The 56,608-nt window shown below is 74.8% G+C and carries 46 protein-coding genes, 5 tRNA genes and 1 pseudogene (2 of these 52 cut by a window edge); 28 read left to right on the plus strand and 24 right to left on the minus strand.

The annotated features are described in order from the left end of the window. On the minus strand, window positions 1-17 hold the start of the coding sequence (locus AB0G08_RS08380; protein WP_358084956.1) for a pyrimidine reductase family protein. Its footprint begins 730 nt before the window's first position; only the first 17 of its 747 coding nucleotides appear in the window; it begins with the start codon at window positions 15-17; its stop codon lies off the left edge, out of view. Between the two features lie 150 nt (window positions 18-167). Here AB0G08_RS08380 and AB0G08_RS08385 point away from each other — a divergent pair. From AB0G08_RS08385 to AB0G08_RS08410, 6 genes and pseudogenes are all read left to right on the plus strand, one after another. Next, window positions 168-714, plus strand: a pseudogene (locus AB0G08_RS08385) (plasmid pRiA4b ORF-3 family protein). 376 nt (window positions 715-1,090) lie between these two features. Beyond that, the gene (locus tag AB0G08_RS08390) at window positions 1,091-2,383 is read left to right on the plus strand and encodes an extracellular solute-binding protein (protein ID WP_358084959.1); all 1,293 of its coding nucleotides are present in this window, start codon (window positions 1,091-1,093) and stop codon (window positions 2,381-2,383) included. A gap of 157 nt (window positions 2,384-2,540) precedes the next feature. Beyond that, the gene (locus tag AB0G08_RS08395; protein WP_358084962.1) at window positions 2,541-3,512 is read left to right on the plus strand and encodes a sugar ABC transporter permease; all 972 of its coding nucleotides are present in this window, start codon (window positions 2,541-2,543) and stop codon (window positions 3,510-3,512) included. Between the two features lie 11 nt (window positions 3,513-3,523). Further along, window positions 3,524-4,366: a carbohydrate ABC transporter permease gene (locus AB0G08_RS08400; RefSeq protein ID WP_357878996.1), complete on the plus strand. Its 843-nt coding sequence runs from the start codon at window positions 3,524-3,526 to the stop codon at window positions 4,364-4,366. Then, on the plus strand, window positions 4,363-5,796 hold the full coding sequence (locus AB0G08_RS08405) for a GH1 family beta-glucosidase (RefSeq protein ID WP_358084965.1): 1,434 nt from the start codon (window positions 4,363-4,365) through the stop codon (window positions 5,794-5,796). Before AB0G08_RS08400 ends, AB0G08_RS08405 begins: the two co-directional genes overlap by 4 nt. A gap of 85 nt (window positions 5,797-5,881) precedes the next feature. Beyond that, on the plus strand, window positions 5,882-6,928 hold the full coding sequence (locus tag AB0G08_RS08410) for a LacI family DNA-binding transcriptional regulator (RefSeq protein WP_358084967.1): 1,047 nt from the start codon (window positions 5,882-5,884) through the stop codon (window positions 6,926-6,928). Window positions 6,929-6,994: 66 nt separating this feature from the next. Here AB0G08_RS08410 and AB0G08_RS08415 read toward each other — a convergent pair whose 3' ends face one another. Together AB0G08_RS08415 and AB0G08_RS08420 are read right to left on the minus strand one after the other, a co-directional pair. Next, on the minus strand, window positions 6,995-8,209 hold the full coding sequence (locus AB0G08_RS08415) for an acyl-CoA dehydrogenase family protein (RefSeq protein WP_358084969.1): 1,215 nt from the start codon (window positions 8,207-8,209) through the stop codon (window positions 6,995-6,997). Next, complete coding sequence (locus AB0G08_RS08420; RefSeq protein WP_358085135.1) at window positions 8,209-9,297, minus strand: phosphotransferase family protein; 1,089 nt, start codon at window positions 9,295-9,297, stop codon at window positions 8,209-8,211. Before AB0G08_RS08420 ends, AB0G08_RS08415 begins: the two co-directional genes overlap by 1 nt. A 151-nt stretch (window positions 9,298-9,448) precedes the next feature. On the opposite strand from AB0G08_RS08420, the gene AB0G08_RS08425 reads away from it, so the two are divergent. After that, the gene (locus tag AB0G08_RS08425) at window positions 9,449-10,153 is read left to right on the plus strand and encodes an amino acid-binding protein (RefSeq protein ID WP_358084972.1); all 705 of its coding nucleotides are present in this window, start codon (window positions 9,449-9,451) and stop codon (window positions 10,151-10,153) included. Between the two features lie 123 nt (window positions 10,154-10,276). Beyond that, window positions 10,277-11,338 carry a GNAT family N-acetyltransferase gene (locus AB0G08_RS08430; protein ID WP_358084974.1) on the plus strand — a complete coding sequence of 354 codons (1,062 nt, stop codon included), beginning with the start codon at window positions 10,277-10,279 and terminating at the stop codon, window positions 11,336-11,338. Between the two features lie 21 nt (window positions 11,339-11,359). Here AB0G08_RS08430 and AB0G08_RS08435 read toward each other — a convergent pair whose 3' ends face one another. The 3 genes from AB0G08_RS08435 to AB0G08_RS08445 form a co-directional block, all read right to left on the minus strand. Continuing rightward, the gene (locus AB0G08_RS08435; RefSeq protein WP_358084976.1) at window positions 11,360-11,755 is read right to left on the minus strand and encodes a VOC family protein; all 396 of its coding nucleotides are present in this window, start codon (window positions 11,753-11,755) and stop codon (window positions 11,360-11,362) included. 70 nt (window positions 11,756-11,825) lie between these two features. Continuing rightward, window positions 11,826-13,391, minus strand: a complete 1,566-nt coding sequence (locus AB0G08_RS08440; RefSeq protein ID WP_358084979.1) for an aldehyde dehydrogenase family protein — start codon at window positions 13,389-13,391, stop codon at window positions 11,826-11,828. A 331-nt stretch (window positions 13,392-13,722) separates the two neighbouring features. Further along, on the minus strand, window positions 13,723-14,511 hold the full coding sequence (locus AB0G08_RS08445) for an LPXTG cell wall anchor domain-containing protein (protein ID WP_358084983.1): 789 nt from the start codon (window positions 14,509-14,511) through the stop codon (window positions 13,723-13,725). Window positions 14,512-14,885: 374 nt separating this feature from the next. Here AB0G08_RS08445 and AB0G08_RS08450 point away from each other — a divergent pair, with 374 nt between their 5' ends. Further along, window positions 14,886-17,810, plus strand: coding sequence for a glycoside hydrolase family 9 protein (locus tag AB0G08_RS08450; RefSeq protein WP_358084986.1), 2,925 nt, complete (start codon window positions 14,886-14,888; stop codon window positions 17,808-17,810). Window positions 17,811-17,868: 58 nt separating this feature from the next. Here the strand turns inward: AB0G08_RS08450 and AB0G08_RS08455 are convergent, their stop codons facing one another. After that, window positions 17,869-18,828, minus strand: a complete 960-nt coding sequence (locus tag AB0G08_RS08455; RefSeq protein WP_358084989.1) for a hypothetical protein — start codon at window positions 18,826-18,828, stop codon at window positions 17,869-17,871. Between the two features lie 111 nt (window positions 18,829-18,939). Between AB0G08_RS08455 and AB0G08_RS08460 the strand changes: the two genes are divergently transcribed. The 3 genes from AB0G08_RS08460 to AB0G08_RS08470 all read left to right on the plus strand — a co-directional run bounded on the left by AB0G08_RS08460 (window position 18,940) and on the right by AB0G08_RS08470 (window position 21,486). Next, complete coding sequence (locus AB0G08_RS08460; RefSeq protein ID WP_358084992.1) at window positions 18,940-19,464, plus strand: DUF488 domain-containing protein; 525 nt, start codon at window positions 18,940-18,942, stop codon at window positions 19,462-19,464. A gap of 64 nt (window positions 19,465-19,528) precedes the next feature. Further along, window positions 19,529-20,047, plus strand: a complete 519-nt coding sequence (locus tag AB0G08_RS08465; protein ID WP_358084995.1) for a SigE family RNA polymerase sigma factor — start codon at window positions 19,529-19,531, stop codon at window positions 20,045-20,047. After that, window positions 20,044-21,486, plus strand: a complete 1,443-nt coding sequence (locus AB0G08_RS08470) for a hypothetical protein (protein ID WP_358084997.1) — start codon at window positions 20,044-20,046, stop codon at window positions 21,484-21,486. Before AB0G08_RS08465 ends, AB0G08_RS08470 begins: the two co-directional genes overlap by 4 nt. Before the next feature lie 33 nt (window positions 21,487-21,519). On the opposite strand, the gene AB0G08_RS08475 is transcribed toward AB0G08_RS08470, so the two are convergent. Genes AB0G08_RS08475 through bioB form a run of 3 tightly spaced genes read right to left on the minus strand, consistent with a single transcriptional unit; the run spans window position 21,520 to window position 23,257 of the window. After that, window positions 21,520-22,026: a GNAT family protein gene (locus AB0G08_RS08475; RefSeq protein WP_358084999.1), complete on the minus strand. Its 507-nt coding sequence runs from the start codon at window positions 22,024-22,026 to the stop codon at window positions 21,520-21,522. Between the two features lie 5 nt (window positions 22,027-22,031). Further along, the gene (locus AB0G08_RS08480; RefSeq protein WP_358085002.1) at window positions 22,032-22,253 is read right to left on the minus strand and encodes a hypothetical protein; all 222 of its coding nucleotides are present in this window, start codon (window positions 22,251-22,253) and stop codon (window positions 22,032-22,034) included. Between the two features lie 8 nt (window positions 22,254-22,261). Then, window positions 22,262-23,257, minus strand: coding sequence for a biotin synthase BioB (gene bioB / locus AB0G08_RS08485; RefSeq protein ID WP_132233178.1), 996 nt, complete (start codon window positions 23,255-23,257; stop codon window positions 22,262-22,264). Window positions 23,258-23,413: 156 nt separating this feature from the next. On the opposite strand from bioB, the gene AB0G08_RS08490 reads away from it, so the two are divergent. The 4 genes from AB0G08_RS08490 (at window position 23,414) to AB0G08_RS08505 (ending at window position 27,766) form a co-directional block, all read left to right on the plus strand. Next, window positions 23,414-24,550 (plus strand): 8-amino-7-oxononanoate synthase, encoded by a 1,137-nt coding sequence (locus AB0G08_RS08490; protein ID WP_358085005.1) that lies wholly within the window; start codon window positions 23,414-23,416, stop codon window positions 24,548-24,550. A gap of 73 nt (window positions 24,551-24,623) precedes the next feature. Beyond that, window positions 24,624-25,352, plus strand: a complete 729-nt coding sequence (gene bioD, locus AB0G08_RS08495) for a dethiobiotin synthase (RefSeq protein ID WP_358085138.1) — start codon at window positions 24,624-24,626, stop codon at window positions 25,350-25,352. A 54-nt stretch (window positions 25,353-25,406) separates the two neighbouring features. Next, window positions 25,407-27,092, plus strand: a complete 1,686-nt coding sequence (locus AB0G08_RS08500) for a histidine kinase (protein ID WP_358085008.1) — start codon at window positions 25,407-25,409, stop codon at window positions 27,090-27,092. Continuing rightward, the gene (locus AB0G08_RS08505; RefSeq protein ID WP_358085011.1) at window positions 27,089-27,766 is read left to right on the plus strand and encodes a response regulator transcription factor; all 678 of its coding nucleotides are present in this window, start codon (window positions 27,089-27,091) and stop codon (window positions 27,764-27,766) included. Before AB0G08_RS08500 ends, AB0G08_RS08505 begins: the two co-directional genes overlap by 4 nt. Before the next feature lie 57 nt (window positions 27,767-27,823). On the opposite strand, the gene AB0G08_RS08510 is transcribed toward AB0G08_RS08505, so the two are convergent. The 4 genes from AB0G08_RS08510 to AB0G08_RS08525 all read right to left on the minus strand — a co-directional run bounded on the left by AB0G08_RS08510 (window position 27,824) and on the right by AB0G08_RS08525 (window position 31,448). Further along, on the minus strand, window positions 27,824-28,576 hold the full coding sequence (locus AB0G08_RS08510) for an ABC transporter permease subunit (protein ID WP_358085014.1): 753 nt from the start codon (window positions 28,574-28,576) through the stop codon (window positions 27,824-27,826). Further along, entirely contained in the window at window positions 28,573-29,505 is a 933-nt protein-coding gene (locus tag AB0G08_RS08515; RefSeq protein WP_358085017.1) for an ATP-binding cassette domain-containing protein, read from the minus strand. Before AB0G08_RS08515 ends, AB0G08_RS08510 begins: the two co-directional genes overlap by 4 nt. Before the next feature lie 101 nt (window positions 29,506-29,606). Continuing rightward, window positions 29,607-30,770, minus strand: coding sequence for a cytochrome P450 (locus tag AB0G08_RS08520; protein WP_358085019.1), 1,164 nt, complete (start codon window positions 30,768-30,770; stop codon window positions 29,607-29,609). Window positions 30,771-30,779: 9 nt separating this feature from the next. After that, complete coding sequence (locus AB0G08_RS08525) at window positions 30,780-31,448, minus strand: 50S ribosomal protein L11 methyltransferase (protein WP_358085022.1); 669 nt, start codon at window positions 31,446-31,448, stop codon at window positions 30,780-30,782. A gap of 233 nt (window positions 31,449-31,681) precedes the next feature. On the opposite strand from AB0G08_RS08525, the gene AB0G08_RS08530 reads away from it, so the two are divergent. Further along, a complete protein-coding gene (locus AB0G08_RS08530) occupies window positions 31,682-32,863 on the plus strand; it encodes an alkane 1-monooxygenase (protein WP_358085024.1) in 1,182 nt (393 codons plus the stop codon). A gap of 101 nt (window positions 32,864-32,964) precedes the next feature. On the opposite strand, the gene AB0G08_RS08535 is transcribed toward AB0G08_RS08530, so the two are convergent. Together AB0G08_RS08535 and AB0G08_RS08540 are read right to left on the minus strand one after the other, a co-directional pair. After that, window positions 32,965-33,540: a TIGR03086 family metal-binding protein gene (locus tag AB0G08_RS08535; RefSeq protein WP_358085027.1), complete on the minus strand. Its 576-nt coding sequence runs from the start codon at window positions 33,538-33,540 to the stop codon at window positions 32,965-32,967. Window positions 33,541-33,667: 127 nt separating this feature from the next. Beyond that, window positions 33,668-34,270: a TetR/AcrR family transcriptional regulator gene (locus AB0G08_RS08540; RefSeq protein WP_358085030.1), complete on the minus strand. Its 603-nt coding sequence runs from the start codon at window positions 34,268-34,270 to the stop codon at window positions 33,668-33,670. Between the two features lie 365 nt (window positions 34,271-34,635). On the opposite strand from AB0G08_RS08540, the gene AB0G08_RS08545 reads away from it, so the two are divergent. From AB0G08_RS08545 to AB0G08_RS08555, 3 genes are all read left to right on the plus strand, one after another. Then, a tRNA-Gly gene (locus AB0G08_RS08545) sits at window positions 34,636-34,708 on the plus strand. A 34-nt stretch (window positions 34,709-34,742) separates the two neighbouring features. Beyond that, window positions 34,743-34,813: transfer RNA gene (locus tag AB0G08_RS08550), tRNA-Cys, on the plus strand. Window positions 34,814-34,826: 13 nt separating this feature from the next. Next, window positions 34,827-34,901 (plus strand) — tRNA-Val (locus tag AB0G08_RS08555). Window positions 34,902-35,338: 437 nt separating this feature from the next. On the opposite strand, the gene AB0G08_RS08560 is transcribed toward AB0G08_RS08555, so the two are convergent. After that, window positions 35,339-36,949, minus strand: coding sequence for a helix-turn-helix domain-containing protein (locus AB0G08_RS08560; protein WP_358085141.1), 1,611 nt, complete (start codon window positions 36,947-36,949; stop codon window positions 35,339-35,341). Between the two features lie 274 nt (window positions 36,950-37,223). Continuing rightward, on the minus strand, window positions 37,224-37,463 hold the full coding sequence (locus tag AB0G08_RS08565) for a DUF6458 family protein (protein ID WP_358085033.1): 240 nt from the start codon (window positions 37,461-37,463) through the stop codon (window positions 37,224-37,226). Window positions 37,464-37,627: 164 nt separating this feature from the next. Between AB0G08_RS08565 and AB0G08_RS08570 the strand changes: the two genes are divergently transcribed. The 3 genes from AB0G08_RS08570 to AB0G08_RS08580 all read left to right on the plus strand — a co-directional run bounded on the left by AB0G08_RS08570 (window position 37,628) and on the right by AB0G08_RS08580 (window position 39,043). Then, a tRNA-Gly gene (locus AB0G08_RS08570) sits at window positions 37,628-37,700 on the plus strand. A 49-nt stretch (window positions 37,701-37,749) separates the two neighbouring features. Continuing rightward, window positions 37,750-37,824 (plus strand) — tRNA-Val (locus AB0G08_RS08575). A gap of 208 nt (window positions 37,825-38,032) precedes the next feature. Then, the gene (locus AB0G08_RS08580) at window positions 38,033-39,043 is read left to right on the plus strand and encodes an NAD-dependent epimerase/dehydratase family protein (protein ID WP_358085036.1); all 1,011 of its coding nucleotides are present in this window, start codon (window positions 38,033-38,035) and stop codon (window positions 39,041-39,043) included. A 35-nt stretch (window positions 39,044-39,078) separates the two neighbouring features. Here the strand turns inward: AB0G08_RS08580 and AB0G08_RS08585 are convergent, their stop codons facing one another. Continuing rightward, window positions 39,079-40,053 (minus strand): nitroreductase, encoded by a 975-nt coding sequence (locus AB0G08_RS08585; RefSeq protein ID WP_358085039.1) that lies wholly within the window; start codon window positions 40,051-40,053, stop codon window positions 39,079-39,081. 269 nt (window positions 40,054-40,322) lie between these two features. Here AB0G08_RS08585 and AB0G08_RS08590 point away from each other — a divergent pair, with 269 nt between their 5' ends. Beyond that, the gene (locus tag AB0G08_RS08590; RefSeq protein ID WP_357876132.1) at window positions 40,323-40,961 is read left to right on the plus strand and encodes a response regulator transcription factor; all 639 of its coding nucleotides are present in this window, start codon (window positions 40,323-40,325) and stop codon (window positions 40,959-40,961) included. A 10-nt stretch (window positions 40,962-40,971) separates the two neighbouring features. Here the strand turns inward: AB0G08_RS08590 and AB0G08_RS08595 are convergent, their stop codons facing one another. Together AB0G08_RS08595 and AB0G08_RS08600 are read right to left on the minus strand one after the other, a co-directional pair. Then, complete coding sequence (locus tag AB0G08_RS08595) at window positions 40,972-42,603, minus strand: GAF domain-containing protein (protein ID WP_358085144.1); 1,632 nt, start codon at window positions 42,601-42,603, stop codon at window positions 40,972-40,974. Between the two features lie 142 nt (window positions 42,604-42,745). Next, window positions 42,746-43,756: a nitroreductase gene (locus AB0G08_RS08600; RefSeq protein WP_358085042.1), complete on the minus strand. Its 1,011-nt coding sequence runs from the start codon at window positions 43,754-43,756 to the stop codon at window positions 42,746-42,748. Between the two features lie 189 nt (window positions 43,757-43,945). Between AB0G08_RS08600 and AB0G08_RS08605 the strand changes: the two genes are divergently transcribed. Next, window positions 43,946-46,288 (plus strand): heavy metal translocating P-type ATPase, encoded by a 2,343-nt coding sequence (locus tag AB0G08_RS08605; protein ID WP_358085045.1) that lies wholly within the window; start codon window positions 43,946-43,948, stop codon window positions 46,286-46,288. Window positions 46,289-46,511: 223 nt separating this feature from the next. Here AB0G08_RS08605 and AB0G08_RS08610 read toward each other — a convergent pair whose 3' ends face one another. The 3 genes from AB0G08_RS08610 to AB0G08_RS08620 form a co-directional block, all read right to left on the minus strand. Beyond that, the gene (locus tag AB0G08_RS08610; RefSeq protein ID WP_358085048.1) at window positions 46,512-47,384 is read right to left on the minus strand and encodes a universal stress protein; all 873 of its coding nucleotides are present in this window, start codon (window positions 47,382-47,384) and stop codon (window positions 46,512-46,514) included. Between the two features lie 164 nt (window positions 47,385-47,548). Continuing rightward, the gene (locus AB0G08_RS08615) at window positions 47,549-49,951 is read right to left on the minus strand and encodes a phosphoketolase family protein (protein ID WP_358085051.1); all 2,403 of its coding nucleotides are present in this window, start codon (window positions 49,949-49,951) and stop codon (window positions 47,549-47,551) included. Window positions 49,952-50,047: 96 nt separating this feature from the next. Then, on the minus strand, window positions 50,048-50,905 hold the full coding sequence (locus AB0G08_RS08620) for a universal stress protein (protein ID WP_358085054.1): 858 nt from the start codon (window positions 50,903-50,905) through the stop codon (window positions 50,048-50,050). A 1,069-nt stretch (window positions 50,906-51,974) separates the two neighbouring features. Between AB0G08_RS08620 and AB0G08_RS08625 the strand changes: the two genes are divergently transcribed. The 3 genes from AB0G08_RS08625 to AB0G08_RS08635 all read left to right on the plus strand — a co-directional run. Further along, window positions 51,975-52,562, plus strand: a complete 588-nt coding sequence (locus AB0G08_RS08625; RefSeq protein WP_358085058.1) for a hypothetical protein — start codon at window positions 51,975-51,977, stop codon at window positions 52,560-52,562. Window positions 52,563-53,048: 486 nt separating this feature from the next. Continuing rightward, window positions 53,049-56,348 (plus strand): formate dehydrogenase, encoded by a 3,300-nt coding sequence (gene fdh / locus AB0G08_RS08630; protein WP_358085060.1) that lies wholly within the window; start codon window positions 53,049-53,051, stop codon window positions 56,346-56,348. After that, window positions 56,338-56,608 carry the 5' end (the start) of a 4Fe-4S dicluster domain-containing protein gene (locus AB0G08_RS08635; RefSeq protein WP_358085062.1) on the plus strand. The gene runs 842 nt beyond the window's last position, so the window shows 271 of its 1,113 coding nt (coding positions 1-271); its start codon is at window positions 56,338-56,340; its stop codon lies beyond the right edge, outside the window. The genes fdh and AB0G08_RS08635 overlap by 11 nt, the downstream gene beginning before the upstream one ends.

Below are 56,608 nucleotides of genomic sequence, written 5' to 3' on the forward strand. Positions count from 1 at the left end.
GGGATTCCGACGCTCATTCGCCGGCCGGACCGGTGACCGGAGGGGTGGGTCGGGGGGTACGGTGCTGGCAGTCGCACCAGGTGCGCCCCGGACAGTCGTCGTGCCGCCTGGCCCGGCACGCTCGGCAGATCATGCCCGCAGCCTATGCCGAGGAAGGACGGGACAGCATGCCGCGTCAGATCTTCCAGCTGAAGATTTCCCTGGCCGGGGTCCGACCGCCCGTCTGGCGCCGGGTGCTCGTCCCGGGCGGCTACACCCTGGACCGGCTGCACCGGGTGGTGCAGCACGCCATGGGCTGGCGGGACTGCCACCTGCACTCGTTCGAGATCGAGGGCCGCCAGCACGGCGAGCCCGACCCCCGACGGCGAGCTGGCCCTGCACGACGAGTTGGACGTCCGGCTCGACGCGGTGGTCGGCAAGGGCAGCCGCTTGCACTACACGTACGACTTCGGCGACTGGTGGGAGCACGACCTGGTGGTGGAGGACGCCTGCGCGGCCGACCCGGACGGGCGCTACCCGTCCTGCGTGGACGGCGAGCGGGCGTGTCCGCCGGAGGACGTCGGCGGGCCGGCCGGCTACCAGGCGCTGCTGGCCGTGCTGGCGGACCCCGCTCACCCCGGGCACCCGCAGGCGCGGGACTGGGTGGGCGACCGCTTCGACCCGGCCGCCTTCGACGCGGGCCGGGCCGACACCCTGCTGCGCCGCTTCTGCTGAACCGCTTCGGCGGCGGCCCGATCCGACCGCGCTCCCGCGGTGCGGGACGGGCCGCTCAGCTTGTCCGCCGTCCGCCACCGGGCCCGCTGAACCGCTTCAACGCGACGGCCGCCCAGGTGGCGTCGACCCGCACGTCGACCCGGACGCCCGGCGGGCGTTGCCGCCGCACACGCGGTAACGATCTGGGAACGCTCCCAAGGGCCTATTGACACCCCTGACACCCGCCGGCAATCTCATGGGAGCGCTCCCGCGAACGTGGCACGACTCACCCGCGCCCCGCTCCGGTCGTCGACCACCGGCCTGGTCGGTGTCGACGGGCGCGCACGGCACCCCCCACCACACCCAGTCAGCCTCACCACCGAAAGAGGGGTCTCCGATGAGCCTCACCACGCGGCGCACCCGCATGGCGGCTGCCGCACTGGCCGCGATCACCGCCATCGGCGGTCTCGCGGCCTGCGGCAAGGACGACGACGCGCCGGCGGCCGGCGAGAAGCCCGCCAAGCTGGTCATCGACACGTTCGGCGAGTTCGGTTACGACGAGATCATCAAGCAGTACGAGAAGGACACCGGCATCAAGGTCGAGCTGCGCAAGACCGCGCAGCTCAACGAGTACCGGCCGAAGATCGTCCGGGCGCTGGCCACCGGCAAGGGCGCGGCCGACGTGGTCGCCCTCGAAGAGGGCATCCTCAACGAGTTCAAGGCCAACCCGGCGAACTGGGCCGACCTCGCCCCGCTGGTCGCCGACCACAGCAAGGACTACCTGCCCTGGAAGTGGGAGCTGGGCAAGGCGCCCGACGGCCGGCTGATCGGCCTGCCGACCGACGTCGGCAGCCTCGCGGTCTGCTACCGCCGGGACCTCTTCCAGGCGGCCAAGCTGCCGGTCGAGCGGGACCAGGTCGCGGCCCTCTGGCCGGACTGGAACGCCTTCATCGAGACCGGCAAGAAGTACCGCACCGCCACCGGCAAGGGCCTGCTCGACTCGGTCACCACCGCCGCCAGCGCCGTGATGTTCCAGCAGGGCGGCGAGCTGTTCTACGACAAGGACGACAACGTCGTCGCCGACAAGAGCGCGGCGGTGAAGACCTCCTGGGACACCGCGGTCGCGATGGCCGACGCCAACATCACCGCCGAGACGGCCACCTGGTCGCCGGAGTGGTCGGCCGGCTTCAAGCAGGGCACCTTCGCGGCGACCTTCTGCCCGTCCTGGATGCTCGGCATCGTCGCGGACAACTCCGGCCCCGAGAACAAGGGCAAGTGGGACGTCGCCCCGGTGCCCGGCGGCGCCGGCAACTGGGGTGGCTCCTGGCTCGGCGTGCCGACCCAGAGCAAGTACCCCAAGGAGGCGGCGAAGCTCGCCGAGTACCTGACCAACGCGCAGAGCCAGGTGGCGGCGTTCAAGCTCAAGGGCCCGCTGCCGACCAACCTGGAGGCGCTGAAGAACCCGGAGTTCCTCGCCTACACCAACGAGTACTTCAACAACGCGCCGACCGGCAAGATCTTCGGTGAGAGCGTCGCCAAGATCCAGCCGCTGCACCTCGGCCCGAAGCACCAGGCGGTGAAGGAGAACGCGTTCGAGCCGGCGCTGCGCTCGTACGAACAGGGGCAGGCCGCGAAGGACAAGGCCTGGGAGCAGTTCGCCAAGGACGCCAAGACGCAGGGCGCCTTCTGACCCACCTCGTCGCCAGGTGGCGTCCGGGTCCACACACCCGGACGCCACCGGCGCCGTCCCCGTCGCACCCCCGGACGCCATCGGCGCCGTCCCGTTTTCGCGTAAGAGCGCCTGGGCGTCGGCGCGCGCCCGCGCCGACGCCGGGAAAGGACCCCGCATGAGCCTCTCGGCCACGACGGCGCCGCCGTCGCCCGCCGCACCGCCACCCCGCCCGCCCGCGCGGCGCCGGTCCCGATCGCACTCGCTGACCCGGCTGGACCTGAAGTACTCGCCGTACCTCTACATCGCGCCGTTCTTCGTGGTCTTCGGCATCTTCGGGCTCTACCCGATGCTGCGGACCGCCTGGATGTCCCTGCACGACTGGAACCTGATCGGCGACCACAGCTTCATCGGGTTCGACAACTACGTCGCCCTGGTCAAGGACGAGTACTTCTGGAACGCCACGCTCAACACCTTCGGCATCTTCCTGCTGTCGACCATCCCGCAGCTGCTGCTCGCGCTGTTCCTGGCGAACCTGCTCAACCGCACCTTCCTGCGCGCGCGCACGCTGTTCCGGATGGCGATCTTCATGCCGAACGTGGTCTCGGTGGCCGCCGTGGCGATCGTCTTCGGCATGCTCTTCCAGCGCGACTTCGGCGTGATCAACTGGGTGCTCGGCCTCGTCGGGATCGACCCGGTCGACTGGGACGCCGAGCGCTGGAGTTCCTGGACCGCCATCGCCTCCATGGTCAACTGGCGGTGGACCGGCTACAACACCCTGATCCTGCTCGCGGGCATGCAGGCCATCCCGCGCGACCTGTACGAGGCGGCGGCGCTCGACGGCGCCGGCCAGTGGAAGCAGTTCTGGCGGATCACCCTGCCGATGCTCACGCCGACCTTCGTCTTCGTGGTGATCCTCTCCACCATCGGCGGGCTCCAGCTCTTCACCGAGCCGCTCGTCTTCGCCAACGGCAACATCATCGGCGGCGACCAGCGCGAGTTCCAGACCCTGGCCATGTACATGTACGAGCTGGGCATCGAGAACCTCAACACCGCCGGCTACGGCGCCGCGGTCGCCTGGGCGATGTTCCTGATGATCGCCCTCGTCTCGGGGATCAACTTCCTGCTCGTCCGCCGCACGGTGAAGTGAGGAACGCGGAGATGAACTCGGCATCCCGGCGCCTGTGGCGCACCAGCCCGTTGACCTACGTCGCGCTCGTCCTGGCGACGCTGTTCTCGATCTACCCGTTCTACTACATGGTGGTCATCGCCACCCGCAGCCTGGACTCGATCAACGACGTCCCGCCGCCGGTCACGCCGGCCGGATCGTTCGGCGACAACTTCGGCCGGGTGCTCGACAACGAGGCGGCGAACTTCCTCACCGGCCTGCTCAACTCGGTGATCGTCTCCGGCATCGTGACGATCTCCGTGGTGATCACCGGATCGCTCGCCGGATTCGCCTTCGCCAAGCTGCGCTTCCGGGGCCGCAACGCCCTGCTGCTGACGATCATCGTCACCATGATGATCCCGACGCAGCTCGGGCTCATCCCGCTCTGGGGCATGATCCAGGACCTGAACTGGTTCGACACCCTCTACGCGGTGACCGTGCCGTTCCTGGTCAGCGCGTTCGGCGTGTTCATGATGCGGCAGTACGCCACCCAGGCCATCTCCGACGAGCTGATCGAGGCGGGCCGGGTGGACGGGGCGAGCACCTTCCGGATCTACTGGAACATCGTGCTGCCGGCGCTGCGCCCGGCCGCCGCCGTGCTCGGCCTGCTGACCTTCATGGAGACCTGGAACTCGTTCCTGTGGCCGTACGCGGTGCTCACCTCCGAGAACCCGACGCTCCAGGTCTCGCTGGCCTTCCTGTCGTACGCCTACTACACCGACTATTCGCAGGTGTTCGCCGCCACGGCGGTCGGCACTCTACCGTTGGTGATCGTGTTCATCGTGTTCGGCCGCCAGATCGTGGGCGGCATCATGGAAGGTGCCGTCAAGTCGTGAGCAACCCCGCCAGCCCGCCCGCCGCCGGCGTCGTCGACGACCGTCCGCCGCTGACCTTCCCACCCGGCTTCCTCTGGGGCGCGGCCACCGCCGCGTACCAGATCGAGGGCGCGGCGGCCGAGGGCGGCCGGACCCCGTCGATCTGGGACACCTTCAGCCACACCCCCGGCCGGGTGGTCGAGGGGCACACCGGTGACGTGGCCTGCGACCACTACCACCGGATGGGCTCCGACGTCGCGCTGATGGCCGAGCTGGGGCTGAAGTCGTACCGGTTCTCGGTCTCCTGGCCGCGGGTGCAGCCGGGCGGCACCGGCCCCGCCAACGCCGAGGGGCTCGACTTCTACCGGCGGCTCGTCGACGAGCTGCTGGGGCACGGGATCGAGCCGTGGCTCACCCTCTACCACTGGGACCTGCCGCAGCCGCTGGAGGACGCCGGCGGCTGGCCGGCCCGGGACAGCGCCGCGCGGTTCGCCGACTACGCCACGCTGGTCGCCGACGCGCTCGGCGACCGGGTGCGCTACTGGACCACGCTCAACGAGCCCTGGTGCTCGGCGTTCCTCGGCTACGGCTCCGGGGTGCACGCGCCGGGCCGCTCGGATGGCGCCGACGCCGTCCGGGCCGGGCACCACCTGATGCTCGGCCACGGCCTCGCCGTGCAGGCGCTGCGCGCGGCCCGGCCGACCGCCGAGGTCGGGGTGACGGTCAACCTCTACCCGGTCACCCCGGCCACCGACGCGCCCGCCGACGTCGACGCCGCGCGGCGCATCGACGGGCTGGCCAACCGCTTCTTCCTGGACCCGCTGCTGCGCGGGTCCTACCCGGCGGACCTGATGGCCGACCTCGCCGGGGTCACCGACTTCGGGCACGTGCGCGACGGCGACCTGGCGACCATCTCCACCCCGCTGGACGTGGTCGGCGTCAACTACTACAGCCGCCACGTCGTCGCCGCGCCGGTCCCCGACGCCGAGCCGGAGCCGTACTGGCGGGCGCCGTCGTGCTGGCCGGGCAGCGAGGACGTCCGGTTCGTCACCCGGGGCGTGCCCGTCACCGACATGAACTGGGAGATCGACGCCCCCGGTCTGGTGGAGACGCTGCGCCGGGTGCACGAGGAGTACACCGACCTGCCGCTCTACGTCACCGAGAACGGCTCCGCCTTCGTCGACGAGGTGGTCGACGGGCAGGTGGACGACGTCGACCGGCTGGCGTACTTCGACGCCCACCTGCGCGCCGCGCACGAGGCCATCGAGGCCGGCGTGCCCCTGCGCGGATACTTCGCCTGGTCACTGATGGATAATTTCGAGTGGGCCTGGGGCTACACCAAGCGGTTCGGGATGGTCCACGTCGACTACGACAGCCAGGTCCGCATCCCCAAGTCCAGCGCCAGGTGGTACGCCGAGGTGATCCGACGCAACGGTCTGGCCGCACAATAGGCCAGGGCCAGCCATCAACGGGCGGCCCCGGCGCCACCCCGCACGGGGTGGCGCCGGGGCCGGTCCGCCGTCGGAGGAGCAGACAATGACAACGCAGCGCACCCGGTCGCTCGGGCGCCCGACCCTCGACGCCGTCGCCGCCCGCGCCGGCGTCGGTCGCGGGACGGTCTCCCGGGTGGTCAACGGCTCACCCCAAGTGAGCCCCGAGGCGCGCGCCGCGGTGCAGCAGGCCATCGCCGAGCTGGGGTACGTGCCGAACCGGGCCGCCCGCGCCCTGGTCACCCAGCGCACCGACTCGATCGCCCTGGTGGTCTCGGAATCCGGCGACCGGGTCTTCACCGAGCCGTTCTTCGCCGGCATCGTCCGGGGCGTCAGCTCGGGGCTGCTGGAGACCCCGTTGCAGCTCTGGCTCGCCATGGTGCAGTCGCCGATCGAGCGGGAGCGGGTCGAGCACCACCTGACCAACCAGCACGTCGACGGCGTGCTGCTGCTGTCGCTGCACGACTCCGACCCGCTGCCCACCCTGCTGGAGGAGCGCGGCCTGCCCACCGTGCTCGGCGGCCGGCCGGCGCGGATGCTGCAACCCGGCGCGCAGCCCGCGTACTACGTCGACGTGGACAACGTCGGCGGCGCCCGCCGGGCGGTGGAACACCTGGCCGGCCGTGGGCGGCGGCGCATCGCCACCATCGCCGGCCCGCAGGACATGGGCGCCGGCCTGGGCCGGCTGACCGGCTACAAGGAGGCGGTCAGGGCCGCCGGGGGCGGGGTCGACCCGAACCTGATCGCGTACGGGGACTTCAGCGAGGGCAGCGGGGCGGCCGGGATGCGGCGGCTGCTGGAGGTCTGCCCCGACCTCGACGCCGTCTTCGTCGCCTCCGACCTGATGGCGTTCGGGGCGCTGCGCGCGCTGCGCGAGGCGGGCCGGCGGGTGCCGGAGGACGTCGCCATGGTCGGCTTCGACGACGCCCCGATCGCCCGGCAGTCCGAGCCGCCGCTGACCACGGTCTTCCAGCCGGTGGAGGAGATGGGCCGGCAAATGGCCCGCCTCCTGGTCTCCCGCATCCGCGGCGACGAGCTCCCGTCCCCCCATATCCTGCTCGACACCCAACTGATCGAACGCGCCTCCGCCTGACCCCACCGGCCTCGTGCCGTCCACGGCTGGGCGGGGGCCGGGGTGCGGGTCGGGTCGGTGCCGGGGTCAGTCCGACCAGCGGCGCAGTTCGCGCTTGGCCAGCGAGGAACGGTGCACCTCGTCGGGGCCGTCGGCCAGGCGCAGCGTGCGGGACTGGGCCCAGAGGGCGGCGAGCGGGGTGTCCTGGCTGACGCCGGCCCCGCCGTACGCCTGGATGGCCTTGTCGATCACCCACTCGGCCATGGCGGGAGTGGCGATCTTGATGGCCTGGATCTCGGTGTGCGCGCCCTTGTTGCCGACCGTGTCCATCAGCCAGGCGGTCTTGAGCACCAGCAGCCGGGCCTGCTCGATGCGCACCCGGGACTCGGCGATCCACTCGCGCACCACGCCCTGCTCGGCGAGCGGCCGACTGAACGCGACCCGCTCCAGCGCCCGCCGGCAGAGCAGTTCCAGGGCCCGCTCCGCCATGCCGATCAGCCGCATGCAGTGGTGGATCCGGCCGGGGCCGAGCCGGGCCTGGGCGATCGCGAAGCCGGCGCCCTCCGCCCCGACCAGGTTCTCCACCGGTACGCGGACGTCGGTGAAGTCGATCTCGGCGTGGCCGCCGTGCGAGGCGTCGCTGTAGCCGAACACCGTCATGCCCCGCCGCACGGCGACGCCGGGAGTGTCCCGGGGCACCAGGATCATGCTCTGCTGGCGGTGCCGGTCGGCCCCCGGGTCGGTCTTGCCCATCACGATGAAGATCTCGCAGCGCGGGTCCATCGCCCCCGACGACCACCACTTGCGCCCGTCGACCACGTAGTGGTCGCCGTCGCGGGTGATGCGGGTCGCGATGTTGGTCGCGTCCGAGGACGCCACCTCCGGCTCGGTCATGCAGAACGCGGAGCGGATCTCGCCCTCCAGCAGCGGCCGCAGCCAGCGCTCCTGCTGCTCCGGCGAGCCGAACTCGGCGAGCAGCTCCATGTTCCCCGTGTCGGGCGCGGCGCAGTTGAGCGCCTCCGGAGCCAGGTGCGGGCTGCGCCCGGTCAGCTCTGCCAGCGGGGCGTACTGGAGGTTGGTCAGGCCGGCGCCGTGACGCGGGTCGGGCAGGAAGAGGTTCCACAGGCCGCGCCTGCGCGCCTCGGCCTTCAGCTCGGCCATCACCGGGGGCCGGGCCCAGGGGTCGCCGGCGGCGGCCACCTGCGCGGCGTGCACCGCCTCGGCCGGCTCGACGTGCTCGGTCAGGAACGCGGTCAGCTCGGCCCGCAACTGCTCGGTGCGGGTGTCGTAGGCGAAGTCCATCAACGCTCCCTGGCGGCGGTCAGCCCGTGTTCGACCAGCGGTGCCACCATGTCGCCGATCCGGTCGAAGCCCTCGCCGAGCGTCTGCCCGAGCGTGTGCCGGTAGTGGATGCCCTCGCAGATCACCGCGAGCTTGAAGCAGCCGAGCGCGACGTGCCAGTGCAGCGGCCCGACGTCGACGTCGCCGCGCCCGGCGTACCGCGCGATCAGCTCCGTCCCGGTGGGGAACCCGGCGCGCGGGCCGAGCCCGTCGGCGACCGGGTTGCCGGCGGCCGAGTCGCTGCCGCCGAGCACGTCCCAGTAGGTCAGCAGCAGCCCGAGGTCGGCCAGCGGGTCGCCGAGGGTGGCCATCTCCCAGTCGAGCACGGCCCGTACGGCCACCGGGTCGACGGTGGCGAGGAGGTTGTCCAGCCGGTAGTCGCCGTGCACGATCCGGCCGGCGTTGGCGCCCTCCGGCGCGGTGCCCGCGAGCAGGTCCCGCAGCTCCTCGATGCCGGGCAGCGGCCGGCTGCGGGACCGGTCGAGCTGGCCGGCCCACCGGCGGACCTGCCGCGCGAGGTAGCCCTCCGGGCGACCGAAGTCGGCCAGCCCGACCGAGGCGGGCTCGACCGCGTGCAGCGCGGCGAGGGTGTCCATCATCGCCATCGCCAGCCCCCGCCGCTGCTCGGCGGCGAGCGGGTCGGTCTGGGCGCGGGTGCGGAACACCTCGCCGCGCACTCGTTCCATCAGGTAGAAGGGCGCGCCGATCACGTCGGCGTCCTCGCAGAGCAGCAGCGCCTCGGGCACCGGCACGTCGGTCGGCGCCAGCGCGGAGATCACCCGGTACTCCCGGGCCATGTCGTGCGCGGTGGCCAGCACGTGCCCGAGCGGCGGGCGGCGCAGCACCACCTCCCGCTCGCCGACCTCCAGCAGGTAGGTCAGGTTGGACTTGCCGCCGGCGATCAGCCGGGCCCGCAGCGGGCCGTCGGCCAGCTCGGGCCGGTGCGCGGCCAGGTGACCGGCGAGGCGGTCGAGATCCAGCCCGCGGGGGGAGGCGGCGGGGGCAGGCGTGCTGCCCGGCCCGGGCGCGTCGACGGCCGGCTCGGTCATCCGAATAGTTGATGGCAGCTCCGCCATGTTGTCAAGGTGGGGATTTGACCCTCGGGACATGCCGCGGCAACAGGGGCGAAACGGCCACCGACCAGGCTGGGGCCCAGCCTGCCGGCCAGCGGTGCCGGCCCGCCGAGCGGAGGGTTCAGACATGTTGCTGCGAGTTCGGGTCACCCTGCCGGACCGTCCGGGCACGCTCGGTCAGGTGGCGCGCACCATGGGCGTGTCCGGCGCGGACATCGTCCAGGTGGTAGTCCTGGAGCGGCTCGGCGGGCGGGCGGTGGACGACTTCACCGTGGTCTGGCCGGGCGCGGCGCGGGTCGAGCGGCTGCTCGCCGGGCTGGCGGCGATCCCCGGGGTCCGGGTGGACGGGGTGTGGCGGGCGATCGGCGCGCCCACCACCTCCGGGCAGGACGCCGAGCTGCTGGCCCAGGTCGCGGCCAACCCGGCCGACGGCGTCGCCACCCTGGTCGACGCCGTCCCGGGGCTGCTCGCCGCCGACTGGGCGGTCGCCGCGGTGGTGCCGGTGGACTGGGCCTCGCGGACCGGCGCCGCCGGGGAGGCGACCATCGGGTACGCGAGCTGGCGCGCGCCCGTACCGCCGCCGCTGCCGGAGGTGACCCCGCTGCGCGCCCGGGCGATCAGCACGCCCGGCGGCGCACACGTCGCGGTCGCGCCGTTCGGTCGGGCCGGCCTGGTGCTGGTGGCGGCCCGGGAGTGCGTCGGGACGCCGGCCGCGGCGGCGTTCCACGCCACGGAGGTGGACCGGCTGGCGCAGCTCGTCCGGGCCGCCGCGGTGATCCTCGGCGACCGGCTCGACCTGGTCGGGGCGGCACCGCTGGCCGCCAACCCCTGAGTCCGGCCGGCCGGACGGCGGTCGGTGTGGCGCAGGTCGCCACGGCGAACCGGAGCCGTCACCCGGGGGCAACCGGCCCGCAACAGCGACCGGCGAGGGTCGTACGGGGGAAGGGAGCGAACCATGACGCTGTGGCGGATCCGGGCGACCGTGGACGACCGGCCGGGCTACCTGTCGGTGCTGACGGCGAGCCTGGCCTTGCGGGGGGTCAACATCCTCGCCGTGCAGGTGCACACCACCGAGCGGGGCGCCGTCGACGACTTCCTGGTCGACGCGCCGGACACGCTCGACGAGGCCGGCCTCGTCGCCGCCGTGCAGCGGGGGCGGGGCCGGGACTGCTGGGTGGCGCGCAGCGAGGCGCGCGGGCTCGCCGACCAGCCCACCCGGGCGCTCGGCCTGGCCACCCGCCTGGTGCGGGACCCCGACTCGACCGGGGAGGCGCTGCGCGCCCTGCTCGGCGCGGACGCGGTGACCTGGCGGCCCGCGTCGGCCGGCTCCGGCGGCGGGCTCGCCGACACCACCATGCTGCTGGACGATCCGGCCGGCGGGTCGTTCGCGCTGCGCCGCGCCGTGCCGGGCTTCACCCCGGCCGAGTACGCCCGGGCCCAGGCCCTGGTCGAGCTGTCGGCGGCCGTCGCGCGCCGGGCCGTCGAGCAGGTCACCCTGGTGCTGCCCGGCGGCGCCGAGGCGGCCGTACGGCCCGCGACCGCGGACGACCTGCCCGGCGTGGCCGAGCTGCACGAGGCATGCTCGGCGCGCAGCCGGCACCGCCGCTACCTGGGCGGTGCGGTGGCCCCCTCGCCGGCCCGGCTGCGCCGGCTGCTGGAGCCGGCCCGGGGCCTGACCCTGCTCGCCACGGTCGGCGACGTCGGGGTGGGGGAGTCGGTGGTGGCGATGGCGAACCTGCTCGCCGAGGGCGACGAGGCCGAGGTGGCCCTGCTGGTACGCGACGACTGGCAGCGGCGGGGCCTCGGCTCGGCCCTGCTGCGCCGGCTGGTCCGGCACGCCGAGCAGGCCGGCTACGCCGCCCTGGTGCTGCACGTCCACGCGGAGAACGCCCCGATGCTGCGCACCGTGCGGCGGCTCGGTCGGCGCACCCCGACCGAGCGGGACGGCGCCATGGTCACCCTCACCGTCCCCCTCACCGTGGGCGTGCCCTCGGTCAACGGACGGGGCCCCTGCTGACGCGGCGGACGCGAGGAGGCGTCACGTCGCGGGTGCTCGCGTCCCCTGCACACAGAACCGGTTGCCCTCCGGGTCGGCGAGCACCACGTACGACGGCTCGGCCGGGTGCGGGTCGGTCGGGTAGTGCCGCCAGTCGACCGGGCGCGCGCCCAGCGCCACGAGCCGCGCCACCTCCTCGTCGAGGTCCCGGTCGCCGGCGTCGATGTCCAGGTGGATCCGGGGGAACTCCTCGGCCGGGCTCTCGCTGACGTCCATGGCGATGGCCGTGCCCGGCACACCGGGCGGCGGCTCCAGCACGATCCAGTCGTCGCCGGCGTACCGGGGCGGGCGGCGGTGGTAGCCCAGCGCGGCTGACCAGAAGGCCGCCGCCCGCTGCGGGTCGGACACTCCCAGTGAGAGTTGCGCGATGATCGACATCACTCGACGGTACGCGGCCCTGGTGTCGGCGGGGCCCACTGCGGCGTGCACAGGGACCCCGCCTCACGTCTCAGGTGGTCGGGTAGCTGCTGTAGTCGGGGAAGTTGCCGTAGAGCCGGCCGTCGCCGCCCTGGGTGACCGCCTGCACCAGCAGGTCGCCGCCGACGAAGGCGCCCTTCCAGGACGCGCCCCGGCCGCCGAACGGCTCGTCCCGGTCGCCCCGGGAGCGCGGCTTGTTGATGCCCACCTTGAACGCCTGGAGGTCGACCGCGAGCTTGCCGGCCAGCTCCTCGTCGTCGCAGGCCAGCGAGGCGACCAGCGCGCCGTTCGAGGCGTTCATCGCGGCCAGCAGCTCGTCGGTGGTGTCCACCACGACGATGGTGTCGACCGGGCCGAACGGCTCGGCGTGCATCAGCCGGGACCGGCCGGGCGGGGCCAGCAGCACCGACGGCGCCACGTACGCCGAGGTGTCCTGCCCGTCGAGGAACGGCGCGCCGTGCAGCTTGCCCCGGTGCAGCGGCACCGCGCCGCCGCGTACCGCCTCGTCGACCTTGCGGCGCAGCTCGTCGGCCTTGGCGGCGCTGATCAGCGGGCCGAAGTCCAGTTCGGGCAGCGGGTCACCGGCGGTCCAGTCGTCGCCGACGGCGAGCGGGTGTCCGAAGCGGACGGAGCGCACCACCGGCAGGTACATGTCGAGGAACTCGTCGACGAGGTCCCGCTGGACCACGAAGCGCGGGTACGCGGTGCAGCGCTGCTTGCCGTACTCGAAGCCCTTCTTCAGGTGCCCGGCGAGCAGGTCCCACTGGGAGAAGTTCCAGATGCCCCAGGCGTTGAGGCCCTCCTGCTCGATGAAGTGCCGCTTGTCGGAGTCGAGCAGCGCGGCGGCGACCTTGCCGCCGTTGGAGCGCCCGCCGACGAACGCGACGGCGCCGATCTCCGGGGCCCGGACGAGGACCTCGGACAGCTCCTCGCCGCCGCCGGAGACCAGGGTGGCGGGCAGCCCGGCGCGGCGCATCAGCGCGTGCGCGACGGTGAGGCAGACCGCCCCGCCCTGCGACGGGGTCTTCGCGATCACCGCGTTGCCGGCGAGCAGCTGCACCAGCTCGGCGTGCACGAGCACGCTCATCGGGTAGTTCCAGGACGCGATGTTGCTGACCGGCCCCGGCAACGGCTCCCGGCCGTCGGCGAGCATCCGGTCGATCTCGTCGACGTACCAGCGGACGCCGTCCAGCGCCCGGTCCACGTCGGCGCAGGCCAGCCGCCACGGCTTGCCGATCTCCCAAACCAGCAGCAGGGCGAGCAGGTCGCGGTGGGCGGTGAGCGCGTCCAGGGCGTCGGTGACCCGGGCCTTGCGTTCGGCGAGGGGGGTGCCGGCCCAGGCCCGGTGCGCGGCGGCGGCGTGCGCGACCGCGGCGCGGGCGGAGTCCGCGTCGAGGCGGGCCAGGTTGACCAGCACGGTGTTGTCCACCGGGGTGCGTACCGGGCTGGGTGAGCCCACCGCGTGCCAGTCGCCGCGTACGAGGTTGTGCAGGGTGGTGACACCGTCGACCGGGGCGCCGAACGCCTCGGGCGCGGCGGCCACCGCGCGGGCGAGGGTGTCGGACCAGGCGGTGCCGTCGGCGAGTCGTAGAGCCATCGCGATCTCCTCAGGGTTGACCGGGGAGCGGCGGCGTCGATGGCACCGCTGGTGGGCGTACTGTCGCGCGCCGGAAAGCGGCGCGGCAACAGTACGTTCGTATGCCGGAACGCCCGCCCCGCCGCCGATCCGCTGCGGCGCGTGTTTCGGGTCGCCATGCAGGCACCTGAGCTGGGAATACGACGTACTTAAATCGAAAGACCTAGATGGTGTGATGAACGTCCGATAGCCCGGCGCGGCCCGGTGGTGGTTCGCCCGGCGGGTGGCCCGGGTGGGAGAGGCGAACGGCCGCCGGACGAGGTGTCCGGCGGCCGTTCGGGTGCTGCGTGGGTCAGCTGGTGAAGGTCACGTTGTCGCGCCGGCGGCGCAGCATCAGCAGCGCGCCGCCGCCGATCAGGGCGAGACCGCCCAGCGCGATGCTGGTCGTGGCCACGCCGGTCAACGGCAGGCCACCCTCGCCGCCGCCACCGCTGCCGCCGCTCTCGGACGGCGAGCCGGTGCCCGACTCCGACGGCGAGCCCGACTCCGACGGCGACGTCGACTCCGACGGCGAGGCGGACCCGCTCGGCGAGACCGACTCCGACGGCGACGGCGACGGCTGCGGCGACTCCGAGGTGGTCGGCGACGGGGTCGGGCTCGGCGACTGCGACGGCGCGGTGCCTGCGCAGGTGTGGCTCAGGTTGAACGTGTCGGCGTCACCACTGACGGCGGCGCTGCCGTCCCGCAGGGTCCAGCCGGCCGGGGTGAAGAGGTAGGCGTGGATCAGCCGGTCCTCGTTCTTGCCCGCGGGGTAGAGGGCGTCGGGGTAGGGGTCGCCGGCGTCCGGCACCGTGACGGTGACCTCGCCGGCGCCGGTGTCGAAGGTCAGCGTGAGGGTCTCGAAGCCGCCAGCGGCCTTGCCGCCGGGCAGGACGAAGTGCCAGCCGTCGTGGTCCGCCGGGCGGCCCTCGAATCGTGGATCGGCGCAGTCCTGCGTGGAGAAGCCGCCGGCGGTCTCGTCCCGGTGGTCCGGGTTGATCTGCACGGGGCTCGATGCCCAGGCCGGGGCGGCGAGAGCGAGGCAGGCCGTGGCGGCGATGGTGGAAACAGCAGCGCGCGCCACGCGCCGGCGGTACGCCATGAGGATTCCTCCGGAATAGAGTGAGGGGTCGGCCCATGATCGCACGGTGGGTGACGGTCGTGGACATCGGGCGATCGGCTTGGGCTGCGACGATGCGCCGCCCTTCTCGACGCGGCGGCGAATTTTCTCACGCTGGGTAGGCGTGTCGGTGTAACGCGATCGGGGTCGGTGACGCTCCCGTTCCCGCGTCCGCCAGCGCGGCCCTTCACAAAGCGCCGGCCCTCGCCTTACATTGTCGACTATCCATGGGAGCGCTCCCGGTGCTTCCGCGGCCCACCCCACCACCCCCTCGTCGCCACGCCGGACCGGCTTCGCCCGCTGTCCCGCACGACCCTCCGGTGCCCGCCGGCGACGCCACCGACAGGAGCACCGTCATGCGTCACCCGAGACGCCCGCGCCACCCGGGCGACCGGCCCTGGCTGCCCCGCCTGCTGGCCGCTGGCACCGCCCTCGCCGCCGGCCTCGCCCTCGCCGTCACCGCCCCGGGGCCCGCCTCCGCCGCGGCGCCCGCCGCCGAAGGCACGACACGGACCACGCGCGCCCCCGCCGCCGCCGGCGCGTTCAACTACGCCGAGGCGCTGCAGAAGTCGCTCTACTTCTACGAGGCGCAGCAGTCCGGCCCGCTGCCGGACTGGAACCGGGTCTCCTGGCGCGGCGACTCCGCGCTCACCGACGGCGCCGACGTCGGGCTGGACCTCACCGGCGGCTGGTACGACGCCGGCGACCACGTCAAGTTCGGCTTCCCCATGGCGTTCAGCGCCACCATGCTCGCCTGGGGCGCCGTCGAGTACCGCGCCGGCTACGTCGCCTCCGGTCAACTGCCCCATCTGCTCGACAACCTGCGCTTCGTCAACGACTACTTCATCCGGGCGCACCCCGCCCCGAACGTCCTCTACGGCCAGGTCGGCAAGGGCGACGACGACCACAAGTGGTGGGGCCCGGCCGAGGTGCTGCCGATGGCGCGGCCCGCGTACAAGATCGACGCCAGCTGTGGCGGCGCGGACCTGGCCGGGGAGACGGCGGCGGCGATGGCCGCGTCGTCGATGGTCTTCCGGCCCACCGACGCCGCCTATGCGGACCGGCTGCTCGGGCACGCGAGGCAGCTGCACACGTTCGCCGACACCGTGCGCAAGAGCTACCACGAGTGCATCACCGACGCGACCAGCTTCTACCGCTCCTGGAGCGGCTGGCAGGACGAGCTGGTCTGGTCCGCGATCTGGCTGCACCGGGCCACCGGCGACCCGGCCTACCTCGCCAAGGCCGAGAGCGAGTACGACCGGCTCGGCACCGAGAACCAGAGCACCACCCGCTCCTACAAGTGGACCATCGCCTGGGACAACAAGCAGTTCGGGGCGTACGTGCTGCTGGCCAACCTGACCGGCAAGCAGAAGTACGTCGACGACGCCAACCGCTGGCTGGACTACTGGACCGTCGGCGTCAACGGGCAGCGGGTGCCGTACTCGCCCGGCGGGATGGCCGTGCTCGACTCGTGGGGGGCGCTGCGCTACGCCGCGAACACCGCCTTCGCCGCCCTCGTCTACAGCGACCGGACCACCGACGCCACCCGCAAGGCCCGCTACCACGACTTCGCCGTCCGGCAGATCGACTACGCGCTCGGCGACAACCCGCGCGCCTCCAGCTACGTCATCGGGTTCGGGGCAAACCCCCCGAAGAACCCGCACCACCGCACCGCGCACGGCTCCTGGTGGGACAGCCAGACGGTGCCCGCCGAGACGCGGCACACCCTCTACGGCGCGCTGGTCGGCGGCCCGTCGGCGGCCAACGACGCGTACACCGACAACCGGTCGGACTACGTGATGAACGAGGTCGCCACCGACTACAACGCCGGCTTCAGCTCCGCGCTGGCCCGGCTCACCCAGGAGTACGGCGGCACCCCGCTCGCCGGCTTCCCCCGCGCCGAGACGCCCGACATCGACGAGCTGACCGTGGAGACCACGGTGATGCAGGCCGAGCCGCGCGCCACCGGCCTCAAGGCGATCGTCTACAACAAGTCCGCGTTCCCGGCCCGCGCCCTGACCGCCGGGAAGTTCCGCTACTACTTCCGCCCCGACGGCACCGGCCCGGTCACGGTGACCCCCGGCTACACCCAGGGCTGCCCGTCGCCGTCCACGGCCCGCCAGCACAGCGGCGACGTCTGGTACGTCGAGGTGGACTGCACCGGGCACACCATCGCGCCCGCCGGGCAGTCGCAGCACCGGATGGAGGTGCAGTTCAAGATCGGCGTGCCCGAGGGCGGCACCTGGGACCCGACGAACGACCCGTCGTACCAGCCGGCGGCGGGGCCGAACCGGAAGGTCACCCTCTACTCCGGCGCCACCCGCGTCTGGGGCGAGGAGCCCGCGCCGGCCACCCCCGACACCACCGCGCCGACCGCGCCCGGCACCCCCGTCGCCTCGGCCGTCACCGCGACCGAGCTGACCCTGACCTGGCCCGCGTCCACCGACGCCGGCGGCAGCGGGCTGGCCGGCTACGAGGTCACCCGGGCGCAGGTCGGCAGCGACGCGCTCGTCCTGGTCGACGCCGCCACGAACACCCTGGCCGTGACCGGGCTGCTGCCCGAGCGGACGTACCGGTTCTCGGTGCGGGCGCGCGACGGCGCGGGCAACCGCTCCGCCGCCTCGCCCGTGGCCGAGGTGACCACGCCCGCCGCCCCGGCCCCCGACACCGTCGCGCCGACCCGCCCCGGCACGCCGACCGCCTCGGCGGTCACCGCCACCGGGCTCACGCTGAGCTGGGCGGCGTCGACGGACGACGTCGGCGTCACCGGCTACCGGGTCTACCGCGAGGCCGGCGCGACCGACGCGCTGGTCGGCTCGCCCACCGGCACCACGCTGGCGCTGACCGGGCTGACCGCCGCCACCGCGTACCAGTTCTTCGTGGTGGCGGTGGACGCGGCCGGCAACGCCTCGGCGGCGTCCGCGCCGGTCGCGGTCACCACCGCCGACCCGCCCGCGTCCGGCGGCTGCGCGGTGGGCTGGACGACCAGCAGCTGGGACACCGGCTTCACCGCGAACGTCACCGTCACCAACACCGGCACGACCACCATCGACGGCTGGACGCTCGGCTTCAGCTTCCCCAGCGCCGGTCAGAAGGTCGGCCAGGGCTGGTCGGCGACCTGGACGCAGGCCGGCACCGCGGTCACCGCCACCAACATCTCCTACAACGGCAGGCTCGCGCCGGGGGCGTCGACGAGCGTCGGCTTCAACGGCACCCACACCGGTACGAACCCGAAACCCACCGCCTTCACCCTCAACGGCACCCCCTGCACCGTCTCCTAGCCGCACGAGATCTTGGACAGTTGCCGTTCCCTGCGGACGGCAACTGTCCAAGATCGGTTCACTTCCCGGGCCGCCAGCCGGCGGCCGTCATGGCGCGGCGGACGGAGGCGGCGACCTCGTCGGGGCGGGCGCGGACCAGCCACGCCGGGAAGCGCAGGATGCGGTCGCCCGAGGTCCAGACGTCGTTCTGGCGCCTCATGTCGGCCGCCCAGTGCCGGACGTCCATGTGGTGCGACCCGTCGATCTCGACGTGCAACCCCCACTCCCGCCAGTACGCGTCGAGCCACCGCGTCCGCCCGGAGGCGTCGGTGCGCCGCTGTTGGAGGCGGGGCGGGGGCAGGCCGTGACGGCGGCAGAGCCGGACGAAGTCGATCTCCGAGAGCGCCTCCGCGCCGCCGGCGATGTCGGCCACGGTCTGCCGGATCAACGCCCGTCGACGGGCTCGGGGCAGCGCGTCCAGCACCGCCGACAACTCCTCCGGCGTGACCCGCCGCTGCTGGCAGCCGGCCGCCAACGCCGCCTGCGCCTGATCGACGTCGCGGGCCCAGCTGGCCGCGTCCACCAGTGCCCGGGCGGTGGTGGTCCGCGGCGGGCGGGCGAGCTGAAGATGCGCCGACGGCAACTTCGACGCGCGGTGCACGACGACCGCCGGCATGTCGATCGGCAGGCGGCCCAGCACGGTCCGGCCCGCCCGCCGGTGCGCCGGCACGAGCACGTGCAGCGGCTCACTGCGCAACCCGCGTACGCCCGCCTCGGTAGCGGCCGTCGGGCCGGCCAGCACGGCGCCGGGCCCTGCGGCGAGCACCGCCACCCACAACTGCTGGTCGCGGGTGAGTCGGCCGTTGCCCATCAGCACGACGCCCCGGCAGATCGAGCGCCAACGCCCGGAACTCACGCGTCCCCGTACGGTGCCCTCGGTCAGCGACCGGGTCACCTGGGCGGTGGTGACGACGCCGGCCTGTGCGAACGCCAGCCAGTCGAGCGCGTCGGCCTCGTCGGCCGGGATGTCGGGGTGCATCCGTCCCACCCTCGCCGCCGGCCGCGCCGCCCGCCGCCCCGCGCAGCGATCCCGGGCGGTCTCCGCCTCGCGTGGGCGGTAGCCGGCCGGGATTCGGGGCATTCCCCTCCCGTGGAACTGGTGACGGTGGGGCACGGGGCGGCGGACCGGCAGCGGCTGGGCGAGCTGCTGACGGGCGCCGGGGTCGCGCTCGTCGTGGACGTGCGGCGGTTCCCGGCGAGCCGGACCAACCCCGACGTACGCCGGGAGGAACTGGCCCGCTGGCTGCCGGCGGCCGGCGTGGACTACCGCTGGGAGCAGCGCCTCGGCGGCCGGCGGTACACCCCGGCCGGCGCCGACGAGCCGGACAGCTGGTGGACCGTCGCCGCCTTCCGGGCGTACGCGGCGTACACCCGTACCGCCGACTTCCGGGCGGCGCTGGACGCGGTGCTGGCCGACGCGGCGGCCCGGACCACGGCGGTGATGTGCAGCGAGAGCGTCTGGTGGCGCTGCCACCGGCGGCTGATCGCCGACGTCGCCGTGCTGGCCCGCGGCGTGCCGGTGCGCCACCTGATGCCCGACGGCCGGCTCACCCCGCACCGCCCCGCCGACGGCGCCCGCCGCTGCGGTGACCGCGGCCTGATCTGGGACGCCTGAAAAACTTCCCGCCGGACCCACCCGCGCGGCCACCGCCGGGCGTGCTCCATGTCGGGAGGTGGGTGTGGACCCTGAGGAGTCGTTCCGGGCGTACGTGTCCGGCCGGATCGCGGCGCTGTCCCGGGCGGCGTGGCTGCTGACCGGTGACCGGCACCAGGCCGAGGATCTCGTGCAGCTCACGTTGGTTCGGGTGGCCCGGCACTGGGAGCGGGTGAGCGCGGCCGGCGACCCCGAGCCGTACGTCCGGCGGACCATGTACACCCAGCACGTCTCGCTCTGGCGGCGTCGCTGGCGGCAGGTGGACCTGCGCGCGGACCCGCCGGAGCAGGCGACGCCCGACGGGAGCGCCGGCGTCGCCCGCGCGATGGTGGTCCGTGCCGCACTGGCCCGGCTCGCCCCACGCCAACGGGCCGTGCTGGTGCTGCGCTTCTTCGAGGACCTCACCGAGGCGGAGACCGCTGACGCGCTCGGCTGCTCGGTCTCGACCGTCAAGAGCCAGACGCGCGACGCCCTGGCGCGGCTGCGGGCACACGCCCCCGAGCTGGCCGACCTGGTCGGCGTGACCACACGGAGGGACCGATGAGCGACGAGTTGCGTACCGCGCTGCGTGAGCTGGGCGAGCGGATGCCGCCGGCCCGGCTGCCCGGCGACCCGTGGGCCGCCGGGCGGCGGCAGCGGCGGCGGGCCCGCTGGCGTACCGCCGGGGCGGCCCTGGTCGCGGTGCTGGCCTGCGCGCTCGGCGTGCCGGCCGGGCTCGGGGCCCCGGGCCCGTGGGCGACGCCGGCGGCGGCCCCGGACGGCGTGCCGGAGCGGATCGGCCTGCCGTACATGTGGCAGGCCACCGTGCAGCAGGACCCGCCCGGGCCGGCCTCGCTGCTGTTCAGCGGCGGCGGCCTCGGCCTGCGCGGTGTCGACGGCCTCGACCACGAGGGCAAGGTCGCGGTCCTCGGCCGCGACGGCCGGTACCGGATGTTGCTCTACGGCGGCCGGGAGAGTGTCGCGGGGGAGGAGGTGCTGCTCTCCCCGGACGGCCGGTACGTCGCCGACGATTCCAACGACGGCTGGGTGGGCGTCACCGACCTCACCGACGGCAGCCGCCGGGTCTTCACCGGCTGGGCCGGCAGCACCTGCTGCGGCACACCGGTGGCCTGGGCGCCCGACGGCAGCGCACTGCTCGTCCTGCACCATTCGGCGGAACCCGTGGACCACGACGCCGAGGACGACCGCCGGCCCAGCCGGTTGGTGCTGTTGGAGCTGTCCAGCGGCGCGACCAGGGAACTCGGGCCGGAGCTCGGCGACCGGTGGAGCGTGCGGACCGGCTCGCTGGCCGCCTTCTCCCCGGACGGTTCACGGATCGTGGTCAGCGTGGGCGAGGAACTGGTCATGCTCGACCGCAACGGGGAGTCGTCCTGGTCCAGGCGGCTGGGGCCGGAACGTCGGCTCGCCGGGATCGGCGCGTTCGCCCCCGACGGCTCGGCCGTCGCCGTGTTCCACCTGGACGGCTGCCTGAGCCGGTGCGACGCGGACCAGCGGGCCGCGCGCACCTGGCGGGTCGGGTACGTCGACGCCGCCACCGGACGCGACGGCGCCGGCCCCGCGCTCCCGCCGGTACGCGGGCAGGCGCTGCGGGCGCTCGGCTGGCGCGGTGGGACCGACCTGGTGGCAGTGCGCTACGAACCGGAGCCGGGCACCAGCACGACCGACCTTCCGGATTGGAACGACACCGGCTACTGGGAGACGGGGCACGTCCAGTTGGTGGCCCTGCGCCCCGACGGTCACGTCGAGACGCTGCTCGACCCACCCGGCCCGGTGTGGGCGATGGACGTGGCGCGGGACCTGCTGGTGGCCGGCCGCTTCGGCGCCCCGGCGACCGACCCTCGTCCGTTCCCGGCCCGGCCGGTCATCCTGTTCGTGGCCGTGCCGCCGGCCCTACTGGTGGCCGCGGTGCTGGGTTCGGTGCTGCTCTGGCGGCGGCACCGGCGGTGGCTGCGGACGATGCACTCCGCCCCGCCGGGCCGCTGACGACGCGCTGCGCCCGGTGCGTCGCCGGGGACGTCAGTCGGCCAGTTCGTCGGCGAGCAGGTCCATCAGCAGCCCGTCGTGCCACCGCCCGTCCTCGCCGCGCTCGTAGCGGCGCAGCACCCCGACGGGGCGGAAACCGACCTTCGCGTACGCCCGGACGGCCGCCGTGTTCGCCGCCGCCGGGTCGATGGTGAACCGGTGGTGGCCGTGCTCGTCGATCAGGTGCCGGACCAGGGTGCGGATCGCGTCCCCGCCGAGCCCGGCGCCGCGTACCGCCGGGTCGAGGAAGAGGTCCATGCTGGCGTGCCGGTAGTCCGGGTCGTCCTCGGCGTACCACTGGATCGCGCCGATCACCCGGCCGTCGTGTTCGATCGCGTACACCGACAGGGACTCGTCGCCGAGGTCGGCCCGGACGGCGGCGGCGAGGTCGTCGCCGCCACGCCACCAGCGCCGGACCTCCGGGGTGGCCCGGATCGCGGCGAGCGCCGGCACGTCCTCGGCCGTCACCGGCCGCAGGGTCACCACCCGACCGCGCAGCATCCGCCTCAGCCCCTGATCTCGCCGTGCTCGACGCAGACCGCCGCCCAGCCGACCGGCAGCACCTGCACCTTCATCCGGCGGCGGCAGTGCGCGCAGAAGCGCGGCGGCTCCAGCACCCGGGCCGCCGCGCACCCGTCGTGCGACCCGACCGCCACGGCCTCGCCGCAGCGGTCGCACCAGGCGGCCGACGCCCCGCCGGCCGCCGTCGCCGCGTCACTCGTCGTCACCGGGGCGCTCACAGCGTCGCGGAGAGCGCCTTGACGGGCATCTTCAGGTCGTCGAGCAGCTCCAGGTCGGCCGTCGCCGGCCGGCCCAGGGTGGTCAGGTAGTTGCCGACGATGACCGCGTTGATGCCGCCGAGCAGGCCGTCGCGGGTGCCCAGGTCACCGAGGGTGATCTCCCGACCGCCCGCGTACCGCAGGATGGTGCGCGGCATGGCCAGCCGGAAGGCGGCGATGGCGCGCAGCGCGTCCTTGCCCTCCACCACCGGCCGGTCGCCCAGCGGGGTGCCGGGGCGGGGGTTGAGGAAGTTGAGTGGCACCTCGTGCGGGTCCAGCTCGGCGAGCTGCGCGGCGAACTCGGCCCGCTGCTCCACCGTCTCGCCGAGGCCGAGGATGCCGCCGCAGCAGACCTCCATGCCGGACTCGCGGACCATCCGCAGGGTCTCCCAGCGCTCCTCCCAGGAGTGCGTGGTGACCACGTTGGGGAAGTAGGAGCGGCAGGTCTCCAGGTTGTGGTTGTAGCGGTGCACGCCCATGTCGACCAGCTCGTCGACCTGTTCCTTGCTGAGCATGCCCAGCGACGCGGCCACCTGGATGTCGACCTCGGCCTTGATCGCGGCGACGCCCTCGCGCATCTGCTTCATCAACCGGGCGTCGGGCCCGCGCACGGCCGCCACGATGCAGAACTCGGTCGCCCCGGTCGCCGCGGTCTGCTTCGCCGCCTCGACCAGCGACGGGATGTCCAGCCAGACCGACCGGACCGGGGAGGTGAAGAGGCCGGACTGCGAGCAGAAGTGGCAGTCCTCCGGGCACCCGCCGGTCTTCAGCGAGACGATCCCCTCGACCTCCACCTCGGGCCCGCACCACCGCATCCGCACCTCGTGGGCGAGCTGGAGGGCGGCGGGCAGCTGCTCGTCGGGCAGGTTCAGCACGGCGAGGACGCCGGCCTCGTCGAGACCGACGCCGTTCTCCAGCACCTGGGTTCGGGCCTGGTCGAGGATCTCTGGCATGGCTCGTACCCTACAAGGCCAGCTGGCCGGGATGAACGGCCCGCGTGTCGGCACCCGGGGAGGCGGGGTGGACACGCCGGGCGCTGGCCGGCGGGTGGTAATTTCGCCCGGCGGAAGCGGCCGACGGCGGCCGGCGCGGGCGGCGTGGGGGTGACGGTGGCGGACTGGCTGGCGGCGCTCGACCGCCGCGCCGAACTGCGCGCGAAGGCGGGACTGACCCGCCGGCTGCGACCGCGGGCCGCCGGCGACGCCGTGGTCGACCTGGCCGGCAACGACTACCTCGGCCTGGCCACCCACCCCGAGGTCACCGCCGCGGCGGTAGGGGCGCTGTCCGCGTACGGGCTGGGGGCGACCGGGTCGCGGCTGGTGCGCGGCTCCACCGACGCCCACCACGCGCTCGAGGACGCCCTCGCCGACTGGCTCGGCGCCGCGCGGGCCCTCGTCTTCTCCTCCGGCTACCTGGCCAACCTCGCGGCGGTCCGGGCGCTGGTGCGGCCCCGTACGCTGCTCGTCTCCGACGCCCACAACCATGCGTCCCTGATCGACGGCTGCCGGATCTCCGGCGCGGAGACCGTGGTGACCCCGCACGCCGACGTCGCGGCGGTCGCCGCCGCGCTCGCCGCCGCGCCCGGCCGGCCGGCGGTGGTCGTCACCGAGTCGGTCTTCTCCGTCGACGGCGACCTCGCCCCGCTGGCCCGGCTGCACGCCGTCGCCCGGGAGCACGGCGCGCTGCTGCTGGTCGACGACGCGCACGCCCTCGGCGTGACCGGCCCGGCCGGCGCCGGGGGTGTCGCCGCCGCCGGCCTCGCCGGCCAGCCCGACGTGGTCGTCACCGCCACCCTCTCCAAGGCCCTCGGCGGCGCGGGCGGGGTGGTCGCCGGGCCGGCGGAGTTCGTCCGGCACGTGATCGAGACCGGCCGGACCTTCATCTTCGACACCGCGCTGCCCCCGGCCGTCGCCGCCGGCGTGCACGCCGCCGTCGGGCTGGCCCGCGCCGGCGACGACCTGCGCGCGGAGCTGGCCGAGCGGGCCGCCCTGGCCGTGCGCCGGCTGAGCGGAGCCGGGCTGGCGGTCTCCGCCCCCGACGGCGCGGTCGTCTCGGTCACCGCGCCCGGCCCCGAGGCGGCGAGCGCCTGGGCGGCCGACTGCCGCGACCGGGGCATCGCCGTCGGCTGCTTCCGGCCCCCGTCCACCCCGGACGGCGGCTCCCGGCTGCGGCTGACCATCGGCGCCGGCGTCCCCCGGGCGGACTTCGAGCGGGCCCTGGAGGTCATCGTGGAGTGTGCCCCGTGAGCGCGAGGAGCGAGACGGGTCTGCGAGCCCCGCGATCGCGAACAGAGGTGGCCCCGTGAGCCGGGGCGGCGACATGACCGGGCCGTGGCGCGGGCCGGTGCTGGTGACCGGCACCGACACCGACGTCGGCAAGACGGTGGTCACCGCCGCGATCGCCGCCGCCGCGCAGGCGGCCGGCCTGCGGGTCGCGGTGGTCAAGCCCGCCCAGACGGGTACGGCCGGCGGCGAGCCCGGCGACGTCGACGCGGTCAACCGGCTGGCCGCCCCGTTGACCGGCCGGACCCTGGCCAGCTTCCCCGACCCGCTCGCCCCGCTGGCCGCGGCCCGGGTCGCCGAGCTGGAGCCGCTGGAGCTGCACACCGCCGTCGAGGCGGTCCGCGAGGAGGCCGACAAGCACGACCTGGTGCTCGTCGAGGGCGCGGGCGGCCTGCTCGTACCGATGGGGCTGTGGCCGGAGGGGAAGCCCTGGACGGTGGCGGACCTGGCGGTGGCGCTGGGCTGCCCGGCCGTCGTGGTGACCCGCGCCGGTCTGGGCACCCTGAACCACACCGCGCTGACGCTGGAGGCGCTGGAGCGCCGGGGGGTGCCGGCCGGCGTCGTGGTCGGCGCCTGGCCGGCCGCGCCGGAGCTGGTGCACTGGGCCAACCTGACCGACCTGGTGCCGAAGCTGATGGGCGCACTGCCGGCCGGGACGGGGGCGATGGATCCGGGCGTCTTCCGCCGGTCCGCGCCCGGCTGGCTCACCCCGGCCCTGTACGGGGTGCTCGACGACTGGCGCGCGTGGGCCGAGGAGATCAGCTGAGCACCTGACTTTCGTCGGTGTCGGCGCAGGTCGGGCGTGGGTAGCCTGACCGCCGTGGAGAGCTGGTGGTCCGCCCGCGCGGGCGGCGCGGTGCGGCCCCGGGAGGTCGTCCGGCGGCGGCTCGGCGACCTGCTCCTGTGGGCGACCACCGCCGCCCCGATCGGGTACGCGGGCGTCACCCCGCCGCACTCGTGGCAGGCCAGCGCCCTGACGGTCGGCGCGTTGCTGCTGCTCGCCGCGGCGGTCGCGGTCAGCCGGCGGTGGCCGGTGGCCGCCCTGGTCGTCGTGGTGCTCGGTTCGCTGCTGGACGGCAACTTCCTCTTCGCGATCCCGGTGTTCAGCTACCTGACCGGTCGCCGCAGCGTCACCGCCGTCCCGGCCGCCGTCGCCTTCGCCGTGCTCGCGGCCGGTGGCACCGCGCTCAACCTGGGGCTGCTCGGCACCGGCGCGGCCACCTGGTTCCTGCTCGCCTCCGTGCTGCTCTTCGCGGGGGTGTTCCCGTGGCTCGTCGGGCGGTACCGGCGCCAGCAGGCCGTGCTGGCCGACGCCGGCCGCCGGCACGCCGAGGCGCGGGACCGGGAGCGGCGGGGCGCCGCCGAGCGGATCCGGCTGCGGGAGCGGGCCCGGATCGCCCAGGAGATGCACGACTCGCTTGGGCACGACCTGAGCCTGATCGCCCTGCGCGCCGCCGCGCTGGAGGTCGCCGCCGACCTCGCTCCCCGGCACCGGGCCGCCGCCGGGGAGCTGCGGGCCAGCGTCGCCGCGGCCACCGAGCGGCTGCACGGGATCATCGGGGTGCTCCGGGAGCCGGACGGCGCGGCGACCACCCGGCCGGCCGACGAGGGCGTCGCCGAGCTGGTCGACGGGGCCCGGGAGGCGGGCATGGCGGTGCGTCTGGACGGCGTGGACGCCCTGGCGCAGCTGCCGCCGATGGCCGCGCACGCCGCGCACCGGGTGGTCCGCGAGGCACTGACCAACGCCGCCCGGTACGCCCCCGGCGCGGCGGTCACCGTCGTCCTGGCCCGGGACGGCGACGAGGTCGAGGTGGCCGTGGTCAACGCGCCGCCCCCGGCCGGGCCGCTGCCGGGCCCGCCGTCCACCGGCTCCGGCCTGCTCGCCCTCGCCGAGCGGGTCCGGCTCGCCGGCGGCGCCCTGGCGGCCGGTGGCCGGGGCGGTGGCGGCTTCGCCGTCCGCGCCCGGCTGCCGGTGGCCGGCCGGCCGGACGCCGACGCCCTCCCGTCGTGCGCGGGCGACCCCACCCCCGCCGGCGGCCGCTGGCCGGCCCGGGAGGCGCAGGGCCGCCGGCCGGCCCGCGAGGCGGGCGAGCGGTGGTTCCCGGTCGCGCCGACGGCCGACGCCGATCCCTCGGACGGCGGGCGGCCGGGGGAGCGGCCGGGCGAGGCCGAGCGGCGGCTGCGCGACGCCCGCCGGCGGGTCCGGCTCAGCCTGCTGACGGCGCTCGGCGCCCCGGCGGGCCTCGCGCTGGTCCTCGCGCTGGTCTACTACCCGGTCGTCACCGCCGGGACGGTCCTCGACGACGGGGCCTTCGCGCGGATGCCCCTCGGCGCGCAGCGCGCCGAGTTGACCGGGCTGCCCCGACGGCAGCTCGACCCGCCCGCCGGGACGGCACGCCCCGGCTGCGAGCACTACACCGACGGCAACTTCCCCCTGGCCCAGCCGACGTGGCGGCTCTGCTTCGTCGAGGGCCGGCTGGTCAGCAAGGAGCGGATCGACGGATGAACGCCGACACGGCCGGCCCGGTGCGGGTCGTCCTCGCCGACGACGAGGCGATGATCCGGGCCGGTGTCCGGGCCATCCTGGCCACCGACCCGGGCATCGAGGTGGTGGCCGAGGCCGGTGACGGCCGGGCCGCGGTGGAACTGGTCCGTGCGCACCGGCCCCGGGTGGCGCTGCTGGACATCCGGATGCCGAGGCTGGACGGGCTCACCGCCGCCGCCGAGATCCGCCGGCTCGTGCCGGAGACGGCGACGGTCATGCTGACCACGTTCGGCGAGGACGACCACGTCGCCCGGGCGCTCGGGCACGGGGCCAGCGGGTTCCTGCTCAAGTCCGGCGACCCGCGCGAGCTGATCGCCGGGGTGCACGCCGTCGCCGACGGTGGCGCGTACCTGTCGCCGCGGGTCGCCCGCCGGGTCATCGAGCTGGGCGGCGACCGGGTGGCCCGCCGGCCGGTGGCCCGGGACCGGCTGGCCGGGCTGACCGAGCGGGAGCGGGAGGTCCTCGCGCTGGTCGGGGCCGGGCTGTCCAACGCCGAGATCGCCCGCCGGCTGCACCTGGTCGAGGGGACCGTGAAGAGCTACCTGACGAGCGTCTTCACCCGCCTCGAGGTGCGCAACCGGGTGCAGGCGGCGATCCTCGCGTACGAGGCGGGGCTGGTCGAGCCGACCGGCTGACCCGCCCCGCCCCCGCGCCTCACGCCGCCCGGCGGCGGCGCAACGCGTCCCGGTGCCTCACGCGTCCCGGCGGCGCAACGCGGCCCGGCCCAGCAGCAGCGCCGCGCCGGCCCAGCCGGCGAGCAGCAGCAACCCGACCGGCGCCGGGTACGGGGCGGTGTCCCCGGCCAGGAAGTGCCCACCGGCGACCCCCGGGAAGGCGTCGGCGATCCGGTTGAGCACGGCGATGTCCGGCTCCTGCAACGACAGCGGGACGATCATCAGCGTGGCGACGAGCACGGTCAGGGTGAGCACCGCGCTGCGCAGGGCCGCGCCGAGCCCGAGGGCCAGCATGCCGACCAGCGCCAGGTAGGTCGCCACCGCCAGGACGTCGCCGACCGTGCCGCCCGCCGGCGCGGTGCCCCAGCGGCCGAGCACCGGGCGGGCCACCAGCGCGCCGACCGTGCCGAGCAGCAGCCCGAGCGCGAACGTCACCGCCCCGGTCACCGCGGCCTTGGCCAGCAGCACCCGGCCGCGCGACGGCGTGCACTGCAGGGTCGTACGGATCGTGCCGCTGGTGAACTCGCTGGTGATCACGAGCAGGCCCAGCGCCAGCACGGCGTACTGGGTCAGCTCGACCGAGCCGATCACGACGCTGCCGACGGTGACGATCCCGGGGTCGTCGGCCGGATCGTCGTTGGTGTTCGCGTTGGCGGCGTAGATGGCCAGCTGACCGGCGGTGGCGGCCATCAGCAGCACCCCGGCCAGCAGCGACCACCAGGTGGAACGCACGGACCACACCTTGGTCCACTCGGCGGAGATCGTGTTCATCGTGCCTCGTTCCGGGTCGGGGCGCCGGCGTACTCGACGCTGTCGGCGGTCAGCTCCATGAAGGCCTGTTCCAGGGACGCCCCGTGCGGGCTGAGCTCGTGCAGCCGCACGCCCAGCTCGTACGCCACGTCGCCGATCCGCTCGACGGAGGCGCCGGTGACGGTCAGCTCGCCCGGGCCGGCCGGCGCGACGGCGGCCCCGGCGGCCGTGAGCCGCTCGGCGAGCGCGGCGAGGCCGGCCGGCTGCGGGCTGCGTACCCGCACGGCCACCTCGCTGCCGGCGATCACCTCGTCGATCGGCGCGTCGGCGAGCAGGCGACCCCGGCCGATCACCACCAGCCGGTCGGCGGTGAGCTGCATCTCGGTCATCAGGTGGCTGGAGACGAAGACCGTCCGGCCCTCGTCTGCCAGGGACCGCATCAGCTGTCGGACCCAGCGCACCCCGTCCGGGTCGAGGCCGTTGACCGGCTCGTCGAACATCAGCACCGGCGGGTCGCCGAGCAGCGCCCCGGCGATGCCGAGCCGCTGCCCCATGCCGAGGGAGAGGGTGCGGCCGGGCTTGGCCGCGGCGCGGGCGTCGAGCCCCACGGTGGCGAGCACCTCGTCCACCCGGCGGTCCGGTATCCCGTTGCTGCGGGCCATCGCGAGCAGGTGCGCCCGGCCCGACCGGGCGGGATGGACCGCCCGGGCGTCGAGCAGCGCGCCGACCTCGCGCAGCGGGCGCCGCAGCTCCCGGTACGCCCGCCCGCCCACGAGCGCCTGCCCGGCGGTGGGCCGGTCCAGCCCCAGGACCATCCGCATGGTGGTCGACTTGCCCGCGCCGTTCGGGCCGAGGAACCCGGTGACCCGGCCGGGTCCGATGTCGACGGTCAGGGCGTCGACGGCGGTCGTGCCCCCGAACCGCTTGGTCAACCCACGTAATGTGATCATGCGCCGACGCTAGGTCGGCAACCCCCGCGCCGACCGCGCCCGAACGGCACCACCCGGCACTGACTTTCGTCGGGTCCCGCCCCCGCGGCGGGCGTGCCGGTTCAGCGCCTGCGGACGACGAAGGCGTCGGGCATCCGGAAGGTCAGGTTGTCCGGGCACCACGGCTCGCGGACCACGGTGACCCCGTCCAGCAGCGCGGCGGTCTCGGCGACCACCACCGCCGCCTCCATCCGGGCCAACTGGTCGCCGACGCAGCGGTGCGCGCCCGCACCGAAGGCCAGGTGCCGGCGCGAACCGCGCTGCCCCGGCCGGAACTCGTTTGGCGCGTCGACGGTGTCCGGATCCCGGCCGGCGCGGGCCAGCCAGAGCACGACGCTGGTGCCCGCCGGCACCGCCGTCCCGCCCAGCGTGGTGTCCACCGCCGCCACCCGTCGCCAGGTCACGATCGGCGGCTCCAGCCGCAGTCCCTCCTCGACCACGTCGGCGACCGCGACGGTGCCGTCGCGCAGGCCGGCCAGCACGGCCGGCTCGCCGGCCAGCCGGTGCAGCAGCAGGGTGAGGAACTGCGAGGTGGTCTCCTGGCCGGCCACCAGCAGGAAGAACAGCGCGCCGACCACCACGTCGGGCGGGTGCCCGGCGGCCCGCAGCGACCCGGCCAGCCCGCCCCCGGTCGCGGCGAACTCCCGCAGCACCCGGTGGAAGCGGCCCACCTCGGCGGCGAGGGCCCGCTGCCGCTCGGCGTCCAGCGGCGCCCAGAACAGCTCCAGCGCCGCGCGGGCGAACTCCTTCACCGCGCCCACCGGCGCGTCGGGCAGCTCGACCAGCCGGGCCAGCACCAGCAGCGGCAGGTCGGCGGCGAGCTCGGCGTAGAGGTCCACCGGCCCGCCGGCGGCCAGGGTGGCCCCGATCCTGCCGACGCGCTCCCGCACCAGCCCGGTCAGCCAGGGCCGCTGCGCGGCGACCCGCGTCGGGTGCAGGGCGTCGGCGACGATCGCCCGGATCGCCGGGTGGCTGGCGCCGCCGTTGTTCGCCAGGGTGGGCGGCAGCCGGAACCGGTGCCCGGCCAGCACCCGCAGCGCGGCCACCGGGATCGGGGTCACCGCGTCCAGCGCGTTGTCCGGCCGGTACGTCGCCGGATCGGTGAGCACCTGGCGGACCAGGGCGTGCCGGGTCACGACCAGATGCGCGACACCCACGTGGTCGGACACCCGGGCCACGTCCGGCCAGTGCGCGTCGGCGGTCTGCGCCCAGCTGCGGAACAGCACGCCGACACGCTAGCGGCCCGCCCCCGGCAACCCCGCCCGCAACTGCCACACCGTGGTGCGCTTCACCCGTACGCTCTCCAGCGTCTCGGGCACCGGCACGTCGTAGACGGCCAGCTCGTCGAAGCGCTCGCGGGGCAGGAAGGCCCGGCCCGGATCGCCCACCAGCACCTCCGCCCCGGCGCGGGCGGCCCGGAGCAGGAAGCGCAGCACCCGGTTGGCCATCGCCTCGCTGTAGAACACGTCCCCGGCGAACACCACCTCGGCGCCGCCGGCGTCGCCGTCGAGGATGTCGCCGAGTTCCGCGTCGACGCGTACCCCGTTGGCCTCGGCGTTGACCGCGACGGCCGCGACGGCCAGCTCGTCGATCTCCACCGCGCGAACCGCGGCGGCGCCGGCCCGCGCGGCGGCGATGGCGACCAGGCCGGAGCCCGCGGCGAGGTCGAGCACCCGGCGGCCGGCGACCAGCTCCGGGTGATCGGTGACGTACCGGGCGAGCGCCTGCCCGCCGGCCCAGGCGAAGGCCCAGAACGGCGGCGGCTGCGCACTGCGGAACTCGCCCTCCGTCAACTCCCACAGGCCGATGGCGTCGTCCGCCTGGTGCAGTCGCACCTCGGGGACGAAGGCGACCGGGGCGAGACTGGCGTGCAGCCGGACGAAGGCGGCGGAGAGCTCGGACACGCCGGCGATTGTCCCCCGCCGCTCGAACCCGGCGACCGGCGCCACCCCGGGTCGCCGCCGCCCGCTCCCCGCCACCCGGAGGGTCCGTCGGGGGCCGGTCGGCCCCCGACGGGCGGCGCGCCGCGCGGGCGGCCGACTCCCCGCGCGGGATTCGACAAAAACAGTCTCTTGTACACGGACGTGACGGCTGTCACAGTCGAGAGGGGGACACCGCGACAGATCGGAGGCCGGTCATGGTCGTCGACTCCGCAGCGACCGGCCCCGCCGCCGCCGGGTGGCGGGACGCCCGCCGGCCATGGTGGCCGCTGGCGCTGCTCGTCCCGGGGCTGCCGTTCGTCGGCTGGGCGGCCTGGCGGGCCACCGGCGACGCGTGGGCCTGGTGGCTCACCCCCGCCGCCGTCTTCGTCCTGATCCCGGTGGTCGACCTGCTGGTCGGCGAGGACCGGAACAACCCGCCCGACGAGGCGGTGCCCCGGCTCGCCGCCGACGGCTACTACCGCTGGCTGACCTACCTCTACCTGCCCGCCCAGTACGCGGCCCTGGTGCTCTGCTGCGCGGTCTGGACCCGGGACGACCTGACGGTGGCCGGCGCGGCGGGCCTGGTCGTCACGATCGGGGTGGTCGACGGCATCGCCATCAACACCGCCCACGAGCTCGGCCACAAGCGGGAGACGGTGGAGCGCTGGCTGTCCAAGGTGGCCCTCGCACCGGCCGCGTACGGGCACTTCCACGTCGAGCACAACCGGGGCCACCACACCCGCGTCGCCACGCCGGAGGACCCGGCCAGCGCCCGGCTGGGGGAGAGCTTCTGGGCGTTCTGGCCGCGTACCGTCTCAGGCAGCCTGCGCTCGGCGTGGCGGCTGGAGACCGGCCGGTTCCGCATCCGGGGCCGCAGCCCGTGGACGTGGCGCAACGACGTGCTCAACGCGTTCGCGATGACCCTCGCGCTCTACGCGGCGCTGGCCGTCGCCTTCGGTCCGGGCGTGCTGCCGTTCCTGGCGCTCCAGGCGGTGGTCGGGTTCTCCCTGCTCGAGGTGGTCAACTACCTGGAGCACTACGGGTTGGCGCGGCAGCGCACCCCCGCCGGCCGCTACGAGAAGGTCGACCCCCGGCACAGCTGGAACAGCGACCGCAGCGTGACCAACATCTTCCTCTTCCAGCTCCAGCGGCACAGCGACCACCACGCCAACCCGTTGCGCCGCTACCAGACGCTGCGCAGCTTCGAGTCCTCGCCGCAGCTGCCCGCCGGGTACGCCACGATGGTGGTGGCCGCGCTGGTGCCGCCGGTCTGGCGTCGGCTGATGGACCACCGCGTCCTCGCCCACTACGGCGGGGACCTGACGCTGGCCAACGTCCACCCGCCGGCCCTGCGCCGGTTGCGGAGGCGCTCAAGCCGTGGCCCGGCGGCCGCCTGACGGCCGCCCCCGCGGGCTTGGCATCCCGGCGGCCGGGCACCCGTCGGGCTCCCGTCCCCGGTGCCCCGCCGGGTTCGCGTCCGGCGTTGCGGCCGGGTCCCTCACGGCGCCCAGTCGGGGTCGCGTCCGAAGGCGGCGACGAGGCGGTCCTGCTCGTCCGCCCGCGCCGGCACGTCGACCTCCGGCCGGACCAGCCGGCCCCGCTGGTAGTCGCCGATCCGCCGACCGAACCAGCGGGCGCACGCGGCGACCGCGTCGGCGTCCAGCCGGGGGTCCGCGCCGATCGCCACGGCGAGGTCCCAGCCGTGGATCAGGTGCTCCGCGACCAGCTGGTGCAGGTACTCGTCGGCGGGGGTCTCGCCGGCGGAGAGCGCGACGGTGCGCTCCAGCGCCCCCGGGTGGGTGAAGGCCAGCTCGGCCTGCCCTGCCGCCTCCCGGGCCGCGCCGGCCGGGTCCGGGCCGAGCAGGTCGCCGTCGTAGCGGTCGCCGACCTCCTCGATCGTCCGCCCCGCGAGCAGCGCGACGCTCCACCGGTCCTCGCCCACCACGTGGTTGACCAGCGTCCGGACGTCCCAGTCGGGGCACGGGGTCGGGTCCGACCACTGGCCTGGGCCGACCTGCGCCACCCGGTCGGTGAACTCGGCCAGGCTGCGGCGGTACGTCTCCAGCGGGTCCATGCCGACGATTGTTCCGGCTGCCCCCGGCAGCCGAGCCGTTTTGCCGGCTTCGCGGGCGGCCGGCCGCCCGGTCGTCGGGGCCCGCCGGGGCGCCGGCGCGGCTGGCCGGGCGCGGGCGGTGCCGGGCTCAGTCCAGCTGCGCCGGGTCCAGCCCCAGCTCGCGGGCGGTGAGCAGGCGCACCCACTCGGCGAACTGCCGGCGGGAGATCACCCGCTCGTGCACCGCGAGCTGCACCGCCAGCCCGTCCACCACCGCGCTGATCCGCCACGCCGCCCCGGCCGGGTCGGCGCACTCGAAGGTGCCGTCGCGGACCCCGTCCGAGATGACCGTCGCCAGGTCCTCCCGCCAGCGCAGGTCGAGCCGTCGGGAGACCTTCTCCAGTTCCGGGGTACGCAGCGACTCGGCCCAGCCGTCGATCCACATGGCCCAGGACGTCGCCCGGCCCGCCGGCGTGTAGAGCCGCACGATCCGGCGGAGCTTGGTCAGGGGCGGGGCGCTGGAGCGCATCACCGCGTCCAGGCGGGCCAGGTCCTGTTCCACCGCGTACGCGAACGCCTGCGCGAGCAGCCGGTCCTTGGTGGCGAAGTGGTAGAAGACCAGCGCCTGGCTCACCCCGGCGGCCTGTGCCACGTCGGCCGTGCGGGTGTTGGCCAGACCGCGTTCCACGATCACGTCACAGGCCGTGCGCAGCAGGGCATCCAGGCGGATCTCGGCCGCACGTCTCGTCACGCCGTTACCGTAGCCCATCCAACCGAACACGGGCAGTTACGGATCCCGGCCCGTTCGGCCCACTACAGTCGGAAGCCGGACAGTTCCCGGGGCGCGCTCCGGCCCTGCTCCGCGACGGCTCACCCCGCCGCCGACCGGGCGACCGCACGGGTCCGCTCCGGACGGACCCGGCCCGAGCCGCCGGACCGCCGAGGGGGCCCAGCCCATCCTCCTAGGAAGCCTTAGGCGCGGGGACCGACGACACCCGCCCGCCGCCGCGCGGGACAGGGAACCGCCGCCTGACGCGCCGGGAGCCACCCCGATTTGGCAACCGCTCGCCGGCTCGGCTAAAGTTCTCACCCGTCACCGGTTAACGCCGGAGACACGCGGACGTAGCGCAGCTGGTAGCGCATCACCTTGCCAAGGTGAGGGTCGCGGGTTCGAATCCCGTCGTCCGCTCGGAGCTGCCGCCACGCATGACGGGGGCAACCTCGGTGGGGTGGCCGAGAGGCGAGGCAACGGCCTGCAAAGCCGTGTACGCGGGTTCAAATCCCGTCCCCACCTCGGTAACAAGCGAGGGCGATTGGCGCAGTGGGAGCGCGCTTCCTTGACACGGAAGAGGTCACTGGTTCAAACCCAGTATCGCCCACCAGCACGAAGGCCCGTCACCATCCGGTGACGGGCCTTCGCCGTTTCCCGGGCACACCCGAGCGCCGTTCCCTCGCCGGCCGAATCCGCCGCCGCCGTTCCCTCGCCGGCCGGGTCCGCCGCCGCCCTGACGAACAGCGGCGGCCACGGTGACGAGGATCGGTTCGACGGCACCGGCGACGACCGCCCCGCCCACGACCCTCGGCGTGGACGGGGCGGCCGCACCTCCCCCCGGAGCGACCGGTCGGACGTGCTTCCCCGTGCCGCGCGTCCGGACGTGGGTCGGTGGACGGCCGGGATCCCGTACCGGCTGCACCCACACGGTAGGAAGCCCTGGCGGGTCGAGGCGAGGACCGATCCGCACAGCGAGGGCGTCGGCGGTGCCGGCCTGCACAGCGGCCCCGGCCCGCCGCCGTGCCCGGTCCGCCGGAGCGAGGACCCTCAGCCCGGCGGGGCGTCGAGCACCCGCAGCGCGAGCCACAGCTCGTGCCGGGCGCTCGGCCCGCGCAGCAGGCTTCGTCCGAGGACCTGCTCGGCCCGGTTGAGCCGCTTGCGTACGGCGGACACCGAGATCCCGAGCGCGGTGGCGGTGCCGGGGAGCCGGCCGTCGGCGCGCAGCCAGGCGCGTACCGTCGCCAGGCCCACGGTCGTCCCGTCGGCACCCAGGGGTGCGACCTGGTCGTGCGCCCAGAGGCGCAGCGCCGGGACGGCCAGCAGCCGGTCCAGGCCGTGCCACCGGCCGTCCCCGTCCCCGGCGGCCGCCCCGCCGCGCGGATCGCCGCCGCTCGCCCCGAGCGGGCTGCCCTCGGGCGGTCCGGCGGGGGCGCCGTCGCCGGGCGCGACCGCCCCGGCCGGGCCGACGGCGTCGCCACCGTCGCCGGGCGCGGCCGGGCCGAGCAGGTGCAGGGCCAGCCACGCGACCGACTGGTCGGAGACCCGGGACAGGTCCAGGGCCAGGCGGTCGCGCAGCAGCGCCAGCCGGGCCGCGAGGGTGTTGCGGTGGATCCGCAGGTGGCGGTGGGCCGCGCCGTCGAAGGCGAGCCAGGAGCCGAGCGTGGCCAGCAGTTCCGGCCCGTCGGGGTCGGTGCGTCGGGCCGGCCGGTACGACAGGCACGGCGCCAGCAGGGCCGAGGCCCAGTCGCTCCCGGCGGGGCCCAGCGCGGACCGCAGGTCCGCCGGGCGGTCGAAGCGGCAGTGCCCGTCCGGGCGGCTCCGGGCGACCGCGAGCGCGTGGAACGCCTGCTCGTAGCCGACCGCGGTGCGGTGCAGCGGCACCGGCTCGCTGACCCCGACCCGGGTGTCCGGCACCCGCCGGCTGATCAGCCGGCCCGCCGCCTCCGCGGCGGAACCACGGCCGCCCGGCGCCGCGCCGTGTTCGGGCACCAACGCGATGAGGTGCCGGGAGCGCACGGGGCAGGGCACCACCCAGGCCCGCCCGCCCAGCGCGCGGGTCACCTGCCCGGCTGCCTCGCCGCGCCGGCCGGGGGCGCACTCGACGACGCACACCCGGGCCACGTCCGGCAGGTGGGGGCGCAAGGCCGCCGCGACGCGCCGGGCCGGCGCCACGTCGCCGACCATGAGCAGGTGCAGCACCGCCTCCCGGCCGCGGCCGTCGCCGGCTGCCACCCGGCGCCGGGCCCGCTCGGAGCGGTCCAGCCGCCAGCAGAGCCCGAGCAGGCGCGCGGCGTCGGCGAGCAGGTCGCCCGGGATCGGCTCCGCCGGGTCGGCGGCCGCGAGCCACGGTGGCGGGTCCGCCCCACCGTCGGGGTCGCAGTCCGGGCCGTCCCCGGGCGCCGCGGCCCCGAGGGCGACGAGGTGGACCGTCGGCGCTCCGTCGCCGCCCCGCACGGCCGCCGGGGTGCCGCGCGCGTGCAGGCCGGGTACGGCGCGGGCGGCGGCGGCCAGCACGGCCGGGGCGAGCGGGTGTCGGCCCGGGTGGACGCTGAGGACCGTGCCGTCGACGCCGATCAGCGCGACCGTGGCGGCGGACCGACGGGCCAGTTCGCCCAGGACGGCCGGGACGGGGTCGGGGCCGGCGGCGAGCCGGGTCATCGCCACGACGGCTTCGGCGCGTTCGGGGCGCGAGCGCGGCGGTGGTCGTCCGCGCGTCCGCGACCCGTCCGGCTCCGCCCGCATGTCAGCAGACGGTATTACCCGGTGGCGGCGGTCGCCAGCGAGCCGATCCCGGGGGTGAGCTCGGGCACCCGCCGCCGGGCCGGTCGTACGGGCGGCGGAGACGCAACGTGCCGGCCACCCCGAGGAGGGGCGGCCGGCACGGCACGGCGTGCGCGCGACCGTCCAGCTCCGGCGGCCGCGTGGACCGGCGTCAGAGCGGCGGGGCGACGTCCCGGCGCTCCTCGACCCGCCGGTACTCGACCGGCTCGGTCGTGCTGACCACCCGGCGGCGGCGCCCCCAGATGAGCGTGGTCATGATCAGGCCGAGCACGCCGGCGGCCATCAGGATCCACCCGACGACGTCGAGGTTGATGCCGCCGACGCTCGCGTCGAGTGCGAAGGTGAGGATCGCGCCGAGCGCGATCAGGAAGATGCTGGTGCCGATACCCACGACAGCCTCCTAGGTCAGGGGATGTGGTGTGCTGTCGATGGACCTCAGTACCCCGTGGTTGACCAGCGCAATCATCACCCGGTCGCCCCGCCGGCGGGGCGGCGTGCCGGGCGATCTTGCCGTCGGGTAGAGTTTCCCCCGTCGCCGACGAACACCGGCGGCACGCGGACGTAGCGCAGCTGGTAGCGCATCACCTTGCCAAGGTGAGGGTCGCGGGTTCGAATCCCGTCGTCCGCTCGCGATCCGCCCCTCGTGGTCCGGCCTGCCGGACCGGGCGGTCACCCCCGGGCGATTGGCGCAGTGGGAGCGCGCTTCCTTGACACGGAAGAGGTCACTGGTTCAAACCCAGTATCGCCCACCACGTTTCGGACCCGCCCCACCCGCCCAGCGCGCGGGAACACCCCCGCCCCCGGTTGACCCGGTGGGCGGACGGCCCCCGTCCCGGGGCGGCGACCCCACCACGAGCACGCGGAAGACCCGTCTCCTGCGCGTCCGCTTCTGCCGTCGGCAGATCCGCTGACCGTGAACACGGGGTCCGACCGCCGCTCGGAGCGGGCACAGTGGCACGCATGAGACTGCTGGTGCTGGGCGGAACGGGATTCGTGGGCGGCGCGACGGTCGCCGAGGGGGTGCGTCGCGGCTGGTCGGTGACGGTGTTCAACCGGGGGCTGCACGGCGCGACGCCGGAGGGCGTACGCCGGTTGCGGGGTGACCGGACCGCGCCCGACGGCCTGACGGCGCTCGCGGACGGCGAGTGGGACCTCGTGGTCGACACCTGGGACGGCGCGCCCCGCGCGGCGCGGGACGCCGCCCGTGCGCTGGACGGCCGGGCCGACCGGTACGTCTACGTCTCCAGCGGCTCGGTCTACGTGGCGCCCGCAACCCCGGGGGTGGGCGAGGAGGCCCCCGTGGTGGACGCGGAGCCGGACGCCGGCGACGGCGACTACGCGGCCAACAAGGCCGGCGGCGAGCGGGCCGTGCGGGAGGTGTTCGGCGAGCGGGCGGTGATCGCCCGGGCCGGGCTGATCCTCGGGCCGGGGGAGGACATCGGCCGGCTGCCCTGGTGGCTGACGCGGATCGCCCGGGGCGGGGACGTGCTGGCGCCGGGCCCGGTCGACCTGCCGGTGCAGTACGTCGACGTGCGGGACCTGGCGGGCTGGATGCTGGACCGGGGCGCGGCGCGCACGGGCGGGACGTTCAACGTGGTGAGCCGCCCCGGGCACACGACGATGGGGGAGCTGCTCGACGCCTGCGTGGCGGCCACCGGCGCCGACGCCCGGCTGCGCTGGACCGACCCGGCGCCGATCCTGGCCGCCGGGGTGGTGCCGTGGAACGACCTGCCGATCTGGATCCCGGCCGGGCACGAGTACCGCTGGTTGCAGGAGCGCGGCGTCGAGCGGGCGTACGCGGCGGGGCTGACCTGCCGCCCGGTGGCCGAGACGGTCGCCGCCACCTGGGCGTGGCTGCGGGCGGTCGGCGCGGTCCCGCCACGGGCGGGACGCCCGCAGCGCGCCCCGGTGGGACTGGACCCCGACCGGGAGGCGGCGCTGCTCGCCGCGACGGACGCGGCGCGCGCCTGACCCCGACCGGACGAGGCACCGCCGGCCGGGGCCGGTCAGGACCGGGTGACCGGCAGGTCGAGCACCTCGTCCACCTCGCGGCGCGGGGTCGGCCAGCCCGGCTGGCCGAAGCCGATGCGCATCACCATCTGCGGCGTGCCGAACCGCCCCAGCGACAGCCGCAGCTGCTCCCGCGCCGACGGCACCTCGATCGGCTGGGACAGCATCGACACCGCCAGCCCCGAGTCCGTCGCGCTCAGCAGCACCCGCTGCAACGCCTGCCCGGCGACGACCTGGTCGGTCGCCGTGTTGCCCGGCGAGCCGAGCACCGCGACCAGCGGCTCCGGTTCGAAGTCCCGCCCCGGGGCCCGGTCCAGGCCGCCGAAGCCCCGGGACGGCAGCAGGTCCTGCGGTTCGCCCTGCGGGCCGCCGGACGCGGCCGGGATCCCGTCCGGGGCGGACGTGACGCGTACCCACTCCTGGCGCTCGGCCCGGTACTCCGGGCTGCGCTCCAGCACCCGGTGGGCGCTGCGGGCGATCTCGGCGAACGCGTTCACCGCGCTGACGCCGACCAGCAGTTCCAGCCAGCACTGCTCGGCGCGGGCCGCCTCGGCGAGGCGCCAACGGGCGTCGGCGGGCACCGGGTCGGGCCAGAACGGCGCACGGTTGCTGAACCGGCGGGGGATGGCCGCGTACAGGGCCTGCTCGGCGGGGGTCGGGCGGCGCGGCACGTCCGGGACCAGCCGGGCCACCACGTCCGGCTCGGCCGGACAGGGGCGCAGCCGCACCTTCGCCGGGGTGCCGGCCACGGCCAGGGCGAGCCGCAGGTTGAACAGCGCCGCCCCGCAGGCGATCCGGACCCCCCAGCCGTTCGGGTCGGTGGCCGGCAGCCGGCGGTCCGGGTCGACCCGCACCTCGATGCCGCCGTCGCGCAGGCGGAACCGCCACGGCTGGGTGTTGTGCAGCGACGGCGCGCGTACGGCGTCGGTGGCGGCGGCCCGTAGCTGCTCGACGGTGAAGCCGGTGTCCATGGTCGTGCCCCTTCCGTGGCAGGTCGTGCGCCGGCGAGTGGTACGTGTCCACGGTGCGTCACCGGACCGTGGCCCGGGCAGGGCCGGACGTCCCGTCCCACCGGGCCGGACCGGCCCCGTCGCAGGTGCGGACCTCGGCCCGTGGCGGCCTCGGGCCGACGCTCACCACCCGCCGCGGCGTGGCCGGCGAGCCGGGGCGGCGCGGGGTGAGGCCGGTTCGGGACCTTCGACCCGTGCGGAAACCGGTGCGTAGCGGGTAGAAACTAGGGATGATCCGCGTGTTCCTGCTCGACGACCACGAGGTCGTCCGCCGTGGCCTGGCCGACCTGCTGCAGAGCAGCGGGGACATCGAGGTGGTCGGCGAGTCCGGCCTCGCCCAGGAGGCGGTCCGGCGTATCCCGGCCCTGCGGCCGGACGTGGCGATTCTCGACGCGCGGCTGCCCGACGGCAACGGCATCGACGTGTGCCGGGACGTGCGGGCCGTGGACTCCTCGATCAAGGGCCTGATCCTCACCTCGTACGAGGACGACGAGGCGCTCTTCGCGGCGATCATGGCCGGCGCGTCCGGCTACGTGCTGAAGCAGATCCGCGGCACCGACCTGGTCGACGCGGTGCGCCGGGTGGCGGCCGGGCAGTCGCTGCTCGACCCGGCGATCACCACCCGGGTGCTGGAGCGCATCCGCAGCGGCGTCGAGCAGCCGCGCGAGCTGAAGTCGCTCACCGAGCAGGAGCGGCGGATCCTGGAGTACGTGGCCGAGGGCCTCACCAACCGGGAGATCGCCGGGAAGATGTTCCTGGCCGAGAAGACGGTGAAGAACTACGTCTCCAGCGTGCTGGCCAAGCTGGGCCTGGAGCGCCGCACCCAGGCGGCCGTCCTCGCCACCCGCCTCCTCGGCAAGTCCCACTGACTCGTGCGGGTCAGTCCCGCAGCGGCACCGACCAGTGCAGTTCGGTGCCGCGGGGCTCGGCCCGGCGTACGTCGAACTCGCCGCCGTGGCGCTCGGCGCGCTCGCGCAGGTTGACCAGGCCGCTGCGCGCGGCGGCCGGGTCGCAGCCCACCCCGTCGTCGGTGACGGTCACGCTCACCCGGCCGGCGTCGACCCGCACCGCCACCGTCACGCGGTCGGCCCGCGCGTGCCGTACCGCGTTGGAGAGCGCCTCCCGCAGCACGGCGGTGAGGTCGGGGCGGACCGCGTCGGGGACGGCGCTGTCGATCGGCCCGGTCAACTCCAGTCGGGGCCGGTAGCCGAGCGACTCGGTGGCCACCTCGATCGCCTCCCGGATCTCGGTGCGCAGCGCCGCGCTCATCGGGGTGCGCAGCTCGAAGATGGTGCGGCGGATGTCCTTGATCGTGGCGTCCAGGTCGTCGACCGCCGCGTTGATCCGCCTGGCGACCTCCGGCTTCGTCGTCATCGGGGCGGCACTCTGCAACTGCAGGCCGGTGGCGAAGAGCCGCTGGATGACCACGTCGTGCAGGTCCCGGGCGATGCGCTCGCGGTCCTCCAGGACCACCAGCAGCTCCCGTTCCTCCTGCCCGCGCGCCCGTTCCATGGCCAGCGCGGCCTGCCCGGCGAAGCTGCCCAGCAGGGCCATGTCGTCGTCGTTGGCGACGGGCGCCCGGTCGGCCCGGTGCGCGATCACCAGCACCCCGTGCAGGGTGTCGGCGGTGGCCAGCGGCGCGACCATCGCCGGGCCGGTCCGCAGCAGCGCCGGCCAGGGCGCGGCGTGGGCCAGGTCCGCCACGTGGTCGTGCCGGCCCTCGACGACGGCGGCGGCGAAGCTCGTCTCGGCCGCCGGCAGCACGGTGCCGACGAGGGCGTCGGCCTGCTCGTCGGCACCGTCCACCACCTCGACGGTGAACTCCTCGGCGTCGGGGTCGTAGAGCAGCACCAGCGCGACCTCCGCCTCGGCGACCTCGCGGGCGCGCCGCGCCACCAGCGTCAGGGCGTCGGTGCGGCGCACCTCGCCGAGCAGCACGGCGGTGATCTCGGCGGTCGCCGCGAGCCAGCGTTCCCGGCGGTGGGCCAGCGCGTAGAGGCGGGCGTTCTCGATCGCCACGCCGGCCGCCGCGGCGAGCGCGACGACGATCTCCTCGTCGTCCTCGGTGAACTCCGCGCTGCCCTGCTTCTCGGCCAGGTACAGGTTGCCGAACACGTGGTCGCGGATGCGCACGGGCACGCCGAGGAAGCTGTGCATCGGCGGGTGGTGCGGCGGGAACCCGTAGGACTTCGGGTGCTGGGTGATGTCGGGCATCCGCAGCGGGCGCGGGTCGTCGATGAGCAGGCCGAGCACGCCCCGCCCGTGGGGCAGCTCGCCGATCCTGGCGTGCAGCTCCGCGTCGATGCCGTGGGTGATGAAGTCGTGCAGCAGGCGGTCGTGGCCGATCACGCCGAGCGCGCCGTAGCGGGCGCCGACCAGCTCGCAGGCCGACTCCACGATCCGTTGCAGGGTGCTGCGCAGGTCCAGGTCGGTGCCGATGCCGACCACCGCGTCGAGCAGGGCACGCAGCCGCTCCCGGCTGGTCACCACCTCGCCCACCCGGTCCAGCATCTCCTGGAGCAGCTCGTCGAGCCGTACCCGGGACAGCGGGCTGAGCCCCAGCGAGGGGGTCACGTGCGCGTCGGGGCGGGAGTTCGGGGTGCTGGCGGCCACCGGGCGATGGTATCGCCCGGTGGCCGTGGCCCCGGCCCCGCTACGCGTCGGTGGCCCGCACCGCCGAGGTGTCGACCACCTGCGCGACGTCCAGGCGCGGGGTGTGCGGCGGGCCGGCGTGTGCCGGGTCCGCGAGCCCCAGCCGGATCACGAGGTACGGGTAGCCGAGGCCGGCCAGCAGCCCGCGCAGCGTCTGCCGGGTGCCCGCGACCTCCACCACGCCGCTCAGCGGCACCACGGAGATGCCGAGCCGGGTCGCGGTCAGCCAGGCGGCCGAGAGCGCCTCGCCGGCGTGCAGCCAGCTGTCCGGCTCGTCCTCGTCGCCGTAGAGCACCCCGTACACGGCGGCCCGGTCGTGCCCGGGACCGACGGGCAGGGTGCCGGGGCGGCCGAAGTCGCGGGCCGGCACGGTGGTCTGGGGCGACTCCGCGGGCAGCACCTCCGGCGGCAGGCCGGTGCCGGTGCCGCTGCGGCTGGTCCAGTACTCCAACTCCTCGCGCAGCTGCGGGTCCTCCGCCTCGACCGACGCGGCGTGCCCGGCCGCGGCGGCCAGCTCCAGGACGTTGTCGCGGTCGAGGAACTGCAACTGGCAGCCCTCGGCGGCGACCGCCGAGGCGATCTCCCCGAGGGCGGCGGTCGGCACCGGCTCGTCGCTGACCGGGCGCCGGTCGGTGTGCCGCACCTGCATGCACTGCACGAGGCGCATGGCCTCCGGGTCGGCCTCCGCGCGGGCCATCCCGGTCAGCCGGGCCAGCAGGTCCTCGTCGGCCGGGTCCGGCATCCGCTCCACGACGGCGGTCCAGCCCTCCGCGGTCAGCGCGACCCGCGCGTGGTGCAGCGCGGCCCCGCAGCTGTACGCCAGCAGCCGGCCCTCCGGATCGGTCGCCGTCAGCCGGGGATCGCGGACCACCCGCAGCTCCAGCGCGTCCGGCAGGACCCGCCACCGCCACGGTTGGCTGTTGTGCACCGACGGGGCGTGCCCGGCCGTCGCGGCGGCCTCCGCGAGTGCGGTGGTCAGCGGACGATCCGTCGCCGGCGTTCCGTGGCTCATGGTCACGACCTTTCCGTTTCTCCCCATCGTGCCCCAGCCCGACGGTGCCCCGGGCGGGGTTGCGGCTCCATCCTGCGCCATCCCCCCTGCCGACGCACGGTACGCAGGTCCCGGCGCGGCAGGGCATGTCGCCCCTCCGGTTCGCCCGGATGCCCTCCGCGGCGCGGTGGGCGCTGAGACGATCCGCAGGTGGGCAGGGAGCCGCGGGAGTGCGTGCCGGAGCAGCCGGCACGGCGGGACCGGTCGCGCCTGGTGCTGTGGGCTCCGCTGGTCGGGGTGACGGCGCTGGTGCTGGCCGGGGCGGCGTTGGGGCTCGCCGGGCGGCGGGACGCGGCCGAGGTGGTGTGGGCGTCCGCCACCGTGGCCGCCCTGGCGCCCGCCGCCTGGTCGGTGCTGCGGCAGCTGTGGCACCGGCAGTTCGGGGTGGACGTGATCGCCGTGCTGGCCCTGGCCGGCGCGCTGGTCGTACGGGAGTACCTGGCCGGGGCGGTGATCGCGGTGATGTTGGCCACCGGGCGGGCGCTGGAGGCGTACGCCCAGGGGCGGGCGACCCGCGACCTGCGTGCCCTGCTCGCCCGCGCCCCCCGTACCGCCCGGCGGCGCGGCCCGGGCGGGGGCGTCGAGGTGGTGCCGCTGGACCGGGTGGCGGCGGGGGACCGGCTGCTGGTCGGGCCGGGCGACGTGGTGCCGGTCGACGGGCAGGTCGACGAGCCGGTGACCCTCGACGAGTCCGTGGTGACCGGCGAGTCCCGGCTGGTGCGGCGCGCGGCCGGCGAGCAGGTGGCCAGCGGCGTGGTCAACGCCGGCGCCGGCTTTCCGATGCGCGCGACGAGGGACGCGGCGGGGAGCACCTACGCGGGGATCGTCCGGCTGGCCGAGGAGGCGACCGCTCACAAGGCGCCGATGGTCCGCCTCGCCGACCGGTACGCCGCCGCGTTCGTGCCGTTCACCCTGGTCCTGGCCGGGCTGGGCTGGCTGCTCTCCGGCGAGTTCGTCCGGGCGGTGGCCGTGCTGGTGGTCGCCACCCCGTGCCCGCTGCTGCTGGCGACCCCGATCGCGATCGTGTCCGGGCTGTCCCGGACCGCCCGGCGCGGGGTGCTGGTCCGCGACGGCGGCTCGCTGGAGCTGCTCGGCCGGGCCCGAACCCTGCTGGTCGACAAGACCGGCACGCTGACCGCCGGCCGTCCCCGCGCCGCCGAGGTCGTGGCCGCCCCCGACGGCGACCGCGACGACGTGCTGCGTCTCGCCGCCTCGGTCGAGCAGCTCTCCCCGCACGTGCTGGCCCGCGCGCTGGTGGCGCAGGCGCGCGAGCGGAGCCTGCCGCTGACCGAGCCGGCCGGGGTGACCGAGGAGCCGGGCCGGGGCGTACGCGGGTCGGTCGACGGGCGGCAGGTCCGGGTCGGTCAGCTCGACGGCGACCTGCCCGACTGGGCGGGGCGGGCCCGGTCCCGGGCCGAGCTGGCCGGCCGTTCGGTGGTCTGGGTCAGCGGCGAGCGGGGCCCGCTCGGGGCGATCCTGCTGGAGGACCCGGTACGCCCCGACGCCCGCCGCACCGTGCGCCGGCTGCGCGAGGCGGGGCTGCGGCGCATCGTCATGGTCACCGGGGACCGGCCCGACGTCGCCGCCCAGGTCGCGCGGGTGGTGGGCGTGGACGACGTGGTGGCCCGGTGCTCGCCGGCGGAGAAGGCGACCCGCGTACGCGAGGAGGCGCGCCGGGCGGTCACGGTGATGGTCGGCGACGGGGTGAACGACGCCCCGGCCCTCGCCGAGGCGCACGTCGGCGTGGCCATGGGCGCCACCGGGGCGACCGCCTCGGCCGACGTCGCCGACGCGGTGCTCACCGTCGACCGGCTCGACCGGCTCGCCGACGCGGTGGAGATCGCCCGGTACGCCCGCCGGATCGCGGTGCAGAGCGCCACCGTCGGGATGGGCCTGGCGGTGCTGGCGATGCTGGTCGCCGCCGTCGGTCGGTTGCCCCCGGTCGCCGGGGCATTCCTCCAGGAGGGCATCGACGTGCTGGTGATCCTCAACGCGTTGCGCGCCCTCGGGGGCGGGCTGCGCCGCCGCGACGTGCCGCCGGGCACCCGCGAGCTGCTCGACCGGTACGCGGCCGAACACGGCGGCGTCCGCGACGTGCTCGCCGCCCTGCGCGACACCGCCGACCTGGTCGCCACCGCACCGGACGCGCCGCAGTGCCTGCCCGCGCTGCGCGGGACGCACCGCAGGCTGACCGGGGTGGTGCTGCCGCACGAGGCGGCCGAGGAGCGTCAGCTCTACCCGGCGCTGGCCGACCCGCTGGGCAGCGCCGAGGCGACCTCGACGATGAGCCGCGCCCACGTGGAGATCCGGCGGCTGGTGGACCGGATCGGCGCCCACCTCGCGCAGGCCGGCGACGGCCCCCTGCGCCCAGACCAGCTCACCGATCTGCTCGCCGCCCTCTACGGCCTGGAGGCGATCCTGCGGCTGCACCTCGCCCAGGAGGAGGAGGACTACTTCTCGCTCAGCCCGGCGGAACCGGCCGAGAGCCGCTGACCGCGCCGAGATCCGGTGGGCGCGCCGAGGGCCGGTGGGCGCGCCGAGGGCCGGTGGGCGCGCCGAGGGCCGGTGGGCGCGCCGAGGGCCGGTGGGCGTGCCGAGGGCCGGTGGGCGTGCCGAGGGCCGGTGGGCGGGTCGAGGTCCGGTGGGCGTGCCGAGAGCCGGTGGGTGCCGGGAGGCCCCCCGCACATCGCGACGCGACGGCGGGGGGCCCTCTGACTCACCGTTCCCGGACCACCGCCACCGGGCAGTGCGCGTGCTGGATGAGCTGCTGGCTGACCGAACCCAGCAGCATCCCCGTCAGGCCGCCCCGGCCCCGGGTGCCGACCACCACCAGGCACGCGTTGCGGCTGGCGTCGACCAGCAGGGACGCCGGGCGGCCCTCCGTCACCTCCACGGTGACCGGCACGTCGGGGAACGTCGCGCCCCACCGGGCCAGCGGCTCGTCGAGCTCGGCCCGGTCGGCCGCCGTGGCCTCCCGCGCCTCGGGGCCCGCCGGCAGACGCTGGCCGGTGGGCGGATGCCAGGCCCGCACCACGTGCAGGGGCACCCGCCGGGTGGCGGCCTGCTCGAACGCGAAGCCCAGCGCCAGCAGCGAGCACTCGGACCCGTCCACGCCGACCGCGACGTGCCCGGTGCGCCCGCCGGCGGCGGCCTCGCCGCGGACGACCACGACCGGACAGTGCGCGTGGGCGGCGACGGTGACCGCGGTCGAGCCGACGAGCAACCCGCCGAAGCCGCCGTGCCCCCGGGTGCCCAGCACCAGCAGGTCGGCCTGCGCCGAGCGTTCCTGGAGCACCAGCGCGGGCGGCCCGTCGAACACCTCACCCGTGACGGTCAGCTCCGGGTGCGCGGCGGACGCGTCCGCCGCCGCCTTGCGGACCAGCTCCTCGACCTGCCGCCGGGCCGTCTCGTCCGGCCAGATGCCGGGAGCGACGCCGGGGCCGATCCAGCCGGCCACGGTGAGCCACTCGAAGACGTACGCCAGCCGCACCGGCCGCCCGCTGCGGCCGGCCTCCTCCAACGCCCACTCCAGCGCGGCGGAGGCGTCGGCGGAGCCGTCGTAGCCGACCAGGATCTCGTTGCCGCTCATCGGGCCCACCTCTCGTTCGCGACTGCGGGGTTGGCGAGTTCGCTCCTCGCGCTCACGGTGTCAGCCTTTCGTTCGCGACTGCGGGGCTCGCAGGCTCACTCCTCGCGCTCACGGTGCCAGCCTTTCGTTCGCGGCTGCGGGGCTCGCAAGCTCACTCCTCGCGCTCACTGGTCACCCCGCAGTCCCGGGTCCGTCTCGCGGACCCAGCGCCACTCCGCGACCCGGGGGTCGTCCTCGCCGTGCTGCCGGGTGTGGTCCCGGCAGGCCTGCCGGGCGTCGACCATCTCCTGCCGCAGGTGGGCGGCCCGGTCGGCCAGCCCCGGCACCCGGTCGATCACGTCGATGACCAGGTGGAAACGGTCCAGGTCGTTGAGCATCACCATGTCGAACGGCGTGGTGGTGGTGCCCTCCTCCTTGTAGCCGCGCACGTGCAGGTTGGCGTGGTTGGTGCGGCGGTAGGTGAGCCGGTGGATCAGCCACGGATAGCCGTGGTATGCGAAGATGACCTGCTTGTCCCGCGTGAAGATCGTGTCGAACTCCTTGTCCGACAGCCCGTGCGGGTGCTCCGTCGGCGGCTGGAGGCGCATCAGGTCGACGACGTTGACGACCCGCACCTTCAGCTCCGGCAGGTGCCGGCGCAGCAGGTCCGCGGCGGCCAGCGTCTCCAGCGTGGGCACGTCTCCGGCGCAGGCGAGCACCACGTCCGGCTCGCTGCCGGCGTCCGTGCTGGCCCAGTCCCAGATCCCGATGCCGCGCCGGCAGTGCTGGACGGCCTCGTCCATCGACAGCCAGTTCGGGGCGGGCTGCTTGCCGGCCACCACCACGTTGATGTAGTGCCGGCTGCGCAGGCAGTGGTCCATCGTGGAGAGCAGGGTGTTGGCGTCCGGCGGCAGGTAGACGCGTACCACCTCCGCCTTCTTGTTCATCACGTGGTCGATGAAGCCCGGGTCCTGGTGGGAGAAGCCGTTGTGGTCCTGCCGCCACACGTGGCTGGAGAGCAGGTAGTTCAGCGAGGCCACCGGCTTGCGCCACGGGATGCCCCGGGTCACCTTCAGCCACTTCGCGTGCTGGTTGAGCATCGAGTCGACGATGTGGATGAATGCCTCGTAGCTGGTGAAGATGCCGTGCCGGCCGGTCAGCAGGTAGCCCTCCAGCCAGCCCTGGCAGAGGTGCTCGGAGAGGACCTCCATCACCCGCCCGTCCGGGGAGAGGTGGTCGTCGCCGGGCACGGTGCCGGCCATCCAGGCCCGGCCGGTGACCTCGAACGCCGCGCCGAGCCGGTTCGAGGCGACCTCGTCGGGGCCGAAGAGGCGGAACGTCTGCGGGTTGGCGGCGATCACGTCGCGGACCCACGGGCCGAGGGCGCCGGTCGCGCCGGCCACGGTCTCGCCGGGCCGCGGCACGTCGACGGCGTAGTCGCGGAAGTCCGGCAGCGACAGGTCGCGCAGCACCAGCCCGCCGTTGGTGACCGGGTTGGCGCTCATCCGCCGCTCGCCCTTCGGCGGCAGCGCGGCCAGCTCGGCGACCGGCGCGCCCGTGGCGTCGAAGAGCTCCTCCGGCCGGTAGCTGCGCAGCCAGCGCTCCAGCTCGGCCAGGTGCTCCGGGTTCTTGCGTACCTCGGACAGCGGCACCTGGTGCGCGCGGTAGGTGCCCTCGACCCGCTTGCCGTCCACGTCCCGCGGCCCCGTCCAGCCCTTCGGCGTACGCAGGACGATCATCGGCCAGCGCGGGCGCTCGACGGTGCCGCCCGAGCGGGCCCGCCGCTGGATGGCGGCGATCTCGTCCAGCGCCCGGTCCAGCGTGCCGGCGAGGGCCTGGTGCACCGTCGCCGGCTCGTCGCCGGACACCACGTACGGCTGGTAGCCGAAGCCGCGCATCATGGCGAGGAGGTCGTCCTCGGGGATCCGGTCCAGCACCGTCGGATTCGCGATCTTGTAGCCGTTGAGGTGCAGGATCGGCAGCACCGCGCCGTCGCGGGCCGGGTTCAGGAAGACGTCGGAGAGCCAGCTTCCGGCCAGCGGGCCGGTCTCCGCCTCCCCGTCGCCGATGACGCAGGCCACCAGCAGGTCGGGGTTGTCGAACGCCGCGCCGTAGGCGTGGCTGAGGGCGTACCCCAGCTCGCCGCCCTCGTGGATCGAACCCGGCACCTCCGCCGCCACGTGGCTGGGGATGCCGCCGGGGAAGGAGAACTGGCGGAACAGCCGGGCCATGCCGGCCTCGTCGCGGTCGATGTGGTGGTACACCTCGCTCCAGGTGCCCTCCAGCCAGGTGTTGGCGACGATCGCCGGGCCGCCGTGACCGGGGCCGGTGACGAAGATGGCGGACAGGTCACGGGCGACGATGGCCCGGTTGAGGTGGGCGTAGAGCAGGTTCAGGCCGGGACTGGTGCCCCAGTGGCCGAGCAGGCGCGGCTTGACGTGCTCGGGCGCCAGCGGCTCGCGGAGCAGCGGATTGTCCAGCAGGTAGATCTGCCCGACGGTCAGGTAGTTCGCCGCCCGCCAGTAGGCGTCCAGCCGCCGCAGCTCGTCTTCGGTCAGGGGGCCGTGTAGGTCGAGAGCGGTGTCCATACTGCGTGAGCCTCTCGCGGGTAGGGGAATCCTGCATCCTCGGAGCGCGGATTCGTCCGGGCCGGCCCCAGCATCTCCGATCGGCGCCGGTGTGGATCAGGGCCGTTGGTCCCGTCGGGGTTGGGCGTTGCGCCCGTCGACCGGAACGGCCGTCAGCCCTCGCACCACGATCAGCGGCGCGGGGGAGTGGTAGAGCAGCGTCTGGCTCACCGCGCCGAGCATGCCCCGCCACGGCTCGTCGCCCCGGGCGGCGACCAGCGCCACCTGCACCGAGCGGGACTGCTCCACCAGGACGGTGCCGGGGTCGCCGCGGATCGTGTGGCACTCCGTGGCCACCGACGGGAACCGGTGCGCCGACCGCGCCACCATGCCGGCGAGCAACTCGGGATCCTCGGCGGCCTCCTCCGGCTCGACGACGCGGACCGCCAGCAGCCGCGCCTCCCGCCCGGCCGCGCACTCGAACGCCCACTCCAGCGCGCCCTGCGAGCTGTCGGAGCCGTCCACCCCGACCAGCACCGGCCCCTGCGGCGGCGGCTCCCGGCGGGCCACCAGCACCGGGCAACCGGCCCGGGCGGCGAGCTGCACCGCGGGCGCGTCGACCGACACGCACTCTCCGCTGGTCGCCATGCCGCCGTCCCCGACGGCGAGCAGGAACGCCGACTCCGACCGGCGGACCAGGGTGGGGATGAGGGCACCCTCGACGATCTCGCCGCTGACCGGCAGCGCCGGCTCGACCTCGTTGGCGATCTCCGTGGCCCGGGAGATCAACTTTTCGGCGTCGGCGCGCGCCTCCGCGATCGACGGGGCCTCCAGCGCGGCCGTCCAGTTGAACGCGTGCAGCAGGCACAGCGGGCGGCCGTGCGCGGCTGCCTCCTGCGCGGCCAGCCTGACCACCGGCAGGTTGCGCTCCGCGCCGAGCCCGACCAGCACCGCCGCGTCGGTGGCTGCGGTCATCCGAATCACCTCCGCAGGCGTCGCGCCCGGCCCTCCTGTCGAGGCTAGTCCCGCGGGTACCACGGCGGGGCGGGATCGCGCTCGACGGCTGGCTGGGGGCTGTCGGCGGGGTCTCGCCGTCTGTGCGCGGCGTCGTGTCGGTTGCGGTCCGTCGTGGTGGGGTGTGGCCCGCCGTACCCGGCTCCGGCCGGTCAGGCTTGATCCCTGCGCCGGGCACGGCGGGCCACACCCCGTCGGCGCCCGCTCGCCATCCTCGCCTCACTCTGCATCCCAGGCGTGCCCGCCCGCCCCGTAGCGCCGCCGTCTGCCCGTCTGCGCTCGTAGCGCCGCTGCCTGCCCGCCTGCCCGCGTAGCGTCCGGTGATCAGGGCGGCGTGGACGTTTCCCGGCCGTTGTGGGTGCGAGACGTCCTGATCACAGCCGGTGGTCCAGGGTCGCGTCCCATGATCCGTTGACGTCGGCCCGGGCGAAGGGCAGCGCGGAGCCCGGCGGAGCGTTAACCGATCATGGGTGCCGCTTGGGGGCACCGGTGACTCCTGTTACGAAACCGCCCGATGCGGGCCTTTTCGTAGCCAATATCCCGACCGCCCACCCGTCCACCCGTCGGGCCGACGGTGCCTGGTGTCCGGTTGCGTCATGGTTATCCGGGTGCGCTATCGGCGGGCGGCGTCATCACGCCCCCGATTGGGGCCGGTGTCCGGTTTCGGGGTGTGAGCGGGGGCATCGTGGGGGCGGAATCGTGGCCGGGGCGGGGTCGTTACACCCTGCGTACGACCGAGCAAGACCGCCCCGCCCCACGGATGGTGGGGCCCCGGAATGATGGCGGGCCGGCGGTCGTTACACATGGTCCGGCCGACGTGAGGGCATCCCCCGCCCCGCGAACAGCCCGGATCCTTCCGGCCGACACGGCCGATCTGAACCTCCCGGCCGACACGGTCTATCTGGTCTTTCCTTCGGCGATGCGCCGGAGATCTCCCCTGAGTTGTTCATGAGCGCCGGACGGTGCTTGCGCCCACATGAGCCGAGTCCCCCTTCGGTGTGGGTGCCGACCCCCGAATGGAGCACATCTGATGAACACGATTCTGCGTAAGAGCGTTCTTGGTGTTGCTGGTCTGGCGTTTGCCGGTGGTGTGTTCGCCGGTCCCGCGACCGCCCACGCAGCCCCGTCGGTGGAGTCGATGCCGGTGGCGGTGGCGGTGCAGGCCGACAAGCCGGACATGGGCAAGCTCGTGCCGCATGGTGTGCAGGGTGCGCAGTCGCGTATCGAGCTCTCCGACGAGCAGGTCGGCAACGTCAAGGCGATCATCGCGGCGACGAAGAAGGCCGGCATGGACGAGCGGGCCGCCGTCGTCTCGATCGCGACCGCGTTGCAGGAGTCGAAGTTGGAGAACCTGGGTCACCTGGGTGAGCGCAACGACCACGACTCGCAGGGCCTGTTCCAGCAGCGCCCGACCTCGGGTTGGGGCACGGTCGAGCAGATCACCGACCCCGAGTACTCCACGACCGCGTTCCTCAAGGCGCTGAAGCAGGTCGACGGGTGGCAGGACATGCCGCTGACCGAGGCCGCCCAGACCGTGCAGGTCTCGGCGTACCCCGACCACTACGCCCAGTGGGAGCAGCAGGCCGCCGACCTCGTCGCCGAGCACTGGAACAGCTGACCTGACAACAGCTGACACAGACTTTCCACCACAAGGGGGATCGCCGGCCGGCACCGTTGACTCGGTGCCGGCCGGCGGCACATCCGCCACCGATGGAACATCGCGGCCCGTCGGCTGGTTGAATGAGGTGTCGGTGTGTCCAGTGTCCCCGGGCCTCACCTAAATTGCCTTCGCGGAATACCGTCCGGCTGGAGCCGCGTCGCGCCACTCGCCGAGAGGCGACCTGCACACCGACACCGGCGCCGCCCCCGAGCCTCCGGGCCCGGGGGCGGCGCTGTTTTCGCCCCGGTCCCGGCTTCCTCCGGGCCAGCGCCGCGGCGCCGGCGGGAAGGGAGCCGTAGGGCATGTGCGCAGCGAGAACACGCGAGCGCGCGAGCGCGGGCGGCAACCGTCGGAGTGGTGATCGCGCGGCACGGGTCGCGGTCCCGTGCGGCCTGGCCTATGTTCATGTTGGCGACGTCGGACGGGCCGGGAGAGGGGTGTCGCGTGGGCCTGCGGACCTTCATCCAGGGCTGGCCGGTCTATCGGCAACTCACCGGCACCGACCCGCTGGGCCGGGGCGCCGCGGCGCAGTCCGACCGGTCGGCGGAGCTGACCGCCCGCACCGAGACCGCCGACAGCGTGGCCCGCTCGGTCTGCCCCTACTGCGCGGTCGGCTGCGGCCAGCGCGTCTTCGTCAAGGACAACGAGGTCACCCAGATCGAGGGCGACCCGGACAGCCCGATCTCCCGGGGCCGGCTGTGCCCCAAGGGGTCGGCCAGCAAGAGTCTCGTCACCAGCCCCCTGCGGCAGACGAAGGTCCGCTACCGGCGGCCCTACGCCACCGAGTGGGAGGACCTGGAGCTCGACGTCGCGCTCGACATGATCGCCGACCGGATCCTCGCCGCCCGGGCGGAGACCTGGGAGGACGTCGACGCGCAGGGCCGGCCGCTCAACCGCACGCTGGGCATCTCCAGCCTGGGCGGGGCGACGCTGGACAACGAGGAGAACTACCTCATCAAGAAGCTGTTCACGGCGATGGGGGCGCTCCAGATCGAGAACCAGGCGCGCATTTGACACTCCGCCACCGTCCCCGGTCTGGGGGCCAGCTTCGGTCGCGGTGGCGCGACGGACTTCCAGCAGGACGTCGCCAACGCTGACGTCATCGTCATCCAGGGCTCGAACATGGCCGAGGCCCACCCGGTGGGCTTCCAGTGGGTGATGGAGGCCAAGCGGCGCGGCGCCAAGGTGTTCCACGTCGATCCGCGGTTCACCCGCACCAGCGCGCTGGCCGACACCTACCTGCCGATCCGGGCGGGCTCCGACATCGCGCTGCTGGGTGGCGTGGTGCGGTACATCCTGGAGAACGAGCTGGACTTCCGTGAGTACGTGCTGGCCTACACGAACGCCGCGACGATCGTCAGCGAGCGGTTCGTCGACACCGAGGACGGCGACGGCTTCTTCTCCGGGTTCGACCCGGAGACGGGCAGCTACGTCCAGGACTCCTGGCAGTACGCGGGCCACGAGTCGGACTCGGGCAGCGGGCACACCGCGAAGGAGCGGGACACCGCTGCCGGGCTGCGTCACGAGTCGCACGGCGCGCAGGTGGGCGGCCAGACCGAGCGGGACGAGACGTTGCAGCACCCGCGCTGCGTCTACCAGATCCTGAAGCGGCACTTCGCCCGCTACACGCCGGAAATGGTGGAGCGGGTCTGCGGCATCCCGCGGGAGAAGTTCCTGGAACTGGCCCAGGCGTGGACGGCGAACTCGGGCCGGGAGCGCACCGGCGTGCTGATCTACTCCGTGGGGTGGACGCAGCACAGCGTGGGCGTGCAGTACATCCGCACCGGCGCGATCATCCAGTTGCTGCTGGGCAACATGGGCCGCCCGGGCGGGGGCATCCTGGCCCTGCGCGGGCACGCGAGCATCCAGGGCTCCACCGACATCCCGACGCTGTTCAACCTGCTCCCCGGCTACCTGCCGATGCCGCACCACGCCGACCACCCCACCTTCGACGAGTGGGTAGACAGCATCCGCCACCCGGGTCAGAAGGGCTTCTGGGGCAACGCCCGTGCCTACGCGGCGAGCCTGCTCAAGGCGTACTGGGGGGACGCGGCGACGCCCGAGAACGACTTCTGCTACGGGTACATGCCCCGGATGACCGGCGACCACGGGACGTACCAGCAGGTGCTGAACATGATCGACGGGAAGGTGCGGGGCTACTTCCTGCTGGGCCAGAACCCGGCGGTCGGGTCGGCGCACGGCCGGGCGCAGCGCCTCGGCATGGCCAACCTGGACTGGCTGGTGGTCCGCGACCTGTTCATGATCGAGAGCGCCACGTTCTGGCGGAACAGCCCGGAGGTCGCCACCGGCGAGATCGTGCCGGAGCAGTGTAGGACGGAGGTGTTCTTCCTGCCGGCTGCCTCGCACGTGGAGAAGGAGGGCACCTTCACCCAGACGCAGCGGCTGCTGCAGTGGCGGGAGAAGGCCGTCGACCCGCCGGGCGACGCCCGCTCCGAGCTGTGGTTCTTCTACCACCTCGGGCGGCGGCTGCGGGAGAAGCTGGCCGGCTCCGACCTGCCGCGCGACCGGGCGCTGCTCGACCTGGCCTGGGACTACCCCACGCACGGCCCGCACGCCGAGCCGAGCGCCGAGGCGGTGTTGCGCGAGATCAACGGGTACGAGGTGGCGACCGGTCGCCCGCTGTCCGCGTTCGCCGAGGCCCGCGACGACGGTTCCACCGCCGTCGGCTGCTGGATCTACTCCGGGGTGTACGCCGACGGCGTCAACCAGGCGGCGCGGCGCAGGTCCCGCCACGAGCAGGACTGGGTGGCCGCCGAGTGGGGCTGGGCGTGGCCGGCGAACCGGCGCACCCTCTACAACCGCGCCTCGGCGGACCCGCAGGGCCGGCCGTGGAGCGAGCGGAAGCGCTACGTCTGGTGGGACCCGGACGCGGGGGAGTGGACCGGCTACGACGTGCCGGACTTCGAGCGGACCAAGCCGCCGACGTACCGGCCGCCGGAGGGCGCCTCCGGCACCGAGGGGATCGCCGGCGACGACCCGTTCGTCATGCAGGGCGACGGCAAGGGCTGGCTGTACGCGCCGAGCGGCGTGCTCGACGGCCCGCTGCCGACGCACTACGAGCCGGCGGAGTCGCCGGTGCGCAACCCGTTCTACCGGCAGCAGGCCAACCCCACCCGCAAGGTGTACGCGCACCCGGTCAACTCGGTGAACCCGAGCCCGCCGCAGGAGCACAGCCAGGTCTTCCCGTACGTGTTCACGGTCAGCCGGCTCACCGAGCACCACACGGCGGGCGGGATGAGCCGTACGGTGCGGCCCCTGGCGGAGCTGCAACCGGAGATGTTCGTCGAGGTGTCCCCGGAGCTGGCCGCGGAGGTGGGCCTGGCGCACCTGGGCTGGGCGCACCTGGTCAGCGGGCGGGCGGTGATCGAGGCGAAGGTGCTGGTCACCGACCGGGTCAGCCCGCTGCGCGTGGACGGCCGGGTGATCCACCAGCTGTGGCTGCCGTACCACTTCGGGTTCGAGGGGCTGGTGACCGGCGACTCGGCCAACGACCTGTTCGGGATCACCCTGGACCCGAACGTGCTGATCCAGGAGAGCAAGATCGGTACCTGTGACGTGCGGCCCGGTCGGCGGCCCACCGGCCCGGCCCTGCTGGACCTCGTGGCCGACTACCAGCGGCGGGCGGGCATCGTCCCCGGCCTGCCGGCCCCGACGCTCACCCCGGGGGCGCTCCCGCCGTCGCCCGCCGCCGACGGGGCCGGGGAGGGCCGCGATGCTTCCTGACCCGCACAGCCTCTCCGGGCCGCTGGATCCCGCCCCGGAGGCCGGCTGGACCGACGCCCCGCCCCGGATGGGCTTCTTCACCGACACCAGCGTCTGCATCGGCTGCAAGGCGTGCGAGGTGGCCTGCAAGGAGTGGAACGACGTCCCCGGCTCGGGGCTGGACCTGCTCGGCATGTCGTACGACAACACCGGCGCGCTGACCGCGAACTCGTGGCGGCACGTGGCGTTCGTCGAGCAGCCCCGTCCGGCCGGGCACCGCA

The organism is Micromonospora sp. NPDC023644, assembly GCF_040640115.1.
GTDB lineage: Bacteria > Actinomycetota > Actinomycetes > Mycobacteriales > Micromonosporaceae > Micromonospora.

Bases quoted from the DNA above. Each gene is read 5' to 3' on its own strand.
- AB0G08_RS08390 (WP_358084959.1), top strand. From the start codon at position 1,091: ATGAGCCTCACCACGCGGCGCACCCGCATGGCGGCTGCCGCACTGGCC.
- AB0G08_RS08395 (WP_358084962.1), top strand. From the start codon at position 2,541: ATGAGCCTCTCGGCCACGACGGCGCCGCCGTCGCCCGCCGCACCGCCA.
- AB0G08_RS08400 (WP_357878996.1), top strand. From the start codon at position 3,524: ATGAACTCGGCATCCCGGCGCCTGTGGCGCACCAGCCCGTTGACCTAC.
- AB0G08_RS08410 (WP_358084967.1), top strand. From the start codon at position 5,882: ATGACAACGCAGCGCACCCGGTCGCTCGGGCGCCCGACCCTCGACGCC.
- AB0G08_RS08415 (WP_358084969.1), bottom strand. From the start codon at position 8,209: ATGGACTTCGCCTACGACACCCGCACCGAGCAGTTGCGGGCCGAGCTG.
- AB0G08_RS08420 (WP_358085135.1), bottom strand. From the start codon at position 9,297: ATGACCGAGCCGGCCGTCGACGCGCCCGGGCCGGGCAGCACGCCTGCC.
- AB0G08_RS08425 (WP_358084972.1), top strand. From the start codon at position 9,449: ATGTTGCTGCGAGTTCGGGTCACCCTGCCGGACCGTCCGGGCACGCTC.
- AB0G08_RS08430 (WP_358084974.1), top strand. From the start codon at position 10,277: ATGACGCTGTGGCGGATCCGGGCGACCGTGGACGACCGGCCGGGCTAC.
- AB0G08_RS08435 (WP_358084976.1), bottom strand. From the start codon at position 11,755: ATGTCGATCATCGCGCAACTCTCACTGGGAGTGTCCGACCCGCAGCGG.
- AB0G08_RS08440 (WP_358084979.1), bottom strand. From the start codon at position 13,391: ATGGCTCTACGACTCGCCGACGGCACCGCCTGGTCCGACACCCTCGCC.
- AB0G08_RS08445 (WP_358084983.1), bottom strand. From the start codon at position 14,511: ATGGCGTACCGCCGGCGCGTGGCGCGCGCTGCTGTTTCCACCATCGCC.
- AB0G08_RS08450 (WP_358084986.1), top strand. From the start codon at position 14,886: ATGCGTCACCCGAGACGCCCGCGCCACCCGGGCGACCGGCCCTGGCTG.
- AB0G08_RS08455 (WP_358084989.1), bottom strand. From the start codon at position 18,828: ATGCACCCCGACATCCCGGCCGACGAGGCCGACGCGCTCGACTGGCTG.
- AB0G08_RS08470 (WP_358084997.1), top strand. From the start codon at position 20,044: ATGAGCGACGAGTTGCGTACCGCGCTGCGTGAGCTGGGCGAGCGGATG.
- AB0G08_RS08475 (WP_358084999.1), bottom strand. From the start codon at position 22,026: ATGCTGCGCGGTCGGGTGGTGACCCTGCGGCCGGTGACGGCCGAGGAC.
- bioB (WP_132233178.1), bottom strand. From the start codon at position 23,257: ATGCCAGAGATCCTCGACCAGGCCCGAACCCAGGTGCTGGAGAACGGC.
- bioD (WP_358085138.1), top strand. From the start codon at position 24,624: ATGACCGGGCCGTGGCGCGGGCCGGTGCTGGTGACCGGCACCGACACC.
- AB0G08_RS08505 (WP_358085011.1), top strand. From the start codon at position 27,089: ATGAACGCCGACACGGCCGGCCCGGTGCGGGTCGTCCTCGCCGACGAC.
- AB0G08_RS08510 (WP_358085014.1), bottom strand. From the start codon at position 28,576: ATGAACACGATCTCCGCCGAGTGGACCAAGGTGTGGTCCGTGCGTTCC.
- AB0G08_RS08515 (WP_358085017.1), bottom strand. From the start codon at position 29,505: ATGATCACATTACGTGGGTTGACCAAGCGGTTCGGGGGCACGACCGCC.
- AB0G08_RS08530 (WP_358085024.1), top strand. From the start codon at position 31,682: ATGGTCGTCGACTCCGCAGCGACCGGCCCCGCCGCCGCCGGGTGGCGG.
- AB0G08_RS08535 (WP_358085027.1), bottom strand. From the start codon at position 33,540: ATGGACCCGCTGGAGACGTACCGCCGCAGCCTGGCCGAGTTCACCGAC.
- AB0G08_RS08560 (WP_358085141.1), bottom strand. From the start codon at position 36,949: ATGACCCGGCTCGCCGCCGGCCCCGACCCCGTCCCGGCCGTCCTGGGC.
- AB0G08_RS08580 (WP_358085036.1), top strand. From the start codon at position 38,033: ATGAGACTGCTGGTGCTGGGCGGAACGGGATTCGTGGGCGGCGCGACG.
- AB0G08_RS08585 (WP_358085039.1), bottom strand. From the start codon at position 40,053: ATGGACACCGGCTTCACCGTCGAGCAGCTACGGGCCGCCGCCACCGAC.
- AB0G08_RS08590 (WP_357876132.1), top strand. From the start codon at position 40,323: ATGATCCGCGTGTTCCTGCTCGACGACCACGAGGTCGTCCGCCGTGGC.
- AB0G08_RS08595 (WP_358085144.1), bottom strand. From the start codon at position 42,603: ATGCTGGACCGGGTGGGCGAGGTGGTGACCAGCCGGGAGCGGCTGCGT.
- AB0G08_RS08600 (WP_358085042.1), bottom strand. From the start codon at position 43,756: ATGAGCCACGGAACGCCGGCGACGGATCGTCCGCTGACCACCGCACTC.
- AB0G08_RS08610 (WP_358085048.1), bottom strand. From the start codon at position 47,384: ATGAGCGGCAACGAGATCCTGGTCGGCTACGACGGCTCCGCCGACGCC.
- AB0G08_RS08615 (WP_358085051.1), bottom strand. From the start codon at position 49,951: ATGGACACCGCTCTCGACCTACACGGCCCCCTGACCGAAGACGAGCTG.
- AB0G08_RS08620 (WP_358085054.1), bottom strand. From the start codon at position 50,905: ATGACCGCAGCCACCGACGCGGCGGTGCTGGTCGGGCTCGGCGCGGAG.
- AB0G08_RS08625 (WP_358085058.1), top strand. From the start codon at position 51,975: ATGAACACGATTCTGCGTAAGAGCGTTCTTGGTGTTGCTGGTCTGGCG.